This window comes from Streptococcus anginosus (genome assembly GCF_900636475.1).
Taxonomy (GTDB): Bacteria; Bacillota; Bacilli; order Lactobacillales; family Streptococcaceae; genus Streptococcus; species Streptococcus anginosus.
This window is the reverse complement of sequence record NZ_LR134283.1, coordinates 230,686-288,356: the sequence shown is the minus strand read 5'-3', so window position 1 is coordinate 288,356 and position 57,671 is coordinate 230,686. Positions and strand designations below refer to the sequence as shown.

General features: G+C 38.4%; 50 protein-coding genes, 3 pseudogenes and 1 CRISPR repeat array (2 of these 54 only partly in view). Of the genes and pseudogenes, 9 read left to right on the top strand and 44 right to left on the bottom strand.

Annotated features, from left to right (window positions below):
* The 10 genes from EL079_RS01430 to EL079_RS01385 all read right to left on the bottom strand — a co-directional run.
* A protein-coding gene (locus EL079_RS01430; protein WP_003030966.1) for an L-lactate dehydrogenase crosses the window boundary here: on the bottom strand, window positions 1-661 show its 5' portion. The gene continues 254 nt to the left of window position 1, outside the view; only the first 661 of its 915 coding nucleotides appear in the window; the start codon lies at window positions 659-661; its stop codon lies beyond the left edge, outside the window.
* A 214-nt stretch (window positions 662-875) separates the two neighbouring features.
* Window positions 876-1,214, bottom strand: a complete 339-nt coding sequence (locus tag EL079_RS01425; RefSeq protein WP_003023972.1) for a YlbF/YmcA family competence regulator — start codon at window positions 1,212-1,214, stop codon at window positions 876-878.
* 11 nt (window positions 1,215-1,225) lie between these two features.
* Window positions 1,226-2,332, bottom strand: coding sequence for a prephenate dehydrogenase (locus EL079_RS01420; RefSeq protein WP_003030972.1), 1,107 nt, complete (start codon window positions 2,330-2,332; stop codon window positions 1,226-1,228).
* A 10-nt stretch (window positions 2,333-2,342) separates the two neighbouring features.
* Complete coding sequence (locus EL079_RS01415; protein ID WP_003030976.1) at window positions 2,343-2,723, bottom strand: DUF1634 domain-containing protein; 381 nt, start codon at window positions 2,721-2,723, stop codon at window positions 2,343-2,345.
* Window positions 2,720-3,556 (bottom strand): sulfite exporter TauE/SafE family protein, encoded by an 837-nt coding sequence (locus EL079_RS01410; RefSeq protein WP_003030965.1) that lies wholly within the window; start codon window positions 3,554-3,556, stop codon window positions 2,720-2,722. Before EL079_RS01410 ends, EL079_RS01415 begins: the two co-directional genes overlap by 4 nt.
* Window positions 3,556-4,722 (bottom strand): chorismate synthase, encoded by a 1,167-nt coding sequence (gene aroC / locus EL079_RS01405; RefSeq protein ID WP_003030973.1) that lies wholly within the window; start codon window positions 4,720-4,722, stop codon window positions 3,556-3,558. The genes EL079_RS01410 and aroC overlap by 1 nt, the downstream gene beginning before the upstream one ends.
* Window positions 4,723-4,755: 33 nt before the next feature.
* Window positions 4,756-5,823, bottom strand: a complete 1,068-nt coding sequence (gene aroB / locus EL079_RS01400) for a 3-dehydroquinate synthase (protein ID WP_003030967.1) — start codon at window positions 5,821-5,823, stop codon at window positions 4,756-4,758.
* Window positions 5,824-5,833: 10 nt separating this feature from the next.
* Window positions 5,834-6,688 carry a shikimate dehydrogenase gene (locus EL079_RS01395; protein WP_018543550.1) on the bottom strand — a complete coding sequence of 285 codons (855 nt, stop codon included), beginning with the start codon at window positions 6,686-6,688 and terminating at the stop codon, window positions 5,834-5,836.
* The gene (gene aroD / locus EL079_RS01390) at window positions 6,678-7,355 is read right to left on the bottom strand and encodes a type I 3-dehydroquinate dehydratase (RefSeq protein WP_003031444.1); all 678 of its coding nucleotides are present in this window, start codon (window positions 7,353-7,355) and stop codon (window positions 6,678-6,680) included. The genes EL079_RS01395 and aroD overlap by 11 nt, the downstream gene beginning before the upstream one ends.
* Window positions 7,352-8,515: a class I SAM-dependent rRNA methyltransferase gene (locus tag EL079_RS01385; protein WP_003031437.1), complete on the bottom strand. Its 1,164-nt coding sequence runs from the start codon at window positions 8,513-8,515 to the stop codon at window positions 7,352-7,354. The genes aroD and EL079_RS01385 overlap by 4 nt, the downstream gene beginning before the upstream one ends.
* Window positions 8,516-8,763: 248 nt before the next feature.
* Between EL079_RS01385 and EL079_RS01380 the strand changes: the two genes are divergently transcribed.
* Window positions 8,764-10,932 (top strand): LTA synthase family protein, encoded by a 2,169-nt coding sequence (locus tag EL079_RS01380; RefSeq protein ID WP_373852532.1) that lies wholly within the window; start codon window positions 8,764-8,766, stop codon window positions 10,930-10,932.
* A gap of 58 nt (window positions 10,933-10,990) precedes the next feature.
* On the opposite strand, the gene EL079_RS01375 is transcribed toward EL079_RS01380, so the two are convergent.
* From EL079_RS01375 to rpiA, 4 genes are all read right to left on the bottom strand, one after another.
* Window positions 10,991-11,746 carry a hypothetical protein gene (locus tag EL079_RS01375; RefSeq protein WP_003031447.1) on the bottom strand — a complete coding sequence of 252 codons (756 nt, stop codon included), beginning with the start codon at window positions 11,744-11,746 and terminating at the stop codon, window positions 10,991-10,993.
* The gene (gene deoD / locus EL079_RS01370; protein ID WP_022524449.1) at window positions 11,743-12,456 is read right to left on the bottom strand and encodes a purine-nucleoside phosphorylase; all 714 of its coding nucleotides are present in this window, start codon (window positions 12,454-12,456) and stop codon (window positions 11,743-11,745) included. The genes EL079_RS01375 and deoD overlap by 4 nt, the downstream gene beginning before the upstream one ends.
* A gap of 182 nt (window positions 12,457-12,638) precedes the next feature.
* Entirely contained in the window at window positions 12,639-13,448 is an 810-nt protein-coding gene (locus tag EL079_RS01365; RefSeq protein ID WP_003031435.1) for a purine-nucleoside phosphorylase, read from the bottom strand.
* Between the two features lie 185 nt (window positions 13,449-13,633).
* Entirely contained in the window at window positions 13,634-14,323 is a 690-nt protein-coding gene (rpiA, locus tag EL079_RS01360; protein WP_003031446.1) for a ribose-5-phosphate isomerase RpiA, read from the bottom strand.
* A gap of 355 nt (window positions 14,324-14,678) precedes the next feature.
* Here rpiA and mnmE point away from each other — a divergent pair, with 355 nt between their 5' ends.
* Complete coding sequence (mnmE, locus tag EL079_RS01355; protein WP_003031445.1) at window positions 14,679-16,052, top strand: tRNA uridine-5-carboxymethylaminomethyl(34) synthesis GTPase MnmE; 1,374 nt, start codon at window positions 14,679-14,681, stop codon at window positions 16,050-16,052.
* Window positions 16,053-16,253: 201 nt separating this feature from the next.
* Here the strand turns inward: mnmE and EL079_RS01350 are convergent, their stop codons facing one another.
* The 7 genes from EL079_RS01350 to ftsW all read right to left on the bottom strand — a co-directional run bounded on the left by EL079_RS01350 (window position 16,254) and on the right by ftsW (window position 27,618).
* Window positions 16,254-19,700 carry a GBS Bsp-like repeat-containing protein gene (locus EL079_RS01350; RefSeq protein WP_003031442.1) on the bottom strand — a complete coding sequence of 1,149 codons (3,447 nt, stop codon included), beginning with the start codon at window positions 19,698-19,700 and terminating at the stop codon, window positions 16,254-16,256.
* 65 nt (window positions 19,701-19,765) lie between these two features.
* On the bottom strand, window positions 19,766-20,524 hold the full coding sequence (gene tpiA, locus EL079_RS01345) for a triose-phosphate isomerase (RefSeq protein WP_003031443.1): 759 nt from the start codon (window positions 20,522-20,524) through the stop codon (window positions 19,766-19,768).
* Between the two features lie 156 nt (window positions 20,525-20,680).
* Window positions 20,681-21,877, bottom strand: a complete 1,197-nt coding sequence (gene tuf / locus EL079_RS01340; protein WP_003023932.1) for an elongation factor Tu — start codon at window positions 21,875-21,877, stop codon at window positions 20,681-20,683.
* A gap of 123 nt (window positions 21,878-22,000) precedes the next feature.
* On the bottom strand, window positions 22,001-23,065 hold the full coding sequence (locus EL079_RS01335) for an anti sigma factor C-terminal domain-containing protein (protein WP_018543553.1): 1,065 nt from the start codon (window positions 23,063-23,065) through the stop codon (window positions 22,001-22,003).
* Window positions 23,052-23,522, bottom strand: a complete 471-nt coding sequence (locus tag EL079_RS01330; protein ID WP_003032487.1) for an RNA polymerase sigma factor — start codon at window positions 23,520-23,522, stop codon at window positions 23,052-23,054. The genes EL079_RS01335 and EL079_RS01330 overlap by 14 nt, the downstream gene beginning before the upstream one ends.
* 125 nt (window positions 23,523-23,647) lie before the next feature.
* Window positions 23,648-26,347 (bottom strand): phosphoenolpyruvate carboxylase, encoded by a 2,700-nt coding sequence (gene ppc / locus EL079_RS01325; protein ID WP_003032479.1) that lies wholly within the window; start codon window positions 26,345-26,347, stop codon window positions 23,648-23,650.
* Window positions 26,348-26,385: 38 nt separating this feature from the next.
* On the bottom strand, window positions 26,386-27,618 hold the full coding sequence (gene ftsW / locus EL079_RS01320) for a cell division peptidoglycan polymerase FtsW (protein ID WP_003032464.1): 1,233 nt from the start codon (window positions 27,616-27,618) through the stop codon (window positions 26,386-26,388).
* Window positions 27,619-27,898: 280 nt separating this feature from the next.
* Here ftsW and EL079_RS01315 point away from each other — a divergent pair, with 280 nt between their 5' ends.
* From EL079_RS01315 to lysS, 5 genes are all read left to right on the top strand, one after another.
* The gene (locus tag EL079_RS01315; RefSeq protein WP_003023924.1) at window positions 27,899-28,735 is read left to right on the top strand and encodes a glycoside hydrolase family 25 protein; all 837 of its coding nucleotides are present in this window, start codon (window positions 27,899-27,901) and stop codon (window positions 28,733-28,735) included.
* A 126-nt stretch (window positions 28,736-28,861) separates the two neighbouring features.
* Complete coding sequence (locus tag EL079_RS01310; RefSeq protein WP_003032470.1) at window positions 28,862-29,704, top strand: DUF368 domain-containing protein; 843 nt, start codon at window positions 28,862-28,864, stop codon at window positions 29,702-29,704.
* The gene (locus tag EL079_RS01305; RefSeq protein WP_003032488.1) at window positions 29,704-30,186 is read left to right on the top strand and encodes an aminoacyl-tRNA deacylase; all 483 of its coding nucleotides are present in this window, start codon (window positions 29,704-29,706) and stop codon (window positions 30,184-30,186) included. The genes EL079_RS01310 and EL079_RS01305 overlap by 1 nt, the downstream gene beginning before the upstream one ends.
* Window positions 30,187-30,198: 12 nt before the next feature.
* Window positions 30,199-30,840 carry a histidine phosphatase family protein gene (locus EL079_RS01300; RefSeq protein WP_003032463.1) on the top strand — a complete coding sequence of 214 codons (642 nt, stop codon included), beginning with the start codon at window positions 30,199-30,201 and terminating at the stop codon, window positions 30,838-30,840.
* An 83-nt stretch (window positions 30,841-30,923) separates the two neighbouring features.
* Window positions 30,924-32,411: a lysine--tRNA ligase gene (lysS, locus tag EL079_RS01295; RefSeq protein WP_003032473.1), complete on the top strand. Its 1,488-nt coding sequence runs from the start codon at window positions 30,924-30,926 to the stop codon at window positions 32,409-32,411.
* Window positions 32,412-32,535: 124 nt separating this feature from the next.
* Here the strand turns inward: lysS and EL079_RS01290 are convergent.
* The 13 genes and pseudogenes from EL079_RS01290 to EL079_RS01230 form a co-directional block, all read right to left on the bottom strand.
* Window positions 32,536-32,750 (bottom strand): annotated as a pseudogene (locus EL079_RS01290) (TfoX/Sxy family protein); the annotation flags it as partial.
* Between the two features lie 21 nt (window positions 32,751-32,771).
* Window positions 32,772-33,200 (bottom strand): VOC family protein, encoded by a 429-nt coding sequence (locus tag EL079_RS01285; RefSeq protein WP_003032481.1) that lies wholly within the window; start codon window positions 33,198-33,200, stop codon window positions 32,772-32,774.
* A 56-nt stretch (window positions 33,201-33,256) separates the two neighbouring features.
* The gene (locus EL079_RS01280) at window positions 33,257-33,571 is read right to left on the bottom strand and encodes a TfoX/Sxy family protein (RefSeq protein ID WP_003032465.1); all 315 of its coding nucleotides are present in this window, start codon (window positions 33,569-33,571) and stop codon (window positions 33,257-33,259) included.
* Between the two features lie 31 nt (window positions 33,572-33,602).
* A pseudogene (locus tag EL079_RS01275) lies at window positions 33,603-33,882 on the bottom strand (CD1845 family protein).
* 135 nt (window positions 33,883-34,017) lie between these two features.
* A pseudogene (locus EL079_RS01270) lies at window positions 34,018-34,584 on the bottom strand (GrpB family protein).
* Between the two features lie 154 nt (window positions 34,585-34,738).
* Window positions 34,739-35,827, bottom strand: a complete 1,089-nt coding sequence (locus EL079_RS01265) for a glycerol dehydrogenase (RefSeq protein ID WP_003032467.1) — start codon at window positions 35,825-35,827, stop codon at window positions 34,739-34,741.
* A gap of 30 nt (window positions 35,828-35,857) precedes the next feature.
* Window positions 35,858-36,526 carry a fructose-6-phosphate aldolase gene (locus tag EL079_RS01260; protein WP_003032474.1) on the bottom strand — a complete coding sequence of 223 codons (669 nt, stop codon included), beginning with the start codon at window positions 36,524-36,526 and terminating at the stop codon, window positions 35,858-35,860.
* 14 nt (window positions 36,527-36,540) lie between these two features.
* Window positions 36,541-38,982 (bottom strand): glycyl radical protein, encoded by a 2,442-nt coding sequence (locus EL079_RS01255; protein WP_003032459.1) that lies wholly within the window; start codon window positions 38,980-38,982, stop codon window positions 36,541-36,543.
* Window positions 38,983-39,149: 167 nt separating this feature from the next.
* The gene (locus EL079_RS01250) at window positions 39,150-40,451 is read right to left on the bottom strand and encodes a PTS sugar transporter subunit IIC (RefSeq protein WP_003032486.1); all 1,302 of its coding nucleotides are present in this window, start codon (window positions 40,449-40,451) and stop codon (window positions 39,150-39,152) included.
* Window positions 40,452-40,453: 2 nt separating this feature from the next.
* The gene (locus EL079_RS01245; protein WP_003023895.1) at window positions 40,454-40,774 is read right to left on the bottom strand and encodes a PTS sugar transporter subunit IIB; all 321 of its coding nucleotides are present in this window, start codon (window positions 40,772-40,774) and stop codon (window positions 40,454-40,456) included.
* Between the two features lie 20 nt (window positions 40,775-40,794).
* Window positions 40,795-41,118 carry a PTS lactose/cellobiose transporter subunit IIA gene (locus EL079_RS01240; RefSeq protein ID WP_003032480.1) on the bottom strand — a complete coding sequence of 108 codons (324 nt, stop codon included), beginning with the start codon at window positions 41,116-41,118 and terminating at the stop codon, window positions 40,795-40,797.
* A gap of 245 nt (window positions 41,119-41,363) precedes the next feature.
* Window positions 41,364-42,326 carry a sugar-binding transcriptional regulator gene (locus EL079_RS01235; RefSeq protein WP_003032484.1) on the bottom strand — a complete coding sequence of 321 codons (963 nt, stop codon included), beginning with the start codon at window positions 42,324-42,326 and terminating at the stop codon, window positions 41,364-41,366.
* A gap of 18 nt (window positions 42,327-42,344) precedes the next feature.
* A complete protein-coding gene (locus EL079_RS01230; protein ID WP_003028982.1) occupies window positions 42,345-43,088 on the bottom strand; it encodes a DeoR/GlpR family DNA-binding transcription regulator in 744 nt (247 codons plus the stop codon).
* Window positions 43,089-43,220: 132 nt separating this feature from the next.
* On the opposite strand from EL079_RS01230, the gene EL079_RS01225 reads away from it, so the two are divergent.
* Window positions 43,221-43,997, top strand: a complete 777-nt coding sequence (locus EL079_RS01225; protein WP_003023885.1) for a glycyl-radical enzyme activating protein — start codon at window positions 43,221-43,223, stop codon at window positions 43,995-43,997.
* A gap of 43 nt (window positions 43,998-44,040) precedes the next feature.
* Here the strand turns inward: EL079_RS01225 and EL079_RS01220 are convergent, their stop codons facing one another.
* The 4 genes from EL079_RS01220 to EL079_RS01205 all read right to left on the bottom strand — a co-directional run bounded on the left by EL079_RS01220 (window position 44,041) and on the right by EL079_RS01205 (window position 49,553).
* The gene (locus tag EL079_RS01220; protein ID WP_003032469.1) at window positions 44,041-44,478 is read right to left on the bottom strand and encodes an Rrf2 family transcriptional regulator; all 438 of its coding nucleotides are present in this window, start codon (window positions 44,476-44,478) and stop codon (window positions 44,041-44,043) included.
* 65 nt (window positions 44,479-44,543) lie between these two features.
* Window positions 44,544-45,380 (bottom strand): metallophosphoesterase family protein, encoded by an 837-nt coding sequence (locus EL079_RS01215; protein WP_003032475.1) that lies wholly within the window; start codon window positions 45,378-45,380, stop codon window positions 44,544-44,546.
* Window positions 45,381-45,471: 91 nt separating this feature from the next.
* The gene (locus EL079_RS01210) at window positions 45,472-48,837 is read right to left on the bottom strand and encodes an FtsX-like permease family protein (protein WP_003032460.1); all 3,366 of its coding nucleotides are present in this window, start codon (window positions 48,835-48,837) and stop codon (window positions 45,472-45,474) included.
* Window positions 48,838-48,851: 14 nt separating this feature from the next.
* Window positions 48,852-49,553, bottom strand: coding sequence for an ABC transporter ATP-binding protein (locus tag EL079_RS01205; RefSeq protein ID WP_003032477.1), 702 nt, complete (start codon window positions 49,551-49,553; stop codon window positions 48,852-48,854).
* Between the two features lie 133 nt (window positions 49,554-49,686).
* Here EL079_RS01205 and EL079_RS01200 point away from each other — a divergent pair, with 133 nt between their 5' ends.
* Window positions 49,687-50,238: a TetR/AcrR family transcriptional regulator gene (locus EL079_RS01200; protein ID WP_026248178.1), complete on the top strand. Its 552-nt coding sequence runs from the start codon at window positions 49,687-49,689 to the stop codon at window positions 50,236-50,238.
* A gap of 164 nt (window positions 50,239-50,402) precedes the next feature.
* On the opposite strand, the gene thrS is transcribed toward EL079_RS01200, so the two are convergent.
* The 6 genes from thrS to cas9 all read right to left on the bottom strand — a co-directional run.
* Entirely contained in the window at window positions 50,403-52,355 is a 1,953-nt protein-coding gene (gene thrS, locus EL079_RS01195; RefSeq protein WP_003032466.1) for a threonine--tRNA ligase, read from the bottom strand.
* Complete coding sequence (locus EL079_RS01190; RefSeq protein WP_003032482.1) at window positions 52,348-52,989, bottom strand: nucleoside/nucleotide kinase family protein; 642 nt, start codon at window positions 52,987-52,989, stop codon at window positions 52,348-52,350. The genes thrS and EL079_RS01190 overlap by 8 nt, the downstream gene beginning before the upstream one ends.
* A gap of 291 nt (window positions 52,990-53,280) precedes the next feature.
* A CRISPR array of direct repeats spans window positions 53,281-54,835; the repeat unit is 36 nt; unit sequence GTTTTGGAACCATTCGAAACAGCACAGCTCTAAAAC.
* 91 nt (window positions 54,836-54,926) lie between these two features.
* Window positions 54,927-55,589 carry a type II-A CRISPR-associated protein Csn2 gene (csn2, locus tag EL079_RS01185; protein ID WP_003032461.1) on the bottom strand — a complete coding sequence of 221 codons (663 nt, stop codon included), beginning with the start codon at window positions 55,587-55,589 and terminating at the stop codon, window positions 54,927-54,929.
* Entirely contained in the window at window positions 55,579-55,923 is a 345-nt protein-coding gene (cas2, locus tag EL079_RS01180; protein WP_003030000.1) for a CRISPR-associated endonuclease Cas2, read from the bottom strand. Before cas2 ends, csn2 begins: the two co-directional genes overlap by 11 nt.
* A complete protein-coding gene (cas1, locus tag EL079_RS01175; protein WP_026248179.1) occupies window positions 55,920-56,789 on the bottom strand; it encodes a type II CRISPR-associated endonuclease Cas1 in 870 nt (289 codons plus the stop codon). Before cas1 ends, cas2 begins: the two co-directional genes overlap by 4 nt.
* Window positions 56,786-57,671 carry the final stretch of a type II CRISPR RNA-guided endonuclease Cas9 gene (gene cas9 / locus EL079_RS01170; RefSeq protein ID WP_003031511.1) on the bottom strand. Its footprint extends 3,305 nt past the window's final position, so 886 of the gene's 4,191 nt are visible here — the last part of the coding sequence; the start codon falls outside the window, past its right edge; its stop codon occupies window positions 56,786-56,788. Before cas9 ends, cas1 begins: the two co-directional genes overlap by 4 nt.

Here is a 57,671-nt window from a genome sequence, read left to right as displayed (position 1 = left end):
AAAAGACGGTATGCCCTCCTTTAAGGGCTTCTAGAGCAATCTCATCCAACTTCTCGACTGAAGCAAATGTAGAAATCGGTTGCCCTTTTATCCGTACTTGGCTCCAAGCTGTAAATTGAGAATTTCCATGTTCTCCAAGATTGTAGCCATAAACGCTTCGAGGGTCAACACCAAAGCGAACACCGACTGCACGTTTCATGCGAGCTGTGTCCAATAGCGTTCCCGTTCCAATAACACGCTCTTTAGGCAGACCAGTATAGTGTTGATAAAGACTAGTAATGACATCTACTGGATTACTAATAACAATGATAATCCCTGTAAATCCAACTTTTTTCAATTGTTCAGCGACAAAAGGAACTTCCTTGGATGTAAAGGGTAATTCCGCAAATCGATCGGCGTTGGGGTTATCTTGTAATTTGATATTGCCCAGTGCTGACACCACCACATCCGCATCTGCCAATGCCTGATAATCATTAACAATAATATTTGCGTGATGATTCAAATTTGCTGCAGCGTCCTGAAAGTCAAGTGCATCTGCTTTGACTTTCGCTTCATTTTTATCAATCAACACATAATCATCAAAAGCACCTTGCGCAATCAGACCATGCGCGACTGCGGCACCAACATTTCCCATACCAATAATCGCAATTTTACGTGACATAAAGCACCTCCACAAAATACACCGTTCAGCTTCATCATTAAACTGAAAATCTGTCTAGTTGATACATTTCATTATACTCAGAAATTAGTAAAAAACAAGTATTTAGTAGAAATATTCAGAAAATTCTCGCTAATTTGTTGAATCCTTTCTTCTCCTATGGATTTCATGCACATAAAAAGCTGACCAAAATCTTGAATCAGCTTGAATCATAACCTTATTTCAACAATTCTTGAACCGGATCAAAAATGATACGTTCAATATCAGCCAAGTAAATAGACAATTGTTGTTGTTTATTGAAAAATTCAGTCAGGGCAGGATTGCCTTGAATCTTATCCCCAAACGACTTCATCTTGTCTTGCACTTCTTGCGTTGGCATTTGACCTGATTGCGCCATGCCTTGCAGTTCTTGCTGGAAAGCTAGATAGTCTTTTAAAAGACTCTTTGCTTCACTATCAGCATCCACTGCTTTTTTACTTTCGACAACGGCTTTGTACTCAGGAAGGTCACGCAGAGTACGGCTTAATTCATTCGCTAAATCATAAATATTTGACATAGTCTTCCTCCTTAATCTAAAAAGACTTGATAGTGTGTCTTTTCTCTTATTATTTTAGCAGATTTTTCCAAATCTTCGCGATTTTTAAAGGTGATTTGCAAAATTCCGTTAATATCTTCGCGATTTTCTTCATTGATGTGAATGTTGACAATGGATGTTCCCCTTAGAAGTTCCAACACTCCTAAAATAGCATCTTCTTCATCGGGAACATTGATAAAAATGTCATAAAAGCTATCCACACCTGCTCGTTTATGAATTTCCATAGCTTTTCGCACTTGGCGACCATGCTGAAAGAAATTCCAAATCACATCTTCATTTTTATTCTGAATGGCACCTGAAATAGTATCCAAGCGCTTCTTAAAATCCTCTATCCTCTCTAAAATAGCATCTGGATTTGTCAACAAAATCGAAGTCCACATGCCCGGCTCACTTTCTGCAATCCGTGTCATATCACGAAATCCTCCAGCAGCGAAATGCTGCGTCATCTCGTGTTGATGAGTATAGGCAGCAGCTTGATCCATAAGACTAGAAGCGAGAATATGCGGAAAATGGCTAATTTGACTGGTGACACGATCATGCTCTTTAGCATCAATCTCAATAAAACGAGCATGCAGACCAGATAAGAGATTCTTCATTTCTGCTATCGTGCCGTCTTTCGTCAAATGAGACGGAGTAAAAATATAATAGGCATTTTCAAACAAATTCACATCTGCTGCACTAGCACCTGACTTATGACTACCAGCCATAGGATGCGCACCTACAAATCGAATATCTTTCTCCCTTAGAGCTTCTTCAGCAGCAGTTACAATTTCAGCTTTGGTAGAGCCTACATCTGAGATAATAACAGCTTTTTTTAAATCTAGAGTGGCTAATTGTCGGATAAACTCAATCGTTTGCTTGATAGGGATAGCAAGAATAATCACATCTGCCAGAGAAGCAAATTCAGCAAACTGGTTGGTCACTTTATCCACTATGCCTTTTTCAAGGGCGATCTTTCTTGACTCTTCTCCACGATTATAGCCTAATATGATATAGTCTGGATGATCACGTCGAATTCCAAGCGCGATTGATGAACCAATCAAACCAAGACCCGCAATATAAATAACTTTCTTTACCATGCTTAACTCCTTACTTTGGCTCAACAATGAATCCCAAAATAATTGATACTAAAATAATAACCATAACAATCGCTGTGAAAATCGTATACATTTTATCTTTTGTTTTGACAAAAATGATAAAAGTTGAAATCACTCGAAAAATCGGTGTCAAAATAAGCATAAAAGCCCCTAGTAACATAAACGTCACTGCATCAAAAATGGAATGGCTCTTCACATAGGCAACTGGATTAAACTGTTCCAAATTCTTTAAAGAAATGACCTGCTGACCACTAAAAAGGTAAAGAACCAAGCCAATAAACATAAAAAGAATGGAGAGAAAAATCCCTATGCGAAGAATTTTCCCCATGACCAAATCCAGCTCTTCTTTTTCTTTTTGCATTTTATCTGTCATTGCATACCTCGTATAAACATCTGCACACCCAGAGCTAATAAAGCGACTAGAAAAATCCAGCGCAATACTTTTACAGGTACATAAGGCATGATGCGGCTTCCGATGAAAGAACCTGCTAAAACACCTAAGGCGATTGGCGTAACCAATATCGGGTTGATTTGCCCTATAAAAAGGTAAAAGATAGCTGAAGCCGTTCCTGTCACTCCCATCATAAAGTTAGAAGTCGCTGAACTAGCTTTTAAAGGCATTTTCATAACAGTATCCATAGCCAAGACCTTGAAAGCACCCGCACCAATTCCTAAAAGCGCCGACATAACACCAGCAAAGAACATGACAATAGAGCCACCAGGGACATTGGTCACTTGATACTTGATTGTTTGATTGAGACCTTTGTCAAAATATTCACCACCGAGATTTAATTTCTCTGCGATAGCATCATTGTGGCCCACAGTCTGAATTTCCTTTTTAGCACGAATCTTCTGGTACATATTAAATGCTTGAAAGAGCATGAGAGCGCCATAAAGTAAGAAAAGAATCTGTGAATTTGTTATTACTGATAACATCGCGCCTACAAAGGCTCCTAAAGTCGTAAAAATTTCTAAAAACATGGCAATTCGCGGATTGAGCATATCATCTTTGAGATAGGCAATCGCAGAACCTGAACTAGTTGCTAAAACCGCAATAATAGAAGCTCCGACTGCATATTTGATGTCTACTCCAAATAAGAGAGTGAGTACAGGCGTGATAACAATTCCACCTCCAAGTCCTAACAAAGCTCCCAAAATTCCTGCAAAAATTCCGACCAAAGTCATTGTAAAAATATAGGTGAGCATTAAAATCCTTTCACATAATCGCGGTGTTGTTGAACGGCTTCTTTTAATTCTTTCAGATTGTCTGAAGAGAATTTCTCCAAAACCTCAGTTGCAAGCACTGTTGCAACAACAGCTTCCATAACAACACCAGCAGCTGGAAGAGCTGTCGGATCGCTTCGCTCCACCGTTGCTTTATAAGGCTCGTGTGTCTCAATATCAACGCTCATAAGTGGCTTGTAGAGAGTTGGGATTGGCTTCATCACTCCGCGCACTACGATAGGTTCTCCGTTGGTCATACCGCCCTCGAAACCACCTAGATTGTTAGTACGACGAGTAAAGCCATCCTCTTTAGACCAGATTATTTCATCCATCACCTGACTGCCCTTAAGCCGCCCTGCTTCAAAACCAACTCCAAATTCCACACCTTTAAATGCATTGATAGAAACCACTCCTTGAGCAATTTTAGCATCTAGTTTTCTATCCCATTGAACATAGGAACCTAGTCCAACTGGCACACCACCGACAATGGTTTCAACAATTCCGCCAATCGTGTCGCCATCTTTCTTTATCTGATCAATATAGGCTTTGATTTCCTCTTCACGTTCTGGATTGACAATCGAAACTTCTGACTGACGAGCACGTTTCTTGATTTCAGAAACGGTCAGATTTTCCGGAACCTCAATGTCAATGCCACCGAAAGTTACGATATGACTAGCTACCTCAACTCCGATTTCTTCTAAAAGACGCTTAGCAACAGCTCCCACCGCAACCCGCATGGTCGTTTCACGCGCAGAAGAGCGCTCCAATGAATTGCGCAAGTCGTCAAAACGATATTTCATACCGCCGACCAAATCTGCATGACCTGGACGAGGTTTGGTAATCTTGCGCAGCCCTTTTTTCTTGTCCTCCACATCTGCTACATTCATGATGTCCAACCATTTTTGATGATCTAGATTGGTCACATTGAGTGTAATCGGCCCCCCCATGGTTCGCCCATGCCGAACACCAGAAGTAATTTCCACTTTGTCACTCTCTATTTTCATACGAGCTCCACGACCGTATCCGCCCTGACGGCGTTTCAATTCTGCATTGATATAGTCAGCTGTCAAAGAAAGCCCAGCTGGTATCCCCTCAATGATAGCTGTTAAACACGGTCCATGTGACTCCCCAGCAGTTAAATATCTCATTCCGTTACCTCATCTGTTGTTTCTATTTAGCTCTTACTTTTCTAAATAATCTTTCATTTCTTCTAAAGGAATCTGATGAATGGCTGCCCTGCCTAATTCTGGAACAATGACTAATTTGATTGTCTTACCACGAGCTTTCTTATCATGAAGCAAGGCTTGATAGAGCTCTTCTTGTCGCCAAGGTTGATAATCAACTGGAAGCCCAAATTTGCGACACATCTGCTCAATATCTGTGGTAATTCCTTTAGGCATCAGCCCCTTTTTTTCTGCTACACGCGCTACCTGAACCATTCCAATAGCCACAGCTTCTCCGTGCATGACTTTGCCATAACCAGCAGTCGCCTCCACTGCATGACCAATCGTATGTCCAAAATTTAGATAAAGGCGCACACCATTGTCAAGTTCGTCTTCCACTACTAGCTTTCGTTTGACATTGCAAGAATGATAGATGATACTTTCTGCGTGCTCCAAAATGGACTCTGGGCTACCGTCCATGTCAGACAGTTCCTGCCATAGTTCCACGTCCTCAATCAGACCATACTTGATGACCTCTCCCATGCCTTCAATCAATTCACGTTGTCCTAAAGTTGTTAAAACATCTGGGTCAATCAGAACTCCGTCCGGCTGAGTAAAAGTCCCCACCATGTTCTTAGCCCACGGCGTATTGACTCCTGTTTTCCCACCAATCGAAGAATCTACCTGAGCCGTCAAACTCGTCGGTATCTGTACAAAATGAATACCTCGCATATAAGTTGAAGCTGCAAAGCCAGCCAAATCACCGACCACACCGCCACCCAAGGCAACAATACCATCACTGCGAGTCATCCCTACTTTAGCGAGAAATTCATAAACTTTATTGACTGTTGTTAAATTTTTACTAGCTTCACCTTCCAGAAAATCAAATACAAACACTTCAAAACCAGCAACTTCTAAGCTGTGTTTAACCGTTTCAGCATACAGACTTGCCACATGATTATCTGTGATGACAACGATCTTTTGAGCTGACCACAAACTTGCCAGCCATTCTCCAGCTTTGGCCAAAGTCCCCTTTTCAATGACAATATCGTAAGGATGATTGGGGATATTCACATTTAATTTCATAGGCAACTCCTTATTTGTACTTCTTTTCCAATGTCTGCCAAATTTTTTTAGTCGGCATTTCTTTTCCTGTCCATAATTTGAATGCTTCTGCCGCCTGATACAACAACATTCCCAAGCCATTCACTACTTCAACGTCTTGTCCTTTTGCCCATTTTAAAAATGGGGTCTCAAACGGCTGGTAAATCACATCTGCCACAAGAAATGAATGTGGTAAACGAATACTGCTTGGTATTGGTAAAGCCTTACCGTCCATGCCTAAACTGGTCCCATTGACCAATAAAGCGGAAACATTAATTTTTTCTTGTAGTAATTCTTGATTTTCTAAAGGCAATACCCAAATCTTCGCTGCAGTCTTCTGCTGAATTTCCTTCATTTTCTGTGAAACGCGTTCAAAAGAGGAATGGCGCGTAAACACAAAAATCTCCTCAGCACCATCCAAAACAGCCTGTACAATAATCGCTGTTGCAGCTCCGCCAGCTCCAAGCATGACCAATTTTTTACCCGTGATGACAAAAGAAGGCAAGCTCATAAAAAATCCCTTGCCATCTGTGTTATAACCAATCAATTTTCCATTTTGATTCACGACAGTATTCAACGCTCCAATCATCTGCGCAGCAGGTGTCACTTCATCTAAAAAAGGAATCACAGCCTGTTTATAAGGCATGGACAAATTGATTCCAAACATATTATAGCGGCGAATATTTTCAACAGTTGCTTTCAAGTCATCCTGTGAGATTTCCCAAGCCACATAAACACCATTAACACCCGTTTGCTCAAATGCTGCATTATGGATAAAAGGAGAAATACTGTGCTTGATTGGATTGGCGACAACTGCCGCTAAACGAGTATAGCCGTCAATTTTCATTCAAAATCTCCTGAATTTGTTTCATACTAGCAAGAGAAATTTGACCTGGCGCACTAGGCTCATCTAAACTAGCAAACGACCAGCTGGAACCTGTCAAATCCGCTGTTATTCGTGAAATTTTTCCAATTTGTCCCATAGAAATGGTCACAAAATCCTGATCTGGATTTAAGGTTTTAAAACCACGCGTATAGTTCATCAAGTCCAACACATCTTGCTCGCTGCGCGCCATAACAGAAACTTTCACTACTTTTGGAGTCAGGCTTGTCAATTCAGATAAAATTTCCATCATATTTTCAGGCGTTTCTTCAAAATTGTGATAGCTCAAAACAAGATTTGGAAAATCTAACATTTCCTCAAATCTATCTTTGTGAGAAAAATATTCAAAATCAATATAGTCTGGCTGATAAATCGTTGAGACTTCCTTAATGGTAGAAATATATTCATCATCCGTTAATTCAATATTTCCACCTTCGCCAATTGTTCTCAAAGTGAAAATCAATTCACGCCCAGCAAATTTTTCAAAAATAGCAGGTGCAACGGTCAGAATATCATCTTTTGCTAAAAAATCAGCACGCCATTCAATAATGTCCGCATCATCATAACGCGAGCTATCAATGTTCTGCGCTTCCTCTAAATTTTTTGGCATTACTGATACGACTAATTTCATTTGTCCACCTTAATGGTAAATACCTTGAGGTAATTACTTCTTTCATCTTTTTTATTATAAGCAAAATCTGCTGGTAAACCGTATTCTTTCAAATAACGGTGCTTTATTCCTGCAAAACCTTTTTCAATTTCTTTTTTAAACTTAGTACGTGAAATATTCGCAGCATTTGTACTAGCAATGATAATCCCTTGGGGATTTAAAATTTCCAAAGACTGAGCAATCAACTTATGATAATCCTTCGCCACTGAAAAAGTTTGTTTTTTATTTCTTGCAAAACTCGGCGGATCTAACACAATCACATCATAGATCAGACCATGCCGCTTAGCATATCTAAAGTAGTCAAACACATCCATTACAAAGAATGTATGGTTGCTTAAGTCAAGATTATTCTCTCTAAAATGTGCTTCCGACAATTCACGACTGCGTTTTGCCAAATCAACAGAGGTCGTCTGGCTGGCTCCTCCCATGGCTGCCGCAACCGAAAAAGCTGCCGTGTAGGAAAACATATTTAACAGCGACTTGCCAGCTGCTAGACCGTCTACCAAGCTACCACGCACCTCATGCTGATCGAGGAAAATTCCCGTCATCAATCCATCGTTTAAAAACACTTGATAGCGAACACCATTTTCTAAAATCGTGAAAAATGCTGGTGCTTCTTGCCCATACAAATGAGCAGATTCAACATTCAAACCCTTGAAACGAATTTTCTCATACGCTCCTGTAACTTCTGGAAAAACCTGCTGAAACGCTTGAACAATGGTATCTTTAATTTCGTAAACAAAGAAATTATACCAAGAAAAGACAGCATATTCTTGATACAAATCTATTGTCAACCCACCAAATCCATCTCCTTCTTGATTAAAAAGGCGGTAAGCTGTTGTCTCTTTTGATTGTTGATAAACTTGTCGCTTTGCTTTCGCATGTTGGAATAACTGACAGAAAAACGAGACATCTAAAGTTACTTTCTTCTGTGAGATAAACCAGCCGATACCCTTGTTTTGCTCTGATAAGTATGCGATACCTACAAAATTTCCTTTTGCATTTACCAATTCTACAACTTGATGATGAAAAGAAAGTGAGGGAAAATCTTGTTTTTCTAAAACAAATCGTCCTTTTTTTATGTTTTCTTCAGTATAAGAAGGAATCGTAAGCTGCTTCATAAGCTCTATTATATCAAATGTTATGAATTTTCTCAAAAAAATGTACTACTTATTACAAAATGATTGCAAAAAATGTGTTCATATGTAAAAATTCTATTTATTCTCAATGGATAAAAATCCTTCCTCTGTTTTTTATCTAGCAAAAGAAAATCCAACATTTTAAATTACCAACTTAAATCAAAAATATGTTATACTTAGTAGTGAAAATTTTAGGAAATAAGACAAGGAAGTATATATTTGTGAAAACTATGACTAGGAAGATACTCAACTTCATGAGTACAAGACTAGGTTTTGTCTTGACCTTACTGACTCTTTATTGGCTGAAAACCATGTGGGCCTATTCTGTTGATTTTAATCTGGATATTCAAGGCGCTTATCAAGTCTTTCTCTCTATAATCAATCCTCTTCCATTAGGATTATTACTGATTGGGCTAGCACTTTATATTAAGAGAACCAAGGTTTTCTATATTCTAGCAGTTGCGCTTTATATTTTATTATTTGTCTGGCTCATTTCAAACTCTATCTATTATCGCGAGTTTAGTGATTTTGTTACTGTCAATACCATGCTCGCTTCAAGTAGTGTTTCTGCTGGTCTGGGAGAGGCTGCGCTTGAACTATTCCGACCTGGAGATTTGATTTACATCATTGATTTTCCAATCTTAGGTTTTCTTTTTTATAAAAAATGGATTCGTTTAGATGATCGGCCATTCAACAAGCGAGCTAGTTTTGCAATTACTGCTCTATCCAGTATGCTATTTTCAGCCAACCTCTTTTTAGCAGAAGTTGACCGCCCAGAGTTATTGACACGCGGCTTCTCTAATTATTATGTTGTCCGCGCCCTAGGGTTGCCAGCCTTTCTTGGCTATAGTGCTAATCAGACTTATAGTGCCAACAAAGAACGCTCTAAAGCAAGTGCTGAAGATTTGAAACCAGTTGAAGAATACGTCAAGTCACACTATGCCGAGCCAAATAAAGAGTATTACGGAATTGCTAAAGGTAGAAATGTCATCTATCTTCATTTAGAAAGTTTCCAACAATTCCTGATTGACTATAAATTAAAGTCTGATGGCAAAGAATACGAAGTAACACCTTTCCTCAACTCACTATATCATTCCAACTCAACTTTTGCTTTTTCTAATATCTTTAATCAAGTAAAAGCCGGAAAAACATCTGATGCAGAAACTATGCTAGAAACTGGTTTGTTTGGTCTCAATCAGGGTTCCTTTATGGTAAACTATGGCGGAACAAACACGCAACAAGCTGCTCCGTATATTCTCTCAAAAAATGGATATAATTCTAGTGCCGTTTTCCACGGAAATGCTGGTAGCTTCTGGAATCGAAACACCACTTACAAACAATGGGGATATAACTATTTCTTCGATTCTTCTTACTTCTCTAAGCAAGACAAAACAAATTCATTCCAATACGGTCTGAACGATAAGATTATGTTCAAAGATTCTATTAAATATCTTGAACATTTACAACAACCATTTTATGCAAAATACATCACCGTTTCTAATCACTATCCTTATACAACTAGCTTGATTGGAGACGAGATTGGTTTCCCACTTGCTTCGACCAAGGATGAAACAATCAATGGTTATTTTGCAACGGCCAATTATCTAGATTCTGCCGTTAAATCATTCTTTGACTACTTAAAAGCGTCTGGTCTTTATGAGAATTCAATCATCGTTCTTTATGGTGACCACTACGGTATCTCTAATTCACGGAACCCTTCGCTGGCGCCATTACTAGGCAAAAATTCTGAAACTTGGTCTAGCTATGACAATGCTATGCTGCAAAGAGTTCCTTATATGGTTGTTATTCCTGGCATGACAAAAGGAAAAGTCGTTAATACCTATGGCGGACAAGTTGACCTCTTGCCTACTTTAGAACATTTGCTCGGTATTGATTCTAAACAATACCTACAAGTCGGACAAGATTTACTCTCTCCAAAACATCAGCAAACCGTTGCCTTTCGTTCATCAAACTATTTTGTAACTCCTAAGTATACTAGCTACAGTGGACGTACTTACTACACAGAAACAGGAGAAGAAATTACCAATCCAGATGAAACAACTAAGGCAGAATTGGAAAAAATCCGCAACACAACCAATGAGCAGTTGAAAATGAGTGACCTGATTCAAACCGGAGACTTGCTTCGCTTCTATACTGGAAATGATTTAGGGAAAGTGAATCCTAAGGACTATTCTTATACCAACTCACTTAAATCATTATTATCTATTGAAAAGAAAAAAGGTGATGAATCTACAAGCCTTTATAGCAAACGAGGTGGTAATTCAACTGTTAATCTGTTTAATTCCCCAAGCTATCGTGCTCTTCACCCTGAACAATTTGAATCAACAAGTAGCGGTTCTTCCTCATCAACAGAAGAATCCAGCTCTTCTTCTAAATAACCAAAAATCCCATACAAGTAAAATGAACTGTATGGGATTTTATAATGAAGCAAAACATTCAATCTATCAATGTTGTGATGACTTGATTGACCTGATCAAAGAAAAATTGCTCCTCGTCATAAGTAATGCCTGTTGCTTTTGCCAACAAAATCAATATTTCCATAAAAAATTGAGAAGAAAAACCTGTAGTGGAATGCAATTCTTCTTCGTCAAAATGTTTAATCAAATGCGCTAATGGGTTCCGAACGGATTTCTCCAACTTTCGCAGTTCTTTGACCATGATTTTAACTTGCTCTGGTAAATCCAACAGTAAAATCAAGGTAGCCAGACTAGAAGAATGAACTGTACTTTCAGCATGGAAAGTATTCAAAATAGGATGATCAGTATTTTTCATCTTTTCAAAATTCCAACGATCGTAACTCGCTTCTCTAGAATTATGAATATAGGATTCAATATCAGGAATTTCTTGCTTAATCAAACGCATAAAAATCCGATAAATCGCCGGACTAACAGCACGAATAAAATCGATCACCTGTTCGTTTTTAAGCTTTGCTTCTAAGTCATATAGATAATTCGCTAATTGCTCATCTTCCTCAGAATCATGACAAAAAAGTTGAAAATCATTTCTAATTTCCAACTGATATTCCATAGCAGGGCGAATATTCAACTCTCTCCGCTCTGCCATGATATACAAAAGTTCAACTAGCTTTGATTCTGCATCGTTCAGTCTTTGAGCCAATTTATAGGCATGAGCATAATCATAGCGAGAAATAGCGTAAATTATCTCTTCTTTGACGTCTAAATTTTCAATCATGATTCTGAAATAAGCGTTTCTAAACCGACTTTCATCATATCTGTAAAAGTCGTTTGTCGTTCTTCCGCTGTTGTGTCTTCATCTGGATGAACTAAACTATCTGAAATGGTCATAATGCCAAGTGCTTCGACATTATATTGAGCAGCTAGATAGTAAAGAGCTGCCGCTTCCATTTCCACAGCCAGAACTCCCATTTTACCAAGTTCGATATTTTTTTCACCATAGTTGGAGTAGAAAACATCTGATGATAAGACACTTCCAACGTGCGTTGTCATACCAAAATCCTTGGCAAGGTGATAAGCCTTATCTAAAAGACGAAAACTTGCAATTTGCGGAAAGTCATATTGAGGCCAATCATTACGAATGATATTTGAATTTGTCGCTGCTGCTTGCGCTAATACCAATTCACGTACGTGAACGTCTTTATTCAAGGAACCAGCCGTTCCTACACGAATTAAACGTTTCACACCATAGTTCACAATCAATTCATGAGCATAGATAGAAATCGACGGAATTCCCATTCCAGTTCCCATAACACTAACACGATGCCCCTTATAAGTCCCTGTATAACCAAACATGTTGCGAACTTCATTAAAACATACAGCATCTTCTAAAAAGTTTTCGGCAATAAATTTGGCACGGAGTGGATCTCCAGGTAGTAAAATTTTATCGGCAATTTCGCCTTGTTTTGCTGCAATATGGATTGACATAAGTAAGATACCAAGCCCGTCAAAAACCCAAACTGAAAAGTACAAGCGCTAAATAACTTTTCTTAGGAGCTTATTCATCTCAGAAAGGATTGCGTGCGGGTTTTATTCCTTTCGTTTCTAGTTGAGTTCAGAAAGAGATGTGATTGTAAGCTCAATCTTCGACTCTTTTTACATTTATGTTTTTATAGTTCTGCAAGGATTGCTTTTACAAGTCCTTTAAAGTTTTCCTTGATACGTTCTGTCACTTCTACGACTTCTTCATGGTTTAGCTCGCTTTGAAAACCAGCTGCAAAGTTTGTAATAGCAGAAATCCCCAATACTTTCAAGCCTGAGTGGGCTGCCACAATTACTTCTGGAACAGTTGACATACCGACAGCGCTAGCTCCTAAGGTTTGGAAAGCGCGGATTTCAGCTGGTGTTTCATAGGTTGGACCGGTAACACCCAGATAAACTCCTTCTTTCAATTCAATGCCTAATTTTTCGGCTACGGCGTGGGCTTTTTCACGGTAAGCTTTTGTATAAGCATCAGACATATCTGGGAAGCGTGGACCAAATTCATCCAAATTCGCTCCAATTAGAGGATTTTGTCCAGTTAAATTGATATGATCTGAAATAGCCATTAAAGTGCCAGGACCATATTCAACCCCTCCGGCAGCATTTGTGACAATAACACCTTCACAGCCTAGTGCTCTCATCACACGAACAGGGAATGTCACCACTTCCATCGGATTTCCTTCATAAAAATGGAATCGTCCTTGCAAAGCTAATACTTTCCGACCTGCTAAATCACCATAGACCAATTTACCGGCATGCCCTACTACTGTTGAGCGACCCCAATTGGGAATATCCGCATAGTCAATGCTGACAGCATTTTCAATCTCACCAGCTAATTCTCCCAAACCAGAACCGAGAATCAAACCAAATTCTGGTGCGGTCATTCCTTTATCTTTTAAAAACTGTGCTGTTTCGTTAATTTTATCCATTAAATTCATATCTTTATCCTTTTATATCTTTTTTAATTTTCACTCGAAAAATGTTGAATGACACAATTACGCTCCACTCTTAAGAGCATATTCTAATCTTTCTTATTCTTTTTGAACATCAGCATTTAGTGCAATACTAATTCGGACTGAATCCATGACAATGACATAAATATAATAACATGTGACATAAAATTCTATTCTCCTTTTGATTTGGTTGATTTTAAAATTTGCACGCCATTTCTTCCAGCAACAATAACCATATCCACCATTTGATTAAAGAGTCCATGTTCCACAACGCCAACTACATGATCTAGCTTTTGCCCAAATTCGACTGGATTTTCAATCACACCTAAATCAAGATCGATAATGAAATTCTGCATATCGGTGATATAGCGCTTCCCATTTTTTTCACGAAATGATGGTTTATAGCCTGCATGTTCAAAACGACGGAAAAGCTGTTCTGCTCCGTATTGTACGACTTCTACGGGTAATTTGAAAGCACCTAGTTTACCAACCATTTTACTTTCATCAACTACCCAAATGTAGGTCTTTGTCGGAGTGGCGACAACCTTTTCCATAAGCAGAGCACCGCCGCCACCTTTGATGCCATTGAAGTCAGTATCCACCTCATCAGCTCCGTCAACGGTCACGTCTACTTCATCTACTTCATCAATTGATTTCAAAGGAATACCTAAACGCCGAGCTTGTTCACTCGTTGTGCTTGAAGTTGTAACTGCTGTTATTTTCAGTCCTTCTTCCTTGATACGCCGTCCAACTTCTTCCACAAAATAATAGGCAGTCGAACCCGTTCCTAAACCAACTACCATACCGTCTTTCACATATTCTGCAGCTTTGATTCCTGCCATTTTTTTGAGGTTTTCCATTTTTACTCCTTTATTCAATCTGATTCTAGTATACCATGATTTGCCAACTTTAGCACCCCAAAAATGAAACCACTTTCTTTTTAAATAATCCCTTTTTTATAAACATTCTAAAATCCGAATATTCTATTTTTCTTGATTATAAAACACCAAAAATTCCAGATTTTCTTTGCTATAATTTGATATATCAAATGAATAAACGAATGATATTTGAAGCTTTCTTAAAATTTATTTTATTGTATTAAAAAGAGATGATGAATTTATTTGAACAAAAACAGCATGTAAAAATCTTGCGACGAACCTTGTTTTGCGTTACAATGAATATAGATTGCATAAACACATTATAAGGATTAAATTGATGATAACCAAAGAATTTGATACGATTGCTGCCATTTCCACTCCTCTTGGTGAAGGAGCTATCGGCATTGTTAGACTGAGCGGGACGAATAGCTTTGCCATTGCTCAAAAAATCTTCAAAGGAAAAGATTTAAGTACGGTTGCCAGTCACACACTAAATTATGGGCATATTATTGACCCAGAAAAAAACGAAATTTTAGATGAAGTTATGATTGGAGCTATGCGTTCTCCTAAAACCTTCACACGTGAAGACGTGATTGAGATTAACACCCACGGAGGGATTGCTGTGACCAACGAAATTTTTCAATTAGCCATTCGAGAAGGAGCTAGAATGGCAGAACCTGGTGAATTTACCAAACGCGCTTTTCTCAATGGACGTGTGGATTTGACGCAAGCAGAGGCTATTATGGACATTATTCGAGCAAAAACGGACAAAGCCATGAATATCGCCGTCAAACAACTGGACGGCTCTCTATCTGATCTCATTAACAACACACGTCAGGAAATTCTTAACACACTAGCTCAAGTTGAGGTCAATATTGACTATCCAGAATATGATGACGTTGAGGAAATGACTACCAAACTGTTGCGTGAAAAAACAGCTGAATTTGAAAAACTGCTGACTCAACTTTTAAAAACAGCTCGCCGCGGTAAGATTCTACGCGAAGGAATTTCGACTGCCATTATTGGTCGCCCAAACGTTGGCAAATCTAGTCTCCTTAACAACCTGCTCCGTGAGGACAAGGCTATTGTGACAGATATTGCCGGAACCACTCGCGATGTCATTGAAGAATATGTCAACATCAACGGAGTGCCACTCAAGTTGATTGATACTGCGGGTATTCGTGATACAGATGATATTGTAGAACAAATCGGAGTAGAACGTTCCAAAAAAGCGCTCCAAGACGCTAACCTTGTGCTTCTTGTGTTAAATGCTAGCGAGCCATTGACAGAACAAGACCGCAAACTTCTAGAAATCAGTCAAGACACCAACCGTATCTTGCTACTCAATAAAACTGACTTAGAAGAAAAGATTGAAGTTGACCAGCTTCCCGATAACTTTATCAAGATTTCTGTTCTTCAAAATCAAAATATTGATAAAATCGAAGAACGAATCAACCAACTTTTCTTTGAAAATGCAGGCATTGTAGAACAAGACGCTACTTATCTCTCTAACGCTCGCCATATTTCTCTGATTGAAAAAGCTGTCGAAAGTCTCCAAGCTGTCAATGAGGGACTGGATTTAGGAATGCCTGTTGACTTAGTGCAAGTAGATTTGACTCGGACATGGGAAATCCTTGGTGAAATAACAGGTGACGCCGCTCCTGATGAACTCATTAGCCAACTTTTCAGCCAATTTTGTTTGGGAAAATAATAGTAAACAAATTCGAACAAAAACAAGTAAGCTCTATGATTTCTATAGGAATAACCTTAGAAATCATAGAGCTTCTTACTTTTCATCAAAAAGAGAATAAGACAGAACTAAAAATTTTAAATGTTTAGTTCGTAGTTTCAACCTTTCATTACTAAACCGATAAAATGGCAGAAACTTCATTCTCATAGAGCAGACACAATATTATGCTCTGATTGTCATGAATGGAGAACCTTCTGTATTGTCAGTTGGATCCAAACTCCGTACTCTAAATAAATAATCTATTGAATAATAGCCATTATTATTAGCATTATATGGATCCATTACGTAAGTCATTCCGTTGTTATAGCCTCTCATGACTAGCTCATGTGTAACAGGATAATTTGCAAATACACTGGTTCCTACTGCACCAAGCACATGGTGTCCCATAGCAAGCGCTTCTCGCACAGCTGCGGTTGAACCTAAAACATCTGTTTTCAAGCCCCAATGTCGAGCTGCTAATACAATACCATGGCTCGTTGTGCCGTAGCTTCTCTTATTAAATTCGTTCGTAGAATGATAGAGATAATCTGCCACAGTTGTTGGTAAAACAGTCTGTCCTGTAATACCAGAAATTGCCATAGCGACCGTTGTTGGCACGCAACCTGTTGCAGCAAATGTGTAGCCTCCATAAGTTCGTCCTGCCCAACGACCATCACGTTGAGAAAAATATGGTGTCGAATAAGACGTTTTAGAAACTTGTACTGTGGTGCCCGCCACTCCAACGAGTTTACCATTGTTTTGAATGTAATACAAATGAATATTGTATTCGCCGGTTGAGTTCTTATGGTCACTCGCTTTCACAGTTATCTTATAGGTACCATCAGCTCGTTTTGCAGCAGTATACCAAATGATGTCATCTTGACCATTTACACTAGACCAAGTTGGCAATTTCACTTCACGAACACCATAAGGACTGGAAACATTAGACACTACCACGTCAAATGTTCCTGTTTTAGGATTATTATTTTGGATAGTAATTTTTCCAGTTGGTTTAAGGTTTTCCGCAGAAATTGTCACATTGGTTGATGTACCGCCTACTCCAATTAATGTTCCATTGTTTTGAACATAGTACAAATGAATATAGTACAAACCAGTTGAATTCTTATGATCACTTGCTTTAATGAACGCCTTATAAGTTCCATTGGTCTGTCTAGTAGCAGTGTACCAGATAATATCGTCCTGACCATTGACATTAGACCAAGTCGGTAATTTCACTTCACGAACACCATCTGGATTAGAAACATTGGAGACAATCACTTCAAAAGTTCCTTTATTCGCATCTTTATTTTGAATTGTTAATGTACCTTTTGGACGTGCAATTGAAACTTCTGTCGTTGTACCACCTACTCCAACGAGTTTACCATTGTTTTGGATATAATACAGATGAATGTGGTATAAACCTGTACTTCTTTTATGGTCACTCGCTTTGACAGTTGCTTTGTAAGTCCCATTGGCCTGTCTAGTAGCGGTATACCAGATAATATCGTCCTGACCATCCACATTAGACCAGGTCGGTAATTTCACTTCACGAACACCGTAAGGGCTAGAAACACCTGAAACAATCACATCAAAGGTTCCTGTTTCTGGATTATTATTTTGAATGGTCAGATTCCCTTTTGCTCTTGCTAAAGATACATTTACTTGCGTTCCTGCTACTCCAACGATTTTGCCATTGTCTTGGATATAATACAGATGAACATTATATAGACCTGTTGAATATTTGTGATCACTTACCTTGACAGTTGTCTTATACGTTCCATCAGCTTGTTTTTTAGCGGTATACCAGATAATATCATCTTGACCATCTACATTAGACCAGGTCGGTAATTTCACTTCACGAACACCATCTGGACTGGAAACGCCTGAGACAATCACATCAAAAGTTCCTGCGTCTGGATTGTTATTTGTGATAGTCAAAGTACCTTTAGGATGCGCAATCGAAACTGTTGTCGTTGTGCCTGTTACTCCTACCAATTGGTTATTTTCTTGGATATAATATACATGAATATTATACTCCCCAGTTGATTTTTTATGATCAGTCGCTTTAACTGTTACTTTGTAAGTTCCATTGGCTTGCTTCTTAGCAGTATACCAGATAATATCATCTTGACCACCGATGCTGGACCAAGTTGGAACTTTCACTTCACGAATGCCATAAGGACTAGAAACATTGGAAATAAGGACATCAAATGTTCCTGTTTCAGGATTATTATTAGCAATAGTCACTTTTCCTTGAGGTCGTCCAAATGAAAGCTCGGTAGTTGTTCCACCTACGCCAACCAATTTCCCATTATTTTGAATGTAATAAAGGTGAATGTGATAGAGTCCTGTAGAAAATTTGTGATCTACTGCCCTTACTGTTACTTTATAGGTTCCATTAGTTTGCTTTGTCGCTGTGTACCAGATAATGTCATCTTGACCATTGACATTAGACCAGGTCGGTAACTTCACTTCACGAACGCCATAAGGAGCAGAAACATCTGACACAATCACATCAAAGGTTCCTGTGTTAGGATTCTTGTTTTGAACCGTGATTTTTCCCTTTATTGGCTGATTTTCAGCACGATTGATTGGAGTCGCCTTATTCGTAAATCGTCCAGTATAATCCACACTTTGGTCAAAAACATGACGACCAAGTAGTAGTTCAGCTTGCGAAGTAAACTGCCAAGCACCTGCTTCACTATTATATTTCAGTGTTTTCGCATCATCTGCACTTAATTTTGAAGTTGGATATTGCGCTACCCAGAAATTCTCCAAGCCAAATTGCTCTGTTTGGATTGGTCCTTTCGTTCTGAGATTATTTCGATCAAGCCAACTTGCACTTGTATAGTACATCAAATTTGAAAAACCCATACGCCGCATTTCATCTGCCCAAGCTTGAGTAGTTGCATTGATATTCGGACGCATATCAGAATCTTCAATATCATTTACCATAACAGTTGAGGAAGGAAAGCTCAATCGCCTTGCTTCCTCTGCAAAATAGCGCGCTTCTGCTCTTGCTTCTGCTTCATTAGTATAATGAGAAAAAGCATAAGCCGACACTTGCATACCTGCCGCTTGTGCATTCTGTGTTTGAGAAGCCGCATAAGGATTTTTATAACTCGTTCCTTCTGTTAATTTAACAACAATGCCATTTACCCCTTTTTCTGCTAAATGTTGATAATCTTCTTTGCTGATATGCCCATTATGACTGCTAACATCTACAAAGGTTGATTTTTTTACTTGCGCATCAGGATTGCTTCTAGCTGTTGTTTGATTATTCTGCGCAGCAAAAAAAGTTGACTTGTTGTCTTTTTTAGTCTCAGTTGTAGTTGTCGAATTTTCTTTTACAACATTTTGTTCAACTGAAACTTTAGCTTCAGTTGAAGCGGTTGATGAAGCAGTTGCTTCATTTTTAGATGAAGAAGATGAAGTTGTTTGATTTATTGGAGCAGTTTGAGTTACTTCTTTTGTTTGGAGTTCAGCTAAAGAATGAGTTTCTTGTTTATTGAGTTCTACTGTCGGCTCTAGCGTAGAAGTTTTTACAGGTTCATCAGCAAAAATTTGATGTGAACTAGCTGCAATTAAAATAGCTGTGCTTGCTAAATAAAATAAACTTTTCTTTTTCATTTTATTTCTCCATTTTAAAATAAGCCTGCCATAAAATATGGCAAGCTAATTATTTCTTTTAAGAATTATTTTACAAAGTCCAACAATGCAAGGAAACTTTCTGCTTCAAGTGATGCTCCACCAACAAGGGCACCGTCAACATCTGGACATGCCATGTATTCAGCTACATTGTTCGGTTTTACTGAGCCACCGTATTGTACACGTACTTTGTCAGCCACTTCTTGACCAAAGTCAGCTGCTACAACATCACGAACTGCTTTACACATTTTTTGAGCATCGTCTTGAGTAGCTGATTTACCAGTACCGATAGCCCAGATTGGTTCGTAAGCAATGACAAGAGAAGACACTTGCTCTGCTGTCAATCCTTTAAGGGCTGCAGATACTTGAGCACCTACAAATTCCACTGCTTTACCAGCTTCGTAAGTTTCAAGGGATTCACCACAGCAGATGATTGGAAGAAGACCGTTGCGGAAGATAGCATGAGCTTTCTTGTTGATATCTTCATCTGTCTCATGGAAGTATTCACGACGTTCTGAGTGACCAATTACAACATAATCTGTGCCCATTTCAGCCAACACTTTAGGACTGTTTTCACCAGTGAAAGCACCAGCATCTTCAAAATAGCAGTTTTCTGCGGCAATTTTAAGATCAGAACCCTTAGCAGCTGCAAGAACTGTTGACAAGTCAAGGGCTGGAGCTGCGATACCAGCTTCAACAAGTTCTGATGAAGGCAATTTAGAAGCTACTGCTTCAACAAAAGCTTTAGCTTCTTCTGGATTTTTGTTCATTTTCCAGTTACCAGCAATAAATGGTTTACGTGACATTTCACATACCTCTTCTTTTTTTATTTACATCTATTATTTTACCATAATTTAATAGAGAAATAAAGACTGAGTCGAATGAAATCATAAAAAAGAAAGCCCCGCAACAGCGGAGCTCATTTGTCTGACTTTAATTGTTCATCTGGGAACTTAATTGAATTAAGCTTCGATTTCTGTAACCATACCTGAACCTACAGTACGTCCACCTTCACGGATAGAGAATGTAGTTCCTTGTTCTACGGCAATTGGGTGGATCAATTCAACGTCGATTGTTACGTTATCACCAGGCATTACCATTTCAGTACCTGCAGGAAGTTCGATTGAACCTGTAACGTCTGTAGTACGGAAGTAGAATTGAGGACGGTAGTTGTTGAAGAATGGAGTATGACGTCCACCTTCTTCTTTAGTAAGGATGTAAACTTCACCTTTGAATTTAGTGTGTGGATGAATTGAACCTGGTTTAGCAAGAACTTGTCCACGTTCGATTTCGTCACGTTGGATACCACGAAGAAGAACCCCTACGTTATCTCCAGCAAGACCTTCGTCCAATTGTTTACGGAACATTTCAACACCAGTAACAACTGCTTTTTGGATTTCATCACGGATACCAACGATTTCAACTTCGTCGTTGACTTTAACAGTACCACGGTCGATACGTCCTGAAGCAACAGTACCACGTCCAGTAATTGAGAATACATCTTCAACTGGAAGAAGCAATGGTTTGTCAGTGTCACGTTCTGGTTCTGGAATGTATTCATCAACAGTATCCATCAATTCCATGATGATGTCTTCATATTTTTCATCACCTTCAAGAGCTTTAAGAGCTGAACCTTGGATAACTGGGATTTCATCACCTGGGAAATCGTATTCTGAAAGAAGGTCACGGATTTCCATTTCAACCAATTCAAGCAATTCTTCATCGTCAACCAAGTCAACTTTATTCATGAAGACGATAAGGTATTTAACACCTACTTGGCGTGAAAGAAGGATGTGTTCACGAGTTTGAGGCATTGGTCCGTCAGTTGAAGCTACTACAAGGATAGCTCCGTCCATTTGAGCAGCACCAGTGATCATGTTTTTAACGTAGTCCGCGTGTCCTGGAGCATCGATGTGAGCATAGTGACGTTTAGCAGTTTCATACTCAACGTGTGCAGTGTTGATAGTGATTCCGCGTTCGCGTTCTTCTGGAGCAGCATCAATAGATGAATAATCTTTTGGTTGGTTAACTGAACTTGGAAGACGACGTGCAAGTACAGTCGTGATAGCTGCAGTTAGGGTAGTTTTACCATGGTCAACGTGTCCGATTGTACCGATGTTAACGTGTGGTTTACTACGATCGTATTTTTCTTTTGCCATTTGAGTAAAAGCCTCCAATAAAATATATTTTATAGATAGACAGTAGGCAATACAGTCTAACTTTCCTTACTATTTTATCAAATTTTCTTCAAATTGCAAGCATTTTACGCCTTTTTTATCAATTTATTCTTTGTCCAACTTGTAGTATGGTTGATTTGGTATAGAAGCTCCAATGCTTGATGCATAAATCCACTCCTTACCTTCCAACTGTGCAAAATTTTCAGCTTTTCCTGTTAGGATAACGCCTGAGAATTCTAATTTTTCTAAGTCTTCTTTCTTAGACAAGTCTAGCTTACCCAATTTTTTCAAGTAGGTTTTAATGTCATCTGACGGAGTTACATTATTGTAGCTACTTTTTCCAAATCCACTTTTAATATATTTCTTCAGATTAGCCAAAAATCCATCTACATCTTTTATTTGGGCAAGTCTGTTACTCAGTCTCTCTCCTTCTTTGAGGTTTTTAATAGCTTCTTCTGCTTCCTTTTTGTGAACATATTCTTTTTGCGTTAGATAATCTGGACTCGTACCATATAGATTGCTTGGTTGCCACCAGCTTGGATCGCTTGTTGAATTTGTACCAATCCAATACCAATTGGTCTTGAGGTTCTTAGGTATCATTGCTCGAATTTCTTTTAAACTATATGGTTTATCAAAGGTCAGAGCCACTTCTACTAATTGATTTTGCATATTTTTTACGTAAGGAAGCTCTTTAGTTGGTTCATGGACAGATTCTCCTTTCTCCTCTTTCACATTTTTATTGTAGAATTGTGGCACTTTTTGGTTATTTTCTATTTGAATAGTTGCCCCAGATTCTGTATATCTGCCAGAATTTGCATGAAAAAGAGTTCCTCGATTGATATTAAAAATTCCAAAATCTGTCTTGTATTCACCATAGTCTAGCGGAATCCCATAAATATCTTTGGCTTGTCTACCTTTAATACCACCGTGGAACATATCCCCACCATTAGCAGACCAGGTATACGTTTCAATATTAGGAAAAGCGACGCTTTCAACTAGCTGTACCTCATTGACCACCTTCCAAGCTTGGTCGCTGATGAGTTTTCCTGTAATCATACGAGCAGCAATATATATTCCAAAAAATACTACCACTACTGTTGTTGACCAGAGAATGATTCGCTTTCTATTTCTCTTTTTGTTTTTCTTTGCAACGATTTCAAAAGTTTCCATGATAATATCCTTTCTTTTCCAAAACCTGTCGAAGTTTCTTTCGACTGCGCATGAGCTGAACTTTGACTTTGCTGTTAGAATAATGAAGCACTTCTGCTATTTCGCCTGTTGAGAACCCTTGAAAATAATAAAGATCCAACATGATTTTATCCCGCATTGGCAACTTTTCCACCTCCTCCATGAGAAAGTCGTAGTCTGATCCTTCAACAATCAATTGATTTTCTTTTGTAAAAAAATCTCGTCGCAGGATTTCCATATAATGCTTATCACGCCGGTATTTGTCAATATAGCGGCGAATAGACACACGATACATCCAAGCTCGCATTTTTTGAGCAGGGATGACAAAATCAGACTCTAGCATTTTGATAAAAACATCCTGAACAACATCTTCTGCTTGCTCTTTTGGAACGCCTGAGCCTTGCAGATAATAGACGATTTCTTTTGCAAAGGTAATCAAGACTTTTTCATAATCATCTAGTTTGATATCCTCATCCCCCTTCCTTCACTAGTATAACGAATTGGAAGCGTTTTGGGTTACAAAGATATAAAAAAATCGGAAATAATCCGATTTTTTATTCTTTATCAGCCTGAGTTTCTCAGTCCTGTCGCAATTCCATTGATTGTGACGTGAATCAACCTTTCTTCGTCAGGAGATAACTCCCCACGGCGTTGACGCTTGATGAGTTCTAGCTGAATATAATTCAAAATGTTAAAGTAACGCATGCGGTAGTCTAAACTGTCTCGCAAGTAGGGATTTTCCTCTAACAGGTCATCATAATCTTCAATAGCAAGAATAACATTCTTGGTTAATTGCCACTCATCCAAAATTGTATAATAAATTTCTTGTACTTCTTTATCTTCACACAATTGAGCATATTCAAAGGCGATATTCATATTCGACTTTGATAACACCATGTCTACATTGGACAAAAGCGATTGGAAGAAAGGCCAATTTTTATACATCTTTCTCAAGAAAGCTAGATTTTCTTCTGGATTTTCATCAATAAATTCTTTAAAGCTGGATCCAACACCATACCAACCAGGGAACATCACCCGACTTTGGGACCATGAAAAGACCCACGGAATGGCACGCAAGCCACCGATTTCGGTAATTGTTTTACGCGCAGCCGGTCGCGAACCAATATTAAAGCTGGAAATAGCTTTGATCGGACTTGATTCAAAGAAATAATCATAAAAATGCTCATTTCCAAAAACCAAATCACGATAAATTTGGTAGCTTCGTTCCACTACCTGATCCATAATGCGCTCGTAGCGGTTAGATGTGCTGGTATCGCTCTTTTTCTTGGTAATCATACGATTAATCGTTGCCGACACCAGCATTTCTAAATTGTAATAAGCAGCGTCTTTATTTCCGTATTTATTGCCAATGACTTCTCCTTGCTCTGTCAGGCGAATTCGGTCATTGATACTGCGGAGAGGCTGAGAGGTAATAGCTTCATAAGTAGGTCCGCCACCACGACCAACCGTTCCACCACGACCGTGGAAAAAGGTAATTTTTACACCAAATTCATCTCCAATAGCTGTCAGTTGCTGTTGCGCTTTATAGAGAGTCCAGCAGGATGATAAGTAACCACCGTCTTTATTGCTGTCTGAATAGCCCAGCATGATTTCTTGATAGTTGTTATTAGAAGCAATCCATTTCTGAGCAATTGGAAGAGATAAGTATTTCTTCATCGTATCATAGGAATTATCCAAGTCTTCAATGGTTTCAAAGAGCGGCACAATCTGTACACGCGCAAATTCTTTGTCAATGAGACCAACTTCCTTGTGCATAACAGCCAACTCTAAAAGGTCAGACACGCTCGTAGCATGAGAAATAATGGTTTGCTTAATAACCGCATCTCCTAGCTTGTCTTTCAACTCACGCGCCGTTTGAAAAATCTCTAATTCTTTTTGCAAAAGGGCAGATTTTTTAGCATGTGTTGCAGAGAGAATCCGCGGATCATAGAGAAGTTCATTTAGCAGAACGTGACATTTTTCGTCTTCAGAAAGCTCGCTATAATGCTCCACAATTCCTGCGCTCGCTAATAACTCCGCAACGCAGGCTTCATGAACACTGGAATCTTGACGCATATCAATGGAAGCAAGGTAAAAACCGAATACTTCTACTGCTTGAAGCAACTCAGTAAACTCACCAGAAATCATTGCTTCGCCTTTATTTTCAAGAAGAGACTGCTTGATAGCTAGTAAATCATGTTTAAATTCTTCAATTTTGTGGTAATGTGGCTCGGTTTTTATCTGATCAATAAAGTAAGTCTTTGTATTTTTTAGTTTTGTTTGAATATGGTAGAAGGCTCGACGATACAATTCTTTTTCGCGGTAAATAGAATTATCTTCTGACAGATAAGCCATTTCCTGCACCGCTTCACTTACTTTTACGATACCTGTTGACAAAGAAAATTCACGGTACAAATTAGCAACTTTCGTATCGTAATAGTTCATAATCACTTCACATTGTGTCAAAGCGGATTTTTTCAATGTTTCAGCTGTAACATAAGGATTTCCATCTCGGTCACCACCAATCCACATTCCCATCGTAATAGGGGTAGGATTTTTCAGGTCAATCCCGTGCTGTTTGGCTAAGCGCTTGTATTCTTCTGTTAAATTAGTCACCGCCTGCAAGAAAGAGCTATTGTAGTATTCCATCACATTGGTGATTTCATTGGTCACTTTTAATTTCTTCTCACGAATCATATCTGTCCGCATGATAATTTCGATATATCGACGAAGATTATTGTGCCATTTTTGCTCATTGAGCAAGCCCATTCGCACATCTCGGTATTTACGCAACAAGACATGAATATGATTGGTCAAATCCAACATAGTCGTTCGTTGCACTTGAGTTGGGTGAGCTGTTAAAACAGGAACCACATTCAAATGCTCCAAAATTTCAGCAGCGTTTTCCTTTTCAGCAACCAAATCAATCGTTGTGGATAATTTCCCAAGATAATCTTGCCCCACATTATTTTGATAGTTAATCTCAAAAGCCAAATCCACATCTTCTGAAATATTGATTAAAAGAGGCAGAATTGAAAAATAACGAGAAATATAAGACATCTCCTTGTTCGATAGACTTTGAACAATTTCATTTAACCCTTCATAATTTCCAGCTGCTGCTAATTCTTTTAAAGCAATGATTTTTTCAAAGGTTTCAGGACTCAGCATATTTTTTGTAACTTCTTCTAATAAGTCCGTCAGAATCGTAACTTCTTCTTTGATAACCTCTTTATTGTTGTAATTTTCTAATTTTTGAAGTGACATAATCTACACCTTTCAATAAGCTTTTGCTTAATCTAACGTTAGCGAATAATTCTTAAACCGTGATTGGTTTCTTCGATTTCTCTATACAAACTTTCTCGTTTTTCATTGGCATCAATGTTTAAAACAAAAGCAATCGCTACGGATAATACCAACAAACTATTTCCACCTTGTGATAAGAAGGGGAAGGTGACACCCGTCGAAGGAATCAAACCGGAAATTCCTCCAATATTGACAAACGTTTGTGTCAGTAACATTCCACCGACACCAAGAGCCATCATAGAATTAAATGGATCTTTCGCTCGAATTCCCACAAGGATAATCCGCAAAATAAGGAAAAACAAGAGGGCTAAAATCAAGCTGGCACCGATAAATCCAAATTCTTCAATAACAATGGAAAAGACGAAGTCTGTCTGTGCTTCTGGCAAATAACCACGTTTTTCGATAGAATTTCCTAATCCTAAGCCAAACCAACCGCCATTGCTCATGGCGTAATAGGAATTAGCTAGCTGGTGACCTGCGCCTGATAAATCTTTAAAAGGATTAAAAAAGGCACTAAATCGTTTTGCTACATAGCCAAACACAGGAACCTTAGCAACTTTTTCCACACCAATCAACCAGATGCCTGCTAAAACCGCTGTGGAAAGAGTGACCAATATCCCAAGAAGAGTTGAAAACCAGCGATAACCGATCCCACTAACCGTTACCATGATTAAGGTCGTCAGCAAAAGAATGGTCGCATTCCCCAAGTCAGGCAACGCTGCTACGATTCCAATTAGCACAACGACTAGGATTCGCCAGTCGTTCAGTGCGCGTGGAATCAGTTGATTTCGTGTTAAAGCCTGATAGTCATACGTTGCGATTTCATCTTGCTGATGAGAAAACCGCTGTGCTAAAAACCAAATCAGAATAATTTTTAAATACTCAGCCGGCTGGAGACTAATCGGACCAAATCGTAACCAACCATGTGCACCATTGATTCGGGCACCAAGGAAGCGAGATAAAATTAAAAGCAAGATTTCCACAAAAATAACAATGACAATCAGTCGATTGTCTTTTAAGAAATCTAACTTTATTTTGTAAATTAAAGCAATGGCAAGTAAGCTGATTACCCAGAAAATTCCTTGATTTAAAACAGATCTGAGCGAATTTGCTCCTACCTGTACTAAAGTGGCACTTGACGTTGAATAAACAACTATCAATCCCAAAATAGATAAAACCAAATAAGGAATCAAAATGGAATAATTCAGCAGGTGGCGTTTATCAATTTTCATAGTTCACCTAATATTATTAAATTTTCACCGAACATTATACCACTTTTCAGGGTAAAAAAAAAGTATTTGACGAACGGTATTTTTTAAATCCTTGCAGTATCTAGGCTAAACTTTAACTAAAAAAAGAACAATAAGCTGAGTCTATGAATAGGATTTATAAGCATTCTTCACCATTATGTCCAATAAACCGCTTTCTTTAATATTTCAATTTGATGACAAATACTTATTTTCTACTAGTTTATTTTGCTTTTTATCTGACTTTACGTTAAAATGAAATTATATGAGAAAGAGGATTAAACCGCTTGTTGTCTTTGTTTTCTTTGTTAGCTTCATTGCGATTATTTTAGGAGCGAAGCATTATTCAGAAAACAAGGAAACTAAACAGCAAAAGGACGCTATTACACAAACATCAGCTGCTTCTCAGTCAACTGATACTTCAGATTCCGATGAAGCAGACAAAGCCTATAAACCAATCATTGACTTGTCCGGCTGGCAATTGCCAAGTGATATTAACTATGACGTACTAGCAAAAAATGTTTCTGGCGCCATTATACGCGTGCATAGCGGAGCACAAGCAAAAAAAGAAAATGCAGCTACACACTTAAACGGAATTGATAAATCCTATCAACGCCACATAGAAGAATTTCAAAAACGAAATATTCCTGTCGCTGTCTATGCTTATGTGGCAGGTAGCAACAAGAAAGAAATGCAAAAAGCTGCCGAAAGTTTTTATAAAGCTGCTTCAAAATACAAACCGACCTACTACTGGCTAGATGTTGAAGAAAAAACTATGGAGAACATGAATGCTGGTGTTGAAGCTTTTCGCGCTAAGTTATCATCATTGGGTGCTAAGAACATCGGGATTTATGTCGGAACCTATTTCCTTGAAGAACACAGTATCTCAACTAAGAAATTCACAGCTATTTGGATTCCAACTTACGGCTATAATGACGGTTATTACAACACTGCCCCTAAGACAGACTTAAAATACGATTTACATCAATACACATCACAAGGCTCAATTGGTGGTTTTGCACATGATGTCGATCTTAATCAGCTATCTCCTTTAAAAAATCAGACAAAAACATTTAAAAAATTATTTGGTAATGGAAAATAATAACTCTGTAATAGTTTGAATCGAAAACTTTGCAGAGTTTTTCTTTTCTTCTCGTCCAGTTATCACTACTTTCTTGTTTCTAAATATGTTATAATGACTAACAAAGAAAAGTTTAGGGAGTAATGAATGATTTCTTGGTTAATCAGAATTTTTAAGGGAATTGTCATCGCGCTAGGATTTATTCTCCCTGGGGTATCTGGTGGAGTTTTAGCCACTATTTTGGGGATTTACGAGCGGATGATTTATTTTTTAGCGCATATAAAAGAGAATTTTCGTGAAAATGTACTTTATTTTTTACCTGTTGGTATTGGAATGGTTTTAGGGATTGCACTATTTTCCCTGCCAGTTGAATATCTCTTAGAGCATTATAAAATCATTGTTTTATGGGGATTTGCAGGAGCGATTATCGGTACGATTCCAAGCTTGCTAAAGGAATCTACCAGAGAATCTGATCGCGACCGAACTGATGTTATTTGGTTCGTAGCCACTTTTTTCATCTCTGGGATTTGCCTTTATTTCCTCAATAGTTTAGTCGGAACGTTACCTGCAAATTTCTTGACTTTTATTTTAGCTGGTGCCCTTATCGCACTGGGAATTCTCGTTCCAGGTTTAAGTCCTTCAAATTTGCTCTTGATTTTGGGACTGTATTCCCCGATGCTAATCGGTTTTAAATCTTTAGATATTTTGGGAACCTTTTTACCAATCGGAATTGGCGGTCTCCTCGCACTTGTGATTTTTTCAAAATCCATGAATTATGCTTTGGAAAATTATCATTCTCAAGTGTACCATTTTATCATTGGGATTGTCTTATCTAGTACTGTTCTCATCTTGGTACCAAACTCTGGAAATAGCGAAAGTATTCATTATGCTAATACTTCTATCATCACCTTCGTTACTGCTGCGTTCTTCTTTGGATTAGGAACTTGGCTGGGCGCTTGGATGAGCCAATTGGAGGAAAAGTATAAATAATGGCTAAAAAAACAAAAATTAAGAAAACTCTTGTAGAACAAATTTTGACAAAAGCAAAAATCCCTCACAAAGGCCTTCAAATCAATGCTTTAGAAGGACAATTGCCTGAAGGAATAGAGCGCTCGCAGATTTACAAAACATTGGCTCTAACAGGCGATAAAACAGGGACAATCATTGGGATTTTGCCCATAACAGAACATCTAGCTGAAAAAAAGCTGGCCAAAATATCTGGTAACAAAAAAGTAAGCATGATTCCGCAAAAAGATTTAGAAAAGACGACTGGCTACATTCACGGAGCAAATAATCCTGTCGGCATTCGTCAAAAACACCACTTTCCTATTTACATTGACAATTCAGCTTTAACAGACGAGACTATTATCGTATCGGCTGGAGAATTAGGACACAGTATTGAAATTAACGCAGAGGATTTAGCCCATTTTGTTGAGGCGACCTTTGCAGATTTAAAAGAGGATTCAAAATAGAAAGGAAACTGTATGAAACTCTACTTCGTTCGACACGGGAAAACTCAATGGAATTTAGAAGGACGCTTTCAAGGAGCCAATGGTGATTCACCGCTGCTTGAGACTTCTATTGAAGAATTGCACTTGCTTGGAAAACACATAGCTCACATTAAATTTGACAAAATTTTTTCAAGTGATTTACCACGCGCAATGGCAACTGCACAGATTATCAATAGCGAAAATTATTTTTCACAAGTCGTTGAGTCACATGCCGAGTTGCGTGAATGGCAATTAGGCTCCCTAGAAGGACAGAAAATTTCTACGATTACGGCTATCTATCCTCATCAAATGGAAGCTTTCCGTCACAATCTAGCGAAATTTAACAACTCTATTTTTGGTGCGGAATCAGTCTACAATACTACACGACGTACAATAGACTTTATTAAATCACAAAAAGGACAATCTTATGAAAATCTTCTTTTTATTGGTCATGGAGCGAATTTAACCGCTTCTTTACGTTTGTTACTAGGTTATGACTTTGCTCAACTTCGCCAGCAGGGTGGTCTCACAAATGGAAGTGTCACCATTCTTGAAACGCAAGATTTTGAGCATTTTACACTTCTTGATTGGAACAATGTTGATCACTTAAAAACAATTGAAACCGTGAGCGTATAAAATCATGGTTTTTTCTTTATTTATAGGTGAATTTCTGCCTTATTTATGATAGAATGAGGAAGGTAAACTTTAGGAGGAAGAATATGACTACTGAACATATTGAAGAATTAAATGACCAGCAGCTGATTCGTCGTGAAAAAATGGCTGCTTTAGCAGAACAAGGCATTGACCCATTTGGTAAACGTTTTGAACGTACTGCAGATTCTGCCCAATTAAAAGAAAAATATAGTGATAAAACAAAAGAAGAGCTACATGAATTAGCAGAAGCTGCTACCATTGCGGGACGACTTATGACCAAGCGTGGCAAAGGAAAAGTCGGTTTTGCTCATATTCAAGACCGCGAAGGTCAAATTCAAATCTACGTCAGAAAAGATACTGTCGGTGAAGAGAATTATCAAATTTTCAAAAAAGCAGATATTGGCGACTTCCTTGGTATTGAAGGTGAGGTCATGCGTACAGATATGGGAGAGCTTTCGATTAAAGCAACTCACATTACACACCTCTCTAAAGCACTTCGTCCATTGCCTGAAAAATTCCATGGACTAACAGACGTTGAAACGATTTATCGTAAACGGTATTTGGATTTGATTTCCAATCGTGAAAGTTTTGATCGTTTTGTGACTCGCAGCCGTATTGTTTCTGAAATTCGTCGCTATCTTGACAACCAAGGATTCCTTGAAGTTGAAACACCTGTACTACATAATGAAGCTGGTGGTGCTGCTGCTCGTCCATTTATTACTCATCACAATGCACAAAATATTGATATGGTGCTTCGTATCGCAACTGAATTGCACTTAAAACGTCTGATTGTTGGTGGTATGGAACGTGTTTATGAAATGGGACGCATTTTCCGTAACGAAGGAATGGATGCCACTCACAATCCTGAATTTACTACAATTGAAGCTTATCAGGCTTATGCAGACTTTGAGGATATCATGGACTTGACAGAAGGGATTATCCAAAGTGCAGCTAAAGCTGTTACAGATGCCGAAAGTGTCCCTTATCAAGGTACTGAAATCTTTATCGGTCGCAAATTTGCACGTAAACATATGCTAGAAGCCATTAAAGAGCAAACGGGCATTGATTTCTGGAAAGAAATGACTCTCGAAGAAGCCACTGCACTAGCTAAGGAATACCATGTAACGGTTGAAAAGCATTTTACAGTCGGTCATATTATCAATGCTTTCTTTGAAGATTTTGTTGAGGATACCTTGATTCAACCTACATTTATCTATGGGCATCCAGTTGAAGTCTCGCCTCTTGCTAAGAAAAATGCAGATGATCCTCGCTTTACCGACCGCTTTGAACTCTTTATCGTTGGACGCGAATTTGCCAACGCCTTTACAGAGTTGAACGACCCAATTGACCAATTATCGCGTTTTGAAGCGCAAGCCAAAGCTAAGGAACTCGGAGATGATGAAGCGACTGGTATCGACTACGACTATGTAGAAGCTCTTGAATACGGTATGCCACCAACTGGCGGCCTCGGAATTGGAATTGACCGCTTAATTATGCTATTGACAGATGTCACTTCTATCCGTGATGTATTACTGTTCCCTACGATGAAGTAAACAATTTCTTATCAAATGAATACTGAGATAACAAAAATGACCTTGCCCCCTCGTTCAAGAGGGACAAGGTCATTTTTTAACTCTATCATAATTGAATTTTTTCGTTCAAAATTCTACTATAATCAAGAATCATTTCTTTTGCTCCATCATACGGCAAGTCATACACTACGTTTGGCATATCTGCACAGGTTTAACAAGTAATCTATCATCATGTATTCCGCCAATAATTTTTCCATTATAATAGATAATAAATTCTCCCATCATAGCTCTATAACTAATATTATCTAATTCAGATACTTGTTCTAAAATAAAGTCTAAATATTCTTTGCTTGAAGCCATTTTTTATATCTTCTTTAATTACTAAAATTTCAATAGTCCATTTTTGTCAAACTTAAAATTTGGTCCCCATGCAACTTCCCAATAATATCCATCTAAATCAGAAAAATAGGCGTGATATCCACCCCAAAAGGTGTCTTGTGGTTCTTTTACAATTCTTCCACCAGCATTTCGTACTAATTCAATTACACTATCAACATCTTCTTTTTGTTCAACATTGTACGCTAATGTAATTCCAGAAAATCCATTTCTCTTTGGTGGGTTATGTTCATCAATATCTTTTGCCAATTGTTCTAAAGGAAATAGTTCAAATTTTGTTCCTGGAGTATTGAAAAAACATACTGGCGGATTATTTTCTTTACAGTCAGTCTTATATCCTAAACCATCTCTGTAAAACTTTATTGACTTTTCCATATCGCTAACACCTAAACAAATACAAGTAATCTTATTCATTACTACCTCCATAATTTCTAATTAACTTTCATCTAATAAATTAAGATTTGTCTTTCTCATCTGGCTTTCGCAGGTTTCTTTTCCGGAAGTTCAGCATACATACCATCCAGAAGTTCCAGAATTAGAGCCTTATCATCAAAACTATCAAATACATGCATCAAGGTTTTTGAATCTTCATACGGATAACGCAGTTCGGAATCTGCAAGCAGTCTGTCCGATGTCGGCGTTCTCTTTAAAAACAGTTCATTATTGCAAATGTCACCTATCAGCTTACCATTAAAATATACAAGGTATCCGCCCATCATAGATTTTATGACAATATCGCCGGATTTAGAAAAACTATCGCGAACATATTCATTAATTTCATTCACCTTGATTATCCCCCTCCAAATTCAAATTTATCTATATCGCCCTAATCTTATCATTTATTAATTTGATAAACGCTATCACTGTTTCTCCTATCATCGGAAGCCCGTAAGGACTAAATAGGAAGCCGATAAGCAATCTTGATATGCCAATTCCGACTTCTCCTTGATTGAAAGAAGCTAATGCTCCAAATATGCAACATCATAACGATATACAACAACGCCGTTCCTATGCCAAGCAAGAATGTCAGAAAAGTTGTTAAAATTGATAAGATAAGACTAATCGGGAATAAGATAATTTTCAATATAAATCGCATACACTACCTCTTTTTCAAATCCAATATTTGCGTTTAATTTTTTCGCCATTTTATACTCGTTTCATATTTTAGTTACATCCATTTTACCACATTTCAAGCAAGTAAAAAAGCACCGTTCCGGCGCTCGTATCTATTTTAATATCTTCCTATAAATTTTTCTTTTGCAATTTTAGTATATCGTTTAATAAACTTACACTTTGCATCAGTGTAGCCGTCTCTATCATGTTCAAATTTCTTCCATAAGTTCAGCTTTAAATGTTCATATTCTTTCGCTACATTATGATTCTCACGTAAGTAATCTCTGAAATATAGTTCATCATTATCTCCGACAACTCTAATGTGAAGATGAAAGACTTTGTCTGCAAAACCTTGCTCCGTGTATCCTTTATTTAATGAGATTCGTCGTGTACTTTGACTCATGCATCACCAATTATTTTCAACAAGAATATTTTTCACTATTTCTAGTTCTTCTGCTAATCGAACCTCAAGTAATATATCTACTATATTCTTTGCCCATATATTTTGAACCGCAGTACTACCAATATGAGATATTCTTACTATATATTTAGCTGGTATCAGGGACAAAATAGCAGTTGCTTCCTCATCATACCAATGCGCCCATTCTTTATTATATTTTACAAGAATTATGGGAAACAACTGCCATAATTCTTCTAAACTCATGTCTTCTAATTTTTTACTCAATCCGTCCTCCACTAGTTTGCATTTATTTCTCACATTTATTATCATTATAACATTTTCAATGTGCATCAGGCGTTTATTATTTCTGATTAAAACTTTTAGCTATCACTACACGAAAAAACAAGTCCAATCTAATCGGACTTGTTTCTTTTTATTTTTATAAGGAGTTTACATAACGATCAACTGCCAAAATGGCAGCAGCAACATCTGAAGCAGAGATTTTAAAAGGCATTTGATGAATGGTTTCACCTTCAATAGTAGCTTGCTTACCAACCTTGAGCAAATCATCATAGCTGGCATTTTCTAAATGCATTTCTGCCAAGGTCGTAGGCATACCAATTTTCTGATAGAAACGAATATATTTTTCCAACTCCTCTTTTGGACGGTTTTCAAGAAAGAGCTGTGTTAGCGTTCCATAAGCTACTTTTTCTCCATGAGTCAGATGATGAATATCACCAGTCAGAGCTGTAAATCCATTGTGAATGGCATGAGCAGCAGCCAATCCACCACTTTCAAAACCAACACCACTTAGAAGCGTATTAGCTTCAATAATATGTTCAAGAGCCGGTGTTACCACTTGTGCCTCACAAGCAGCCAGCGCCTGCAAACCATCCGCAAAAAGTGTTTCTTCACATTTTTTAGCAATGGCAATACCTGCTAGACTCTGCCTTTGCCCCAGCATTGTTAATCCATTTGACTGCATAACCGCACGCGCTTCAACCCAAGTCGCTAAACCATCTGCAATTCCAGAAGCCAACAAGCGCTTTGGAGCTTGAGCAATGACCTTTGAATCAACTAGAACAAGATCTGGGTTCTTGGTGTAAAAAATATATTTTTCAAATGCTCCTTCCTCGGTATAAATTACTGAAAGAGCTGATGTTGGTGCATCTGTCGAAGCAATAGTCGGTGCAATCACGACGGGATTTCCCAATAAATCTGCAATTGCCTTAGCACTGTCAATTGTTTTTCCACCACCAAGACCAATCACTAGATCTGCTCCATCTTTTTCAGCTAAAGCAGCTACCCGATTGATTTCATTATCCGAAGCTTCACCATTAAAACTGACATGCAATACATGAAGTCCATAGCGAGTAAGACAGGATTGGAACTTCTTTCCTACAATTTGATAAACAGTGTTGTCACAAAGCAAAACTGGATGGTTTCCTAAGTTCAAAATCTGTTTTGCATTTTCAAATAAGGCATCTTCACCTTGAATATAGCGAGAAGGGCTTGCAAAAGTTCTCATAAAATACCTCTTCCTACGCAAAAATGGAGATTAGATGTACTTTTGACCATGAATGAATGACCAATCTGCTGCAAAATCATCTACTGCCTTTGAAATAGACGGCATAGCAAAAGCTGCTTCAAAGACATCTGCACCTGCTGTAATAGCATGGGTACCATCAGCAAAAGCCTTGTTGACTTGTCCTACATTTTTAAAGGAAGCCGCTAAAATTTTGCTAGATGAACCTTCTTTCGCAATCGCATCTGCCAATTGGCCAATAACTACATCTGAATCAATGTTCAAATTTTCCATACGGTTATAATAAGGAGCTAAATAATCTGCGCCTGCTTGAATGGCTAATAAACCTTGGAAAATGGTATAAATAGCAGTTGCCGTAATCTTGTAACCTTCTGCTTTTAAAACCTTTATAGCGGCTAAACCTTCAGGGGTTACAGGTACTTTGACAAACACATTTCCACTACAATGCTTGCGAATTTCAGCGGCATCTTTTAAAATTCCCTGATAATCTTTGGCAACAACCTGAATATGAATGGAAGGAGCTTTCCCAATAATTTCTCTAACTTCTTGGATGCGTTTAAAGAAATCAATCTTCCCCTCTTTTTTAGCGATGGTCGGGTTAGAAGTCACTCCTGCCAAGGGGAGAACTTGCGACCATTTTTTTATTTCTTCTACATTTAATGTATCAAGCATGAATTCCATAAACTGGACCTCTTTTATAATGTGTGTTCTGTACGTCCGATAATATCATCTTGTGTTGCTTTGGAGAGTACATTGAAGAATGCCGAATATCCTGCAACACGCACAATCAAATCACGGTGTTTTTCAGGATGTTTTTGCGCATCAATCAAGGTTTCTCTAGAAACAACATTGTATTGAATATGATAACCGTGCAAACGGTTAAAGAACGTACGAAGTAAAGCAATCAATTTAATTTTATCTTCTTCCTTAGACAAGGTCTGAGGATTCACTTTTTGATTGAGCAGAACCCCCCCAACGATTTCATCTGTCGGCAATTTAGAAACAGATTTCAATACAGAAGTCGGACCATTCTTGTCCATATTGTGAGATGGAGAACAGCCTTCAGCGAGCGGTGTTCCTGCATTGCGGCCATCTGGTGTCGCCAAAGTACCGCGACCTTGACCAACATTGGCTGAAATAGAAGATGTTCCTGAATAGCGGATACCGCCAATTGGACCGCGTCCATAACGGGTATTTGGATATTTAGCAATTTCATCCACATAAATATCATAAGCATCAGTCACCAGCTTATCAGCGTAATCATCATCATTACCATATTTCGGTGCATCAGAAATCAACATCTCCTGAATTTCCTTGCCGCGCTCACCTGCATAGTCCGTTTCAAGTGCATGCCAGAGTTCAGCTGGAGTCAATTTGCCTTCTTCAAAGACTAACTTCTTGATTGCTGCTAGTGAGTCTGATAGATTGGCAATACCGACTTGGAGACCAGAAATATAGTCATAGACAGCTCCCCCCTCTTTCAAATGCTTACCGCGTCCGATACAATCATCTGTCAAAGCTGAGCAGAGGATATCCGGCACTTCTCTTTCAAGAGACAGGTCGATAGAATTTTCCACGATGACACTCATACGAGTCAAGTGGCGCAAAGTCTTGTCCCAAGCCGTTTGCAGCTCAGCAAAGCTCTTCATGTCTTTAAAATGACCGAAGCTTGGTGCAAAACGCTTGCCAGATGCGGGATCAATTCCATCGTTCATAGTGATGAGAAGCACCTTAGGGAAGTTCATATAGCTCATTCCCGTACAACGGTAGCCCCATTTACCTGGCACAGCTGTCTCCACACAGCCGATAGCACTGTAGTCGTATGCATCTTCTTCCAAAACGCCTTTGGCAATAAAGGACGGAATAATAATCTCGTCATTATTGAAAGCAGGCATTCCAAAACCTAGTTTCATAACTTCTATGCATTCGTTCATAAAACGAGCATCTAGACCAGCATGGTAGCGAACTGTTAAGTTTGGCTGTGGCAAATGCGTCTGTGCAACAGATCTCAAAACCAGATATGAAAGGGGATTTACAGCATCTTTCTTATCACGTGTTTGTCCACCAATTGTCACATTTTGATACAAAGGACTACCAGCAGATGAGAAAGTATGAGCCTGACTGCGTACTTTATTGATCGTAATCGTCTTAATCCAAAGATTGGTTAAGCGTTCGACAATGCTTTCTTCCGTCTCGCGACCAGCTTCCAAGTCCGACTTAACATAAGGATACATGTATTGGTCAAAGCGCCCATAAGAGAGGGAGTGACCATTAGACTCAATCTGTAAAATACACTGGATAAACCAGACGGACTGAATAGCTTCAGCAAACGTTTCAGCTGGTTCGTAAGGCACTTTGGAACAAATTCGAGCAATTTCCAATAATTCTTGACGGCGCTCTGGGCTTGCAGACTCTGCCATATTTTGAGCTAATTTGACAAAACGCTCCGCATAAGCTTTCACAGCATCCACTACAATGAAAATTGAATCATAGAAATGATATTTATCAATACTAGCCGGATCTGTCAAATCCAAGGCCTCCTTAGCTGCCCGAGCTTTTTCCTCAAAACCTTTCAAACCATATTGAAGCAATTTTTGATAGTTGACTGCCAAGTGAGCATCACCAGAGTTCATCTTTCCTTCCATTCCAAAGAAGCCAGTTTCCATATAAACCTGAACTTCTTCTGGAAGTAAAGCACCAGCTCTAGCGCGGAGGTTATTGTTTTCCCAGAAAGGAGCGATGCTCCGGATTTGTTCTTTGGTTTCCTCTGTAATATAGAAAACATCACCGTCGCGCTTTTCAAAAAGATCTAATTCATTGAGTACAAATTCTAAAGTATACTCTGGGAAAATAGGTGCATCTTTATTAGATGAAGCCTGATTTCCAACAATCATGGTCTCATCTTCAATATAAAGCGTCATATTTTCCAAAATTTCCTTAAGCATATAAGCACGCTTCAGAACATTTGGCTTTTCTTTATGCTCTTGATAAGCTCTTGTTGCAAGAACAGCACGTTCAGCATCAATATAAGGTTTCTTGTCCAGCACATCTTCCCGATACTTGTTCATTCGGTCCGTTAAACTACCAAAATAACTTGTTTGTATAGTCGTTTTTTCTATTTCTTTTACATTAGGCATCACAGCACAACCTTTCTTATGAAATTATTTTTATTTCTTTCGTAACTATTGTAGCATGCAAGATGCAAAAATTCAATCATCTATAATCAATTATCGAATTAAAGATTTTTTGCACATTTGTGCTCAATCAACGTTAAAATAATTTCTTTACAGTGATACAATGTAGTTTATCCTTCCGCTTTCAGTTCATTACTGTAAGCAAGATTGTCTTGGAATTTAAAGAATGGGAAATAGATGAGAGTTGACATAGCTAAAATGACAACTTGGATGAGAGCACCCTGCCATCCTGCTACTAAGAAACCAGAAATAATAGCTGGTGTACTCCATGGCAAGGTCACCCCTGAAAATGGCTGCATAAAGCCAATTGCTATAGAACCATAAACAATTACAGCTGCTAAAACAGGTACAAGAATAAAAGGCAAGAACATGACGGGATTCATAACAATTGGAAACCCAAACACAACTGGTTCATTGACATTAAAGATTGCTGGAAAAGCAGCAACCTTTCCTAGTGCTTTGTATTGTTTAGACTTAGCTGCAAAGAGCATGGCTACCACCAAACCAAAAGTAATACCAGAACCAGACAAAATAAGGAAACTATCCAAGAATTGCTGAGTGACAATGTGAGCACCTTTTCCAACAGATAACTTTCCAGCAGCAAGCAAGGCTTTATTAGCATCCAGATTTGAAAGTAAGAGAGCGGTCACTACACCATTGACAACAGATTGTCCGTGTACACCAAACCACCATAGGAAAGAGATGAAAAAGGCAATACCGATTGCACCGTAAAGGGAACCAGTCAATCCTTGCAGCGGTACTTGAATCACACCATAAATCATTTCGATAAAAGTACCACCCTTTGTCAGCATTTTAGCAAGAATATAGACTACCATGGAAAGAAAGAATATCACAAAAGCTGGAATCATAGCCTCAAATTGCTTGGCGATCGCTTGAGGAACTTGCTCTGGCATCTTAATAACAATATGTTTTTGAATAAACATAGTATAGATACTACCGACAACCAAACCAATAATAATGGCTCCAATAATCCCCTGACCGCCAAACCAAATCTTGGCAATTGCGTCTGTAATTTCTTCACCTTTTTCTGGAATATAAGAAGATTTTAAAAGAATGAAGAAAGAAGATACAGATAACACACCTGCCGGCAACGGCTCTACACCACTATTTTTAGCATAAGAATATCCTATGGAGAAACAGGAAATCAAACCCATAATCGCAAAAGTTCCTGAGTAAACCTGCATAAATGGCTCGGTCCAATTTTTCCCAAAAATGCCTGCAATCGCCTGATTGAGGCCTTCAAATGGTAACTGTCCTACAATCAGAAAGATACTTCCAACAACTGTCAAGGGCAGAATTGCCAACATACCATCCTTTAAGGCAATAATACCGCGCATATTGACAAATTTCATAATCGGCGCAATAATTTTTTGAGTATCTATTTTAGCCATAACTAAGCTCCTTGTTTTTGTTCCAAAAGCCCCAAAGCGAGATTCAATACTTTTTTACCATCTAGCATGCCATAATCCGCCATTGGAATGACCGCAATTGGAATATGGTTCTCTTCGCAAATGGCAGCTGACTTATCCAAAGTATAAGCTACTTGTGGTCCTAACAAAGCAACATCCAAGTTTGGTGCATAATCTGCTAACTTGGCCTGAGAATAAGCATCAATCTCAACCTCTAAACCAGCTTCTTTCGCAGCTATTTTCATATTATTGACCAACATTCCTGTTGAAAAACCTGCTGCACAAAACAACCCAATTTTAATCATATCTTCATCCTCCTGATGATTTATTTTTTCACTTGTAATTCTTTTCTCAAGTCAATGATTTCCTTGATAAGATTAATTTCTGTAATACTGGTCATCAAATGATCCTGAGAGTGGACAAACAAAGCTGTAATTTCTGTCTTTGTTCCCCCCGCTTCCTGTGCCAAAAACTCCGTTTGAAGATTATGAGCTTCTAATAATGCCTGATCTGCCAATTCTAGATACTCATCACATTTTTCAAATTCACCATTTTTTGCTAATGATAAAGCTTGGTAAATATGCTGTTTGGCATCCCCAGCATGCAAGATTAACCCCATAATGATTTGATCAGCTACAATCACTTCCATATTTAACGTTACTCCTATTTTTATTTACAAAATATATCTTTCTTTTATTTGAAAGCGTTTTATTTTTGTTTGTAACTCAAATTTATCATCTTTCTCTTATTCCGTCAATATATCACTGAACAAATTCTCTTTTTTTATATTTATCGCACATTTGTGCTTATCAAGTGAAATAAAAAAGGTCAGAATCATTATTCTTGACCTTTTGAAGATGAAATAACGAGGAAAAGGAGAACTTTTATAAACTACTAATTAACTGCAATATTATCCAATTCCAACACTTTTAAAATAGTTGCTTCATCTGTAACTAAATGGTTGACATACCCAGCACGTAAAACCGCCAAAATAGCGGCAGCTTTTTGACGACCATAGGCAAAAGCCAGACTGTTAGGAACTGTTTTTAAATAATCTAAAGAAATAGCAACTGTTCGATTTTGCAACTGTTCATCAACCAACTCACCATTTTCATCAAAAAAGCGGCAACAAATTTCTCCGACAGCTCCTTCATTTTCCACTGTACGAAAATCTTCAACCGTCAGCATATCCAACCACTGCCGATTCTTTTCATCCACTTGTCCGCCAATACCAACAACAACCACATCTAGTTCTTGCCAACTTCTTTTTAAGTCCTCAAAATATTTAGAAGACAAAATTCCTTTTGCTAAGATCTCGTCTTCCTGTATAATCGTCGCATTCATAAAGCGACAATCCCCATGGTATTTATTAGCCATACTGTAAATGAGGGTATTAACATGATAACGAGCATGAATATGGCTAGGTCCGCCAGCCAATGGAAAAAAATGCACATTATTCAAGTGCCGACTGCCCGAGTGTTCTACCAAGAGACTAAGACTCTTTCCCCATGAAAATCCAACTTTAGCATTGTCATCAATCATCCCCCGAAGCATTCCTGCTGCTGATTGAGCTAACCGCTGCTCCAAATCAGAAGGTGAATCATCCACTTGATTTGCTACGATTTCAAGTCCTTTTAACCCATACTTCTCTTTCACTACATTTTCTAAATGAAACAAACGCGCATCAAAGGCTTCAATCTCGATTTTGACAATGCCTTCCTTTTTAGCTTCAGCCAGCATACGACTCACAGTTGTCCGATAAATCCCTGTCTCTGCTGCAATTTCTGCCTGACTTTTCTCCTCTATATAATAAAGATAAGCAATCTTAGCTAATAGCCTTTTTCTTTCACTTTTCATCTTATCTCCCTCTACTTATCAGACTAGAGTCAATTTGATATTGGCTGCTTTTAGGCGTTGAACCGCTGCTGTCGGAATAGCTTGATCGGTTACCACCTGCGAAACCTGTTTCAAACCAAAACGCTTGACAGTCCCTCTTTTATCAAATTTACTCGAATCTGTTAACACAATCATTTTATCAGATGCTTCCGACATATATTGCACCACTTCGCTACGCATTAAATCTTTACCTGTAAAACCAAGCTCTTCATCATAGCCATCAGTCCCTACAAAAGCATGTTCTACATGGAAAAATTGAATCATTTCCTTAAGTAAAGGACCGACCGTAACTTGCGAATCGTTCTGAAATTCACCGCCTAGCAAGATAATCTTGCAAGAATCTACTTTTCTCACATAGTCTGCGATAAAATAAGAATTTGTAATAATTTTCACGTTCTTCTTAGTACGACAGATTTCTTCAGCTAACAGAGCACAAGTTGAACCAGATTCAATGATAATCGTTTCATTGTCTGCAACAATTTTTGCCGCTTCTTGTGCTATCTTTCGCTTGGTATCATAATGAAAAGAAAGCCGGACATTCAAGTCATCACCACTATTTAAGACCGCATAACCGTGCTCCCGATGAAGCAAGCCTTTCATTTCCAGCTTATCCAAATCTTTCCGAATCGTTACTTTAGAGACTTTTAATTTATCAGATAAAGTATTAACATCAATTTTTTCAAACTCCGAAACGAGCTTAACGATTTCATCTAAACGTTCCATTTTATTCACCTCATTCTTTATTTTAACAGAATTTAAGGAATAAATAAAATAAAAAATAGTTTCATTCGTAATTGTTTTTCTTTCGTTTGTTTGATATAATAAAAGAAAATAAGCAAGAAAAGAGTGTACATCATGAGTGCAGAAAAAGGAATCATCTTTAATATTCAACATTTTAGTATTCACGACGGACCAGGAATTCGGACAACTGTTTTTCTAAAAGGCTGTCCCTTACGCTGTCCTTGGTGTGCCAATCCAGAATCTCAGAAATTTAAACCTGAGCCCATGTTAGACGCTTCTAGCAAAAAGACTATCACCATGGGAGAGGAAAAAAGCGTTGAAGAGATTATCAAAGAAGTTCTCAAAGATAGAGAATTTTATGAAGAATCAGGTGGGGGCCTGACCTTGTCTGGTGGAGAAATCTTTGCCCAGTTTGAATTTGCCAAAGCAATCCTTAAAGCTGCCAAAGAAAAAGGTATACATACAGCAATTGAAACGACAGCCTTTGTAGATCATAACAAATTCGTTGATTTGCTCCAGTATGTAGATTTTATCTATACTGACTTAAAGCATTATAACACCATCAATCACCGCAAAGTCACAGGGGTCAAAAATGAACTAATTATCAAAAATATTCATTATGCTTTTTCGCAACAAAAAACCATTGTCCTGCGTATTCCTGTTATCCCTAGCTTTAATGACTCTCTAGAAGATGCCGAACAATTTGCTATTTTATTTAAAAAATTATCTATTGACCAAGTACAACTCTTACCTTTTCATCAATTCGGTGAAAATAAATATAAATTACTAAAACGTTCTTATGAAATGGAAAATGTGCAAGCTCTACATCCGGAAGACCTCTATGATTATCAGCAAGTTTTTCTTGATTATGAAATCAACTGTTATTTTTAGCTCCTCTTTTCTCCAAAAAACAATCCATTTCTTACGAAATGGATTATTTTTTTATCTTTTCTTGGGCAGATGCAACAACATCTGCAAGGCTGGTTTTACTCAGTTCTTTTTCCATTGTTGCTTGAATTTCTGCTAATTTATCATCTAAAACGAAGTGAATATTTCTGCCAATGGGACAAGACGGATTGGGATGCTCATGAAAGCTAAAAAGTTGTCCAGATTTGCCTAGGCTTTCTACTGCTTGATAGACATCTAAGAGGGTAATGTCTTTTAAATCTTTCCTAATGATAGCTCCTCCCCTCCCACGCGCTACAGAAATCAAGCCCGCGCTTTTCAACTGAGATAAAGTCTTGCGAATAATGACAGGATTTACTCCAACGCTATCAGCTAAAAAATCACTAGTCACTTTATGTTCTTGACATTCTAGTGCTATAACAATCAGCATGTGTGTGGCAATGGTGAAACGACTCGAAATTTGCATATAAAACTCCTTTCATTTGCTGATTCTATTATTAGTATACTTTATTTATGTTGTAACTTCAAGTGTTACTTCTTAAAAAACTCCTTGAGATGTGCAACATAATCTTCTCGCTCACTAATCGCCCGAAGTAAATCATGATTATGCGTATGATGAATTCCATTGACTAAACTTTCGTAATACACTTCATAATAAGGCAACTTCAATATTCTCGCCATTTCCAGTTCTTTATTTACATCATAAGCGACTCGCCTAAAGTCAACATCCGCTAAACCTTGTTCATCAATTTTTAAAATAGCATACTGAGCTCGCAGATCCTTTCGCAAACAAGCATCTAGAAAGAACGGCTGACCGATAGAGCCTGGATTGATAATCATCTGCCCACCCGTCGCATAACGAAGAAATTGCTGATGGATATGCCCATAAATGGCAATTGCACAATGATTTCCTTCAAACAGGCGATCAAAGTTCTCTTGTTGACCAATATGAATCAACTCTCGTCCCCAATTTTTATCTGGCAAATGATGAGTCACAGCAATTTCTAAATCGCCAACTTTTATCAAAAGCTGCAAAGGCAGCTCATGCAATCGGTTCAGTTCTTCAGGTGTGACTTCTTCCAAAAGATACTGGCATAAACAAACCATATATAAATGACTAGGGCGACTGATATCTAATTTCCCATGAAGAGCATTCCAAATGCTATCTTCCCAATTTCCCCGCACTTGAAGGCTAATCGGTAAAGCAGCCATTAAGTCAAGAATTTTCTTTCGCCCCGTTCCGGGTGCCAATAAATCTCCCAAAAACCAGTAATCGGTCACCTGTTCCTTTTTGGCGTCTGCTAACACAGCTTCTAAAGCTGTCGTATTCCCGTGAATATCTGATAATAAAGCAATTTTTCGTTTCATTTTATCGTTTCGTCTGTCCTTTATAAAAATATTATAACAAACCAAGAAAAAACTTCCACTCCCAAGTTTGAGTGAAAGTTTTACTGCCTTATCAATCTACCGACTTTAATGCTTCTAACATGTCAATACGTCTCAATATTGCATTGACCATAAATCCTAAGACAATCAAAATCATGATGATAGAAAAGACTGGTACAAGATAGACAAACACCGATACTGTCGGGTTGAGCAGAAAGGCATCTGGAGCAATTGTCTCTAAAAGGGAGCGATGTAAAATATTTCCTAAAAACAAGCCTACAATAATACCAATAACAGACAAAAGAATGGTCTCTCGATAAATATAAAGCGTGACTTCTTTATTATGAAATCCCAATACTTTAATCGTTGATAATTCTCGAATCCGCTCTGCAACATTGATATTCATCAAGTTATAAAGAATCACAATGGCTAGTAAAATAGAGGCAACAGTTAAAATCTGCATTACAAAACCAAGAGACTTGACAATGACATCAATTTGTTCCAAAATCCCTGTATTTTGTACGACTGCTCGCACGCCTGTTAATTTCATGAAGGATGCTGCGGTATCTTGTACATTTTTACTAGAGGCATCTTTCAATTTTATCAGGTAAGCATTTTCTTGGAACTTACGAGCAAATACCGTTTGATAATAGTCCTGATTCATAAAGATAAAATGCCCTGCGTACATTTCAGTGATACCAGAAACTTTGATTTTATAGAGTTTTCCTTCGTCGGATTTCAGATCAAAAGTATCTCCAACAGAAACATGCATAATGGTTGCTAATTTCTGAGAAATGACCGCTCCATGCGAAGACAAGTTCAAGCTCGCTTTGCTTTGACTATCATATAACTCTATGAAATGATGAAAATCCTTGCCTGTTGTCACAAATAACGCGAGAGACTGTTCATCTTTAGCACCCTTGATTTTTTTGGTAAATGTTTCTTGATAAATGCCGCGTTTTTTAGCTATTTTTTTATCTGCTAATAAATGATTGATTGCTGCTTGCTCGTCTGATTTGAGATGCTGTTTTTGCGAAATGACCGCATCGTATTTGATAATTTCTCCATACTGCCGATTTCCCATACCTTCCATGGAAGAAGACATCCCCAAACCGGCAAATAAGAGGGCGACGGAGCCTGCCACACCAAAAATGGTCATCAGCATTCTTTGCTTGTAACGAAAGATATTTCGAGCTGTCACTTTTTGCGTAAAGCTGAGTCGACGCCAGATGAAGTCAATCCGCTCTAGCAAGATTTTTGAGCCTTTAGTAGGCGCCTTTGGTAACAATAATTGAGACGGCTTTTCTTTCAACTCTTTGTGGGCAATATAAAGGGCTGGTACAACGCCACACAAGACCGAGCACACGAGAGCAATGAGACTGATTTCCCAATAAAAGTCTAATCGCAATGCTGGATAAGTGGAGGTTTTAAAAATAGTTTTCCCTAAGATGTAGGGTAAGAAATAAGTACCTAACAAACTTCCCATTACTGTACCTAACAAACTTGAAACCAAGCCATAAACGACAAATTTCTTAACGACATCTTGGTTCCGATAACCCAAAGCTTTTAAAACACCTGCATTTGTGCGTTCTTCGCTGACAAAACGTGTCATTGTCGTTACCGTTACAAGGGCAGCTACCAGATATAGTACAATCGGGAAAGCATTCCCTACAGCTGAGATGCCATAAGCACGATTCCCCGTTGTTGTGTACTCGTCAGCTCCTGGAAATGTCCGACGTGTATACACACGGTAGGTTGGCACAGACAAGCCAGCTACTTCCTCTTTTGCCTTTTGAATGTCTGCTTGCCCATTTTTTATTTTTGTTTCAGCATCTTTCTTTTGCTTTTCGTATTCAGTTTTTTTATCGTTCAATGTTGCCTGAGCTTGGTCCAATTGCGCCTGACCGTCTGCGATTTGTTGTTTTGCTTGCGCCAATTGAGCTTGACCTGCTTGGTACTCGGCTTGTTTATTTCTTAAGGTTGCCTGACCACTTTGATATTGAGCCAAGCCTGCATCATATTCAGCTTGTTTCGCATTCAATGCCTCAGCTGCAGATTGGTATTGGGCAAGTCCTGCTTGATAAAGCGCTTCTTGGCTTTTGTACTGCGACAGTCCAGTTTGAAATTCAGCCTGCTTTTGCTCCAGTTCTGTACGGACAAGATTTAATTTTGCTTCTTCTTGTGCTAGTTGAGTTTGTGCTGCCACAATTTCAGGCACTGTTGCTGAATCAATTCCTTGTGCTTGGAGCGCGGTCATTTTTTTCTGCAAATCCACTTTAGCTGCTGCTAATTGAACTTGACCTTTTTCCAATTCCGCCTGCGCTATGGCTAATGTAGCTTGAGTATTTGTTACATTTTCTTTTGCAGCAGACAACTGACTAGCTGCCTGATCTAATTGGGTTTTCATTTGGTTCAATTGTGCCCAACCTGAAGAAAGTTGAGCAGTGGCTGTATCCAATTTTGCTTTTGAGCTTGCTAAAGTTTGTTCAGCCTGTGCAATTTGAGCAGCTCCTTGCGCCAGCAAGCTTTCTTTTTCAGTTATCTGACCTTGAGCAGCCTCTAAATCTGCTCTTTTTTGATCAATTTGGTCCTGCGCAGTCCTTAGTTGCTGTCTGACATCTGCCAATACTTGTTGAGAAGTTCGAATTTTTGCTTCGCCTTCCGCAATTTTTGTCTGTGCTTGTTTTTTTATCTCTGATAAACGATTTTTCCCATTATCAGCCACTAGCTTTTCTAACTCATTTTCATGTTGCTTTATCTTTTTTCGATAGGAATCTCCAAAAGAATTGAGCGTTTTTAAATTGTCATACCTCAAACGAGCAACTGTATAGACTGAACTTTGAAATGTTTTGGGTGTCACCACTGCATAAGCAGACAAAGTACCACTCCCTGAGTTAGAATTACCAAGAGAAATGGTTGACGCCAATTCACTTGAATTGACGAACCCTGTCACCGTAAAGGTATGTTGCCTCAAAGCATAATCATTGGTTCCTTCCTCGTTTAAAGTAATGCTATCACCAATCTTATATTTTCCTTGATAAAAACTAGCCAAAGCCACTTGATTTTCCTTGCTTGGAAAATGACCTGAAACAAGCTTGAACTTAGAAATATTAGTTGTCTTAGAAAAAACTCGAACAGAGGTTGAGCTATCCCCAATCACCGTATCTGTAAAATAACCATATTCTACATGTGCATTTGAAATTGTATTCAGTTCTTTTTGGTCAGCTTTGCTGATACCATAGTCTGACATCACTGCCAAATCCATCATTTTCATCTGTGAAAGGTAACGATTGGCTGAGTTTTCAATGTCTGGACTAGCTGCTTTCAGCCCCACTAGCGCAAAAGAACCTAACATCATCAAAAACATAATGGACAGAAAGCGTCCCTTGGACTGATGAAAAGAGAGCCAGATATCCTTATTTAGAATGGATTTTTTCATATCACCACTCCTCACTAATACTCTAGACTTGTAATATCTTGAGGATGTTCATTCAAAGTGACGGACTGAATCCGTGCATCGTGCATGCGAATCACGCGGTCGGCAATCGGAGCTAACGCACCATTATGAGTCACGATAATCACTGTTGCTCCCTGCTTGCGTGACATATCTTGAAGAATTTGCAGCACTTGCTTGCCTGTTTTATAATCCAGTGCGCCTGTTGGCTCATCACAAAGCAAAATTTTGGGATTTTTCGCCACAGCACGCGCAATGGAAACACGTTGCTGCTCGCCACCAGATAATTGAGCAGGAAAATTATGCAGTCGATTTCCTAGCCCAACTGCTGCTAACGCCTTTGCTGCATCCTGCGCATCTTGAACAATTTCAGAAGCTAATTCAACATTCTCTAGCGCCGTCAAATTAGGAACTAAATTATAAAATTGAAAGACAAAACCAACATCATTTCTCCGATAGTCCGTCAACTGGTGAGCGTTGTAATATGCTATATTTTGCCCGTCAATCAACACATCTCCCTCATCATTGCTGTCCATTCCGCCAAGAATATTCAGAATCGTCGATTTTCCAGCGCCAGAAGCTCCAAGAATGATGACTAATTCTCCTTTTTCGATGTCAAAAGAAATGTCATTGTTAGCAATGATTTCTGTGTCTCCCATTTGATACCGTTTGTAACTATGCTTCATTTCAATATAAGCCATCGCCTTTTCCTCTTTCAGTTTCCATGTCCAATTAAATAAACAAGCTGTTGATTTGTTCCTATCTTTATTATAAAATAGACTTAACATAAAGGCAATCATCAATCATCAACAGAGTGTTCATTTAAGGAGTATTATGATGCAAAATCGGCAAACAGCAACCAAACAACACATCAGAGAAGCTCTCATTCAACTCTTGTTAGAAGAAAAATTTGAAACAATTTCCGTTAGTAAACTCTGCCAACGAGCAGGTATCAATCGTGGAACTTTTTATCTTCACTATCTTGATAAATACGATTTGATCGAAACGCTAAAAGAAGAAATCATCGCTCAATTACGCAAAAATTTTGAAGAAACGACAAACACACGTGACCTACTCATTGCCAATCTAAGCTATCTCCAGCAAAATTATGATCTGATTTATGCTGTTTCTCAAAGCCATTACCTCAATTTCCGTGAAACAATCCGTGAATTCATGCTTAGCATTTTAACTAACGAGCAACACAGACTTCAAACCGAATACTTTTTAAAAGAAAATTTCACCATTTCTAAAAAATATGCGCTGGAAGTTTTTTTATCTAGCGTAGAGGGTATTATCTCACTCTGGATTTCAAGTGGAGTTAAAGAAACACCTGAAGAAATGACGAATACGATTTTAGAAACCTTTGATTACGATGCTTGGCAATGATAAACTAAAAAACTCTATTTCTAATCGGGAAAATCCCTTTTAGAAATAGAGTTTTTGATTTATATCTTTTCTAGCTTAAGCTCAGAAATTGAAAGATTGTAAAGTGAGATGACAGAATACATGTTATAATTCTCTGGTACACGTTTTTATATGCAATCATGTCATCATTGTTCTCTATCATCTAGACGTGATTTTCTAGCAATATCTGCCAAAATATGATTTACAAATTCTGCAACTGTTTCTGTATGTGTTTGTTTACTTCCGTAACGACGAACATTCACCGTACCGTCTACTTGTTCCTTGTCCCCTACAATCAATTGGTAAGGAACTTTATGGGTTTGACTTTGACGAATCTTGTATTGCATTTTTTCATTGCGTTCATCAACATCCACGCGGACACCACGATTGCGCAGTTCTTTCGCCACTTTCCAAGCATAGTCAGCATGTGCTTCATTAGAAATCGGAATGACTGTCACTTGATGAGGAGCAAGCCAAGTTGGGAAAGCACCTTTGTAAGTTTCAATCAAGTAAGCAATAAAGCGCTCCATAGTAGACACGATACCACGGTGAATCATGACTGGACGATGCTCTTCACCGTCTGCTCCGACATAATGAAGGTCGAAACGTTCTGGTAGCAAGAAGTCTAATTGAATAGTGGAAAGAGTTTCTTCATTTCCAAGAGCCGTTTTTACTTGGACATCCAACTTAGGACCGTAGAAAGCAGCTTCGCCTTCTGCCTCAAAGTAATCCAAACCTAAGTCATCCATTGCTCCTTTTAACATGCGTTGAGCATTTTCCCACATTTCATCATTATCAAAATATTTATGCTTGTCATTCGGGTCACGATAAGACAGACGGAAACGATAGTCTGTAATATTGAAGTCTTTATAAACGTCAATCATCAAATCCAGCACATGTTTAAATTCTTCTTGAATTTGCTCCGGCATGACAAATAAGTGAGAATCATTCAGCGTCATTTCACGAACACGTTGGAGTCCTGAGAGCGCACCTGATTTTTCAAAACGGTGCATCATACCAAGTTCTGCAATGCGAATTGGCAGCTCACGATAAGAATGCACATGGTTTTTATAGACCTCAATATGATGCGGGCAATTCATCGGACGAAGAACAAATTGTTCACCGTCTCCCATATCCATTGGCGGGAACATATCTTCTTGGTAATGTTCCCAGTGACCAGAAGTTTTGTATAAATCCACACTAGCAAGCGGTGGCGTATACACGTGTTGGTAGCCGTCATTGACTTCGCGGTCTGTAATATAGCGCTCTACGATACGACGAATAGTCGCACCATCTGGAAGCCAGAATGGAAGTCCTTGTCCAACTTCAGGAGAAATCATGAAAAGATCCAACTCTTTACCGAGCTTACGGTGGTCACGTTCTTTCGCTTCTTCACGCATTTGGAGATAGTTTTTTAGGTCTTTCTTATCAAACCAAGCTGTTCCATAAATCCGTTGCATCATAGCATTGTCGCTATTTCCACGCCAGTATGCACCCGCTACATTTAACAAATGGAAAATTTGAATACGCCCAGTTGACGGTACATGAGGTCCACGACAGAGATCCACATATTCTCCTTGACGGTAGATTGTAAGCCCTCCTTCGTCTTCTGAGTGCTCCTCAATCAATTCCAACTTGTAAGGATCATTCTTGAAAATTTCTCGTGCTTCATCCTTTGTCACTTCTTCTCGGATTGACGGGAAATTTTCCTTGACAATCTTCTTCATTTCTTCTTCGATACGAGGCAGGTCTTCGTTAGAGATTTGACCAGCTGTATTGTCCGTATCGTAGTAGAAACCGTCCTGAATAGCAGGACCAACCCCTAAGTGAATCTCTGGGAAGAGACGACGGGCTGCTTGCGCAAAGAGATGAGCAGCAGAGTGACGCAAGATAGGCAGGGCATCTTCATGGTCAGGTGTCACAATCTCGATTGATCCATCTTCTGTAATGGCACGAGTGGTATCTATGAGTTTGCCGTTGAATTTACCAGCCAAGGCTTTCTTTGCCAAGGAATTGCTGATAGATTGGGCAATGTCAAAAGTCGTGCTGCCTGATTCATATTCACGAACAGCGCCATCTGGGAAAGTAATCTTAATCATAGTTTTCTCCTTTAATATCTATTTTATTTGTATTGGGCAATTTTAAGAGCCGAGCAATCTCTTCAGCGGTCTCCTTTTCCGATCGACTGCCGTCTGTCATGAGGCTAGGATAGCCTAATTTTTTTGCTTCCTTCCGCACCATTTGGGCAAAAAGAATGTCCCGCTGCATCCAGTTTTCAAAAGCTTGCTCAGGATTGGATGTGTCCTCTAAAACATAGGGAACCCATTCTCTCTGCCGATAATGCTTTGTCTGAAAATCAGCTGTCGGAGTCAAGCATAGATAGGAAACCGCTGGTTCTTCAAGACTTTTTACCAGGTGAGGCAGAAGCCCTGCTCCCTCCAGTAAGAGTGGTTTATCTTGATTATTTAGCAAGTAAGATGTCACATAAGGAAAAATCTCCTCATAAAAACACCATTCTTCACCTGCCATCTCCTCTGGATGTCTCAGCCAGATTTGATCCGGACTTCTGTCCTGTCTCAGAAGGGAAATCGGCTTTGCGTTCGCTCTTGCTTGATCCATCATCTGGTCTGTCAAATCATCTAACTTGATATGAAGCAGCCCATACTGCTGAGTAAGAAGGGAGGCAATTGTTGACTTCCCACTGCAAGGCGATCCACCAATCATATAGAGCATAACTCTTCCTCCTTCCGACAAAATAAAAAGCGGCAATCCTAAAAGGACGTCGCAACGTGGTTCCACCTTCATTCATGTACAACAAAAAAGTTTGTTGACACCTCTGATTGGCTCTAACGTAGCCACCGTTTTATGTTTGCATAAAAATAAATCGAGTAGTCCCAGCTACATCCTCTGCGTGATTCCCAGCTCCACACGCTCTCTGAAAGATTTCCTGTAGGTGATATGTCTCTAAAAAGTATTATAACACGATTGGAAAAATTTGCAAGCCCTATGATTAAAATGTATTGTGTTTTGGAACCATTCGAAACAGCACAGCTCTAAAACAATGCAACCTTCGCTTTGATCCTAAATAATGTTTTGGAACCATTCGAAACAGCACAGCTCTAAAACCCAAATTAGGGGAATTTAATAATCTGATTGGTTTTGGAACCATTCGAAACAGCACAGCTCTAAAACTTATAAAATGGTTCTTTCAACATTCCTTTAGTTTTGGAACCATTCGAAACAGCACAGCTCTAAAACTTCTTTGCAACTCATCATCACTTGCCGACTTGTTTTGGAACCATTCGAAACAGCACAGCTCTAAAACTAAGGGACTACCCAATAATCGACCAGTTTCGTTTTGGAACCATTCGAAACAGCACAGCTCTAAAACATGACAGAACAATTTAAAGCGAATATTGGGGTTTTGGAACCATTCGAAACAGCACAGCTCTAAAACATATCAGCAACCAAGGGCGCAAAACAGGAGGTTTTGGAACCATTCGAAACAGCACAGCTCTAAAACATTGTCGAGGAAATGGGGGGGCTAAAAATTGTTTTGGAACCATTCGAAACAGCACAGCTCTAAAACATAGGAGTTTCAGAGATTTTGAGCTAGGACGTTTTGGAACCATTCGAAACAGCACAGCTCTAAAACATACCACGAACGTCAACACGTTCCCCTTTAGTTTTGGAACCATTCGAAACAGCACAGCTCTAAAACTTTGTCGAGGAAATGGAGGGGCTAAAAATTGTTTTGGAACCATTCGAAACAGCACAGCTCTAAAACGAAGAAGAAGAAAATTCAAAACCTTATTTTGTTTTGGAACCATTCGAAACAGCACAGCTCTAAAACATCTAAGTGATTGACAAACGCGCCCGCCAAGTTTTGGAACCATTCGAAACAGCACAGCTCTAAAACAAGCTCATTCGTCGAGCTTTGAAGAAGAATGTTTTGGAACCATTCGAAACAGCACAGCTCTAAAACTTCTGCTTTTATTATAGCAGAAAGATAGCAGTTTTGGAACCATTCGAAACAGCACAGCTCTAAAACTGTCGCCTTGGTTGCTGGATGTTTTGATTAGTTTTGGAACCATTCGAAACAGCACAGCTCTAAAACTGACGCTTTGAATGAACAATTAGTAGAAGCGTTTTGGAACCATTCGAAACAGCACAGCTCTAAAACATGATACTCACCTCCTATCTTTCTTTATCAGTTTTGGAACCATTCGAAACAGCACAGCTCTAAAACGATAAGACTTACCACTCATGGTCTCGCCGTGTTTTGGAACCATTCGAAACAGCACAGCTCTAAAACTTGAGAATTACTTATATTCCTCGCGGGAATGTTTTGGAACCATTCGAAACAGCACAGCTCTAAAACATTGCGCTGTATGGTAAGACACATTTTGAGGTTTTGGAACCATTCGAAACAGCACAGCTCTAAAACATATGCTGTAGTGCGTGCTCTAACGCTAGTGTTTTGGAACCATTCGAAACAGCACAGCTCTAAAACAACTTTGAGTGTGAGGATTAAAACAGTATAGTTTTGGAACCATTCGAAACAGCACAGCTCTAAAACCTCGTGGACCAATTTTTGTCTCGAAATTTCGTAATCGCGCCATTCGTCCCAGCTAGACTTCAGCTCAAATGATTCCTTATATTTACTAATATTATATCATATTCTCACAAGATAAGAAATAGTCCTCATCCACTACATATTGAGGGAAGTCGTATACTTTTCTTGGTTCAACAAACAGTACATTTATATTATGAAGTTGAATATATTCTACCAATTTAGCTAGTTCATGTTCAGACAGATAACATGATACATTCACAAAGACAAGCAGTTTCTTTTTAGAAAGATATTTAAACACCTGAACAATCTCTAAACTTTTCTCAAAAACAGTGTCACTTAGTGTTTCAATTTTTACACCTAAAGCATCAATCAATTCCAAAATTGTTATTTCATCATACTCTAAATCCAGCTCGTTTTCTAAACATTCAAAAGCAATTAGTTCTGTAATAGTTGCAACTAATTTTTCTAACATAGATTTCACTTCAGACTTTTCATTCAACTGTTTTTCCAAATCCGCACGAATCAATTTTAACATTGCCGGCGAATTAATATTGTAACCTAAAATATCTGTAATAAGCAATAACTCGGATTCTTTCAAGGATTTCATCTTGTTATCAAATAATTTTAGCTCATCTTCTTCCGAATAGTGATATAGGTGTTTGACAACATCGGAAAATATCAGCTGTTCCTCTAAAATAAGGAAAGTAGCCTGTTTAATTTCAATCGGTTCGTCCAGAATCGGAAAATTAATTTTCATCTGTAAAATCCTCTCCTAGAAATACCAACCTTGCATCTGAATTGGCAATACTGGTATCCCTTTCTCCATTCAAGTAGATCATGCGAGAAAATTGCTTTTCTGTTACCGTTAAAAGGGTGATACTTCCCTTCTTAGGATTATTAACTTTTAACCGCTCAAGCATGGCATTATTGGCAGAATTATTCAAAAGCAATTTACTGTATACCGAAAACTGATGCATAATGAACCCTTCATTCATCAAGAATTTCCTAAATTTTCGATAAGCTTTACGCTCCTCTGCAGTCTCAACCGGCATATCAAACATTAAAATCATTCGCATATATCGATAACTCATATCCTAAATTCAGGAACTCCTTTCCCCATTTGATTCAATGTCTTTATCACTTTTTTGGTGTAATCACTGATGATGTTAGATAAATACATTTCTTTTCCATTATAGAGAAAAGTATCAGAAAAAATAGTAAACAACTCTCTCTTAATTTTCACAAAGTCATCGTTCCTGTTTTCATAAACAATTCTGTCAATAATTGGACGAAACGGCTCCATTATATCACTTGCCAGATTAAATTGGTTAAACTGATTGGCATGTTTCAGCCCAAACTGAGTCATACATCCACAAACCACTACTTCCCGAGCAAACATACTTAGTATCAAGGTGTATCCGTAATCAAGAGCAGCATTAATATCATTATCTTGTTCCCTTGAAAAATCATTTCCAAATAATGTATTAAAGTAGATCCGAGCCGCGTGTCCTTCGCGGTTACTAGGATCAAACAGCTCCAACCCATTATACAAATCAATGACAGACTGTGATTTTTCAAAGAAACCACAATCTCCAAGGTACATCGCTTGATTCAGAATCTTCTGTGCAATGATTGTCGTCCAGACTTCTGCCTTGACATCTTCTGACCAAGTGATTTGATTACTCAGCTGCAAACTGGAATCGTGACGTGCATAGTAGGGCATCAGCATGGCTGTTGGCAAACGCTTATCATCACAAAAAATAACTAAAATATTCTCATCAACCAGCCGCTTAATCAGCATGGTTGACAGCACAATATCAGTTGTCTCCAACAACAAGATATCCACCTCGGACAGATGAATCAATTCTGTCCGAGAGGCATCCTTGAAGATCAAGTGATTATTCTTGTAGGAAAGTTTTGAATGTGTATTTACAACAACTGTTCTCCACCCCATCAATCTTCTCCTAACTTACTCAAGTCAATCCGTGTTTCATAAAGACCCGTGATGGATTGGTGGATGAGGATAGAATCCTTTAATAGCGATGAGGGAGTGTAATCTCTATATCTAGGAATTTTTACACCAAGAAATTCAAAATCTGAGGCACTTCCTAATGAGGTTAACTCAAATAAGCCTGCATTCTTACTATTAACGGCTCCTAAAAAGCTAGTACAAATTTCTTCATTGCTTTTGCTGTCAAAATCCGCCACCGCTTCTTTTAAACGCTCTCCATTTTTAGTAGCCCCCACATATTTTTCATTAAATTCTAATACATAGTTGAGCAACTCTTTAAAATCATCTCTATGCTTCTTAACATATTCTATATGATCTTTGTTGATTGGATTGTTAATTCGTTTGGCATGATATAGCAGAGTTGTAAACTTTTGTGGAACAAACAATTCATTTCCTTTATGAATTTCTCCACGTTTATTATTTGTTGAAAGAATGCTAGCTAACATGCGACGGGATCCATCTTTCAATTCAAACAAGCTGTATTTAGGTAGCTCAATGATTTTTTTAATATCTTTGTATCCTTTTCCTAACAAGAAAGCTCTTTTATCTTTTTCAAAAGTAATTCGGTCTAAAATGGAAATTCCCTGAAATTCTAGTACCATCGTTTCTTTTTTCTTGACTCCTTTTTCAATAATCGCTTTAACCAATACAGCATAAGAATTTGAAATACCTGCATAACCACCATATTTCTTAGGGTCAAGATTTCTCTTTATCCCCACTAAATTTTCACTACTATCTGGTTTAGGTTTAGGAGAAGGATTAGCATTAAAAAGTCCCCTTGGCTTCCCTCTATCTAGACCATGAGTCTGTACCTCAGTCTTCTTCACA

Coding starts and splice junctions, on each gene's coding strand:
- EL079_RS01425 (WP_003023972.1), bottom strand. CDS start 1,214: ATGTCAAATATTTATGATTTAGCGAATGAATTAAGCCGTACTCTGCGT.
- EL079_RS01420 (WP_003030972.1), bottom strand. CDS start 2,332: ATGGTAAAGAAAGTTATTTATATTGCGGGTCTTGGTTTGATTGGTTCA.
- EL079_RS01415 (WP_003030976.1), bottom strand. CDS start 2,723: ATGACAGATAAAATGCAAAAAGAAAAAGAAGAGCTGGATTTGGTCATG.
- EL079_RS01410 (WP_003030965.1), bottom strand. CDS start 3,556: ATGCTCACCTATATTTTTACAATGACTTTGGTCGGAATTTTTGCAGGA.
- aroC (WP_003030973.1), bottom strand. CDS start 4,722: ATGAGATATTTAACTGCTGGGGAGTCACATGGACCGTGTTTAACAGCT.
- aroB (WP_003030967.1), bottom strand. CDS start 5,823: ATGAAATTAAATGTGAATATCCCCAATCATCCTTACGATATTGTCATT.
- EL079_RS01395 (WP_018543550.1), bottom strand. CDS start 6,688: ATGAAAATTGACGGCTATACTCGTTTAGCGGCAGTTGTCGCCAATCCA.
- aroD (WP_003031444.1), bottom strand. CDS start 7,355: ATGAAATTAGTCGTATCAGTAATGCCAAAAAATTTAGAGGAAGCGCAG.
- EL079_RS01385 (WP_003031437.1), bottom strand. CDS start 8,515: ATGAAGCAGCTTACGATTCCTTCTTATACTGAAGAAAACATAAAAAAA.
- EL079_RS01380 (WP_373852532.1), top strand. CDS start 8,764: ATGACTAGGAAGATACTCAACTTCATGAGTACAAGACTAGGTTTTGTC.
- EL079_RS01375 (WP_003031447.1), bottom strand. CDS start 11,746: ATGATTGAAAATTTAGACGTCAAAGAAGAGATAATTTACGCTATTTCT.
- deoD (WP_022524449.1), bottom strand. CDS start 12,456: ATGTCAATCCATATTGCAGCAAAACAAGGCGAAATTGCCGATAAAATT.
- EL079_RS01365 (WP_003031435.1), bottom strand. CDS start 13,448: ATGAATTTAATGGATAAAATTAACGAAACAGCACAGTTTTTAAAAGAT.
- rpiA (WP_003031446.1), bottom strand. CDS start 14,323: ATGGAAAACCTCAAAAAAATGGCAGGAATCAAAGCTGCAGAATATGTG.
- mnmE (WP_003031445.1), top strand. CDS start 14,679: ATGATAACCAAAGAATTTGATACGATTGCTGCCATTTCCACTCCTCTT.
- EL079_RS01350 (WP_003031442.1), bottom strand. CDS start 19,700: ATGAAAAAGAAAAGTTTATTTTATTTAGCAAGCACAGCTATTTTAATT.
- tpiA (WP_003031443.1), bottom strand. CDS start 20,524: ATGTCACGTAAACCATTTATTGCTGGTAACTGGAAAATGAACAAAAAT.
- tuf (WP_003023932.1), bottom strand. CDS start 21,877: ATGGCAAAAGAAAAATACGATCGTAGTAAACCACACGTTAACATCGGT.
- EL079_RS01335 (WP_018543553.1), bottom strand. CDS start 23,065: ATGGAAACTTTTGAAATCGTTGCAAAGAAAAACAAAAAGAGAAATAGA.
- ppc (WP_003032479.1), bottom strand. CDS start 26,347: ATGTCACTTCAAAAATTAGAAAATTACAACAATAAAGAGGTTATCAAA.
- ftsW (WP_003032464.1), bottom strand. CDS start 27,618: ATGAAAATTGATAAACGCCACCTGCTGAATTATTCCATTTTGATTCCT.
- EL079_RS01315 (WP_003023924.1), top strand. CDS start 27,899: ATGAGAAAGAGGATTAAACCGCTTGTTGTCTTTGTTTTCTTTGTTAGC.
- EL079_RS01310 (WP_003032470.1), top strand. CDS start 28,862: ATGATTTCTTGGTTAATCAGAATTTTTAAGGGAATTGTCATCGCGCTA.
- EL079_RS01305 (WP_003032488.1), top strand. CDS start 29,704: ATGGCTAAAAAAACAAAAATTAAGAAAACTCTTGTAGAACAAATTTTG.
- EL079_RS01300 (WP_003032463.1), top strand. CDS start 30,199: ATGAAACTCTACTTCGTTCGACACGGGAAAACTCAATGGAATTTAGAA.
- lysS (WP_003032473.1), top strand. CDS start 30,924: ATGACTACTGAACATATTGAAGAATTAAATGACCAGCAGCTGATTCGT.
- EL079_RS01285 (WP_003032481.1), bottom strand. CDS start 33,200: ATGAATAAGATTACTTGTATTTGTTTAGGTGTTAGCGATATGGAAAAG.
- EL079_RS01265 (WP_003032467.1), bottom strand. CDS start 35,827: ATGAGAACTTTTGCAAGCCCTTCTCGCTATATTCAAGGTGAAGATGCC.
- EL079_RS01260 (WP_003032474.1), bottom strand. CDS start 36,526: ATGGAATTCATGCTTGATACATTAAATGTAGAAGAAATAAAAAAATGG.
- EL079_RS01255 (WP_003032459.1), bottom strand. CDS start 38,982: ATGCCTAATGTAAAAGAAATAGAAAAAACGACTATACAAACAAGTTAT.
- EL079_RS01250 (WP_003032486.1), bottom strand. CDS start 40,451: ATGGCTAAAATAGATACTCAAAAAATTATTGCGCCGATTATGAAATTT.
- EL079_RS01245 (WP_003023895.1), bottom strand. CDS start 40,774: ATGATTAAAATTGGGTTGTTTTGTGCAGCAGGTTTTTCAACAGGAATG.
- EL079_RS01240 (WP_003032480.1), bottom strand. CDS start 41,118: ATGGAAGTGATTGTAGCTGATCAAATCATTATGGGGTTAATCTTGCAT.
- EL079_RS01235 (WP_003032484.1), bottom strand. CDS start 42,326: ATGAAAAGTGAAAGAAAAAGGCTATTAGCTAAGATTGCTTATCTTTAT.
- EL079_RS01230 (WP_003028982.1), bottom strand. CDS start 43,088: ATGGAACGTTTAGATGAAATCGTTAAGCTCGTTTCGGAGTTTGAAAAA.
- EL079_RS01225 (WP_003023885.1), top strand. CDS start 43,221: ATGAGTGCAGAAAAAGGAATCATCTTTAATATTCAACATTTTAGTATT.
- EL079_RS01220 (WP_003032469.1), bottom strand. CDS start 44,478: ATGCAAATTTCGAGTCGTTTCACCATTGCCACACACATGCTGATTGTT.
- EL079_RS01215 (WP_003032475.1), bottom strand. CDS start 45,380: ATGAAACGAAAAATTGCTTTATTATCAGATATTCACGGGAATACGACA.
- EL079_RS01210 (WP_003032460.1), bottom strand. CDS start 48,837: ATGAAAAAATCCATTCTAAATAAGGATATCTGGCTCTCTTTTCATCAG.
- EL079_RS01205 (WP_003032477.1), bottom strand. CDS start 49,553: ATGGCTTATATTGAAATGAAGCATAGTTACAAACGGTATCAAATGGGA.
- EL079_RS01200 (WP_026248178.1), top strand. CDS start 49,687: ATGATGCAAAATCGGCAAACAGCAACCAAACAACACATCAGAGAAGCT.
- thrS (WP_003032466.1), bottom strand. CDS start 52,355: ATGATTAAGATTACTTTCCCAGATGGCGCTGTTCGTGAATATGAATCA.
- EL079_RS01190 (WP_003032482.1), bottom strand. CDS start 52,989: ATGCTCTATATGATTGGTGGATCGCCTTGCAGTGGGAAGTCAACAATT.
- csn2 (WP_003032461.1), bottom strand. CDS start 55,589: ATGAAAATTAATTTTCCGATTCTGGACGAACCGATTGAAATTAAACAG.
- cas2 (WP_003030000.1), bottom strand. CDS start 55,923: ATGAGTTATCGATATATGCGAATGATTTTAATGTTTGATATGCCGGTT.